Source organism: Micromonospora sp. S-DT3-3-22 (genome assembly GCF_015354745.1).
Lineage (GTDB): Bacteria > Actinomycetota > Actinomycetes > Mycobacteriales > Micromonosporaceae > Micromonospora > Micromonospora wenchangensis.
The window spans coordinates 1-57,671 of the sequence record NZ_JACGMO010000029.1 but is presented as its reverse complement, the minus strand read 5'-3'; the positions used below and the strand labels follow the sequence as shown (position 1 = coordinate 57,671).

The 57,671-nt window shown below is 69.5% G+C and carries 44 protein-coding genes and 1 pseudogene (1 of these 45 running past the window's edge); 18 read left to right on the top strand and 27 right to left on the bottom strand.

All coding sequences use genetic code 11. From position 1 onward, the window contains the following. Nucleotides 1–720: the 5' portion of a PfkB family carbohydrate kinase gene (locus H1A17_RS11485; protein ID WP_194821837.1), read on the bottom strand. 162 nt of this gene lie to the left of the window's left edge; only the first 720 of its 882 coding nucleotides appear in the window; it begins with the start codon at nt 718–720; its stop codon lies beyond the left edge, outside the window. Next, the gene (locus tag H1A17_RS11480) at nt 717–2,261 is read right to left on the bottom strand and encodes a helix-turn-helix transcriptional regulator (protein WP_228543349.1); all 1,545 of its coding nucleotides are present in this window, start codon (nt 2,259–2,261) and stop codon (nt 717–719) included. The genes H1A17_RS11485 and H1A17_RS11480 overlap by 4 nt, the downstream gene beginning before the upstream one ends. Nucleotides 2,262–2,814: 553 nt before the next feature. Here H1A17_RS11480 and murC point away from each other — a divergent pair. Continuing rightward, nucleotides 2,815–4,260: a UDP-N-acetylmuramate--L-alanine ligase gene (murC, locus tag H1A17_RS11475; RefSeq protein ID WP_194821835.1), complete on the top strand. Its 1,446-nt coding sequence runs from the start codon at nt 2,815–2,817 to the stop codon at nt 4,258–4,260. A 3-nt stretch (nt 4,261–4,263) separates the two neighbouring features. On the opposite strand, the gene murF is transcribed toward murC, so the two are convergent. After that, nucleotides 4,264–5,649 (bottom strand): UDP-N-acetylmuramoyl-tripeptide--D-alanyl-D-alanine ligase, encoded by a 1,386-nt coding sequence (gene murF / locus H1A17_RS11470; protein ID WP_194821834.1) that lies wholly within the window; start codon nt 5,647–5,649, stop codon nt 4,264–4,266. Between the two features lie 853 nt (nt 5,650–6,502). On the opposite strand from murF, the gene H1A17_RS11465 reads away from it, so the two are divergent. After that, complete coding sequence (locus H1A17_RS11465) at nt 6,503–7,345, top strand: hypothetical protein (protein WP_194821833.1); 843 nt, start codon at nt 6,503–6,505, stop codon at nt 7,343–7,345. Between the two features lie 50 nt (nt 7,346–7,395). Here H1A17_RS11465 and H1A17_RS11460 read toward each other — a convergent pair whose 3' ends face one another. The 5 genes from H1A17_RS11460 to H1A17_RS11440 all read right to left on the bottom strand — a co-directional run bounded on the left by H1A17_RS11460 (nt 7,396) and on the right by H1A17_RS11440 (nt 12,078). Continuing rightward, complete coding sequence (locus H1A17_RS11460; protein ID WP_309236756.1) at nt 7,396–8,472, bottom strand: XRE family transcriptional regulator; 1,077 nt, start codon at nt 8,470–8,472, stop codon at nt 7,396–7,398. A 38-nt stretch (nt 8,473–8,510) separates the two neighbouring features. Further along, complete coding sequence (locus H1A17_RS11455) at nt 8,511–9,212, bottom strand: hypothetical protein (protein WP_194821831.1); 702 nt, start codon at nt 9,210–9,212, stop codon at nt 8,511–8,513. 157 nt (nt 9,213–9,369) lie between these two features. Further along, nucleotides 9,370–10,065, bottom strand: coding sequence for a pentapeptide repeat-containing protein (locus H1A17_RS11450; RefSeq protein WP_194821830.1), 696 nt, complete (start codon nt 10,063–10,065; stop codon nt 9,370–9,372). 53 nt (nt 10,066–10,118) lie between these two features. Next, a complete protein-coding gene (locus tag H1A17_RS11445; RefSeq protein WP_194821829.1) occupies nt 10,119–11,579 on the bottom strand; it encodes a site-specific integrase in 1,461 nt (486 codons plus the stop codon). Nucleotides 11,580–11,754: 175 nt separating this feature from the next. Continuing rightward, a complete protein-coding gene (locus H1A17_RS11440; RefSeq protein ID WP_228543336.1) occupies nt 11,755–12,078 on the bottom strand; it encodes a helix-turn-helix domain-containing protein in 324 nt (107 codons plus the stop codon). Nucleotides 12,079–12,228: 150 nt separating this feature from the next. Between H1A17_RS11440 and H1A17_RS11435 the strand changes: the two genes are divergently transcribed. Then, on the top strand, nt 12,229–12,765 hold the full coding sequence (locus H1A17_RS11435) for a hypothetical protein (RefSeq protein WP_194821828.1): 537 nt from the start codon (nt 12,229–12,231) through the stop codon (nt 12,763–12,765). Nucleotides 12,766–13,960: 1,195 nt separating this feature from the next. Here the strand turns inward: H1A17_RS11435 and H1A17_RS11430 are convergent. From H1A17_RS11430 to H1A17_RS11410, 5 genes are all read right to left on the bottom strand, one after another. Further along, nucleotides 13,961–15,055: a three-Cys-motif partner protein TcmP gene (locus H1A17_RS11430; RefSeq protein ID WP_194821827.1), complete on the bottom strand. Its 1,095-nt coding sequence runs from the start codon at nt 15,053–15,055 to the stop codon at nt 13,961–13,963. 102 nt (nt 15,056–15,157) lie between these two features. Beyond that, entirely contained in the window at nt 15,158–15,922 is a 765-nt protein-coding gene (locus tag H1A17_RS11425) for a DUF5131 family protein (RefSeq protein ID WP_194821826.1), read from the bottom strand. A gap of 269 nt (nt 15,923–16,191) precedes the next feature. Then, nucleotides 16,192–18,885 (bottom strand): RNaseH domain-containing protein, encoded by a 2,694-nt coding sequence (locus H1A17_RS11420; RefSeq protein WP_194821825.1) that lies wholly within the window; start codon nt 18,883–18,885, stop codon nt 16,192–16,194. Next, the gene (locus H1A17_RS11415) at nt 18,882–22,217 is read right to left on the bottom strand and encodes a hypothetical protein (protein ID WP_194821824.1); all 3,336 of its coding nucleotides are present in this window, start codon (nt 22,215–22,217) and stop codon (nt 18,882–18,884) included. The genes H1A17_RS11420 and H1A17_RS11415 overlap by 4 nt, the downstream gene beginning before the upstream one ends. Continuing rightward, nucleotides 22,214–23,413 carry a hypothetical protein gene (locus tag H1A17_RS11410; protein WP_194821823.1) on the bottom strand — a complete coding sequence of 400 codons (1,200 nt, stop codon included), beginning with the start codon at nt 23,411–23,413 and terminating at the stop codon, nt 22,214–22,216. The genes H1A17_RS11415 and H1A17_RS11410 overlap by 4 nt, the downstream gene beginning before the upstream one ends. A gap of 210 nt (nt 23,414–23,623) precedes the next feature. Between H1A17_RS11410 and H1A17_RS11405 the strand changes: the two genes are divergently transcribed. Continuing rightward, nucleotides 23,624–24,286, top strand: coding sequence for a hypothetical protein (locus tag H1A17_RS11405; protein WP_194821822.1), 663 nt, complete (start codon nt 23,624–23,626; stop codon nt 24,284–24,286). A gap of 24 nt (nt 24,287–24,310) precedes the next feature. Beyond that, a complete protein-coding gene (locus tag H1A17_RS11400) occupies nt 24,311–29,662 on the top strand; it encodes an ATP-binding protein (RefSeq protein WP_194821821.1) in 5,352 nt (1,783 codons plus the stop codon). A gap of 173 nt (nt 29,663–29,835) precedes the next feature. Here the strand turns inward: H1A17_RS11400 and H1A17_RS11395 are convergent, their stop codons facing one another. Together H1A17_RS11395 and H1A17_RS11390 are read right to left on the bottom strand one after the other, a co-directional pair. Next, a complete protein-coding gene (locus H1A17_RS11395) occupies nt 29,836–30,765 on the bottom strand; it encodes a hypothetical protein (protein WP_194821820.1) in 930 nt (309 codons plus the stop codon). 140 nt (nt 30,766–30,905) lie between these two features. Further along, a complete protein-coding gene (locus H1A17_RS11390) occupies nt 30,906–32,438 on the bottom strand; it encodes a hypothetical protein (RefSeq protein WP_194821819.1) in 1,533 nt (510 codons plus the stop codon). Nucleotides 32,439–32,961: 523 nt separating this feature from the next. Here H1A17_RS11390 and H1A17_RS11385 point away from each other — a divergent pair. From H1A17_RS11385 to H1A17_RS11370, 4 genes are all read left to right on the top strand, one after another. Next, nucleotides 32,962–33,450: a hypothetical protein gene (locus H1A17_RS11385; protein WP_194821818.1), complete on the top strand. Its 489-nt coding sequence runs from the start codon at nt 32,962–32,964 to the stop codon at nt 33,448–33,450. A gap of 39 nt (nt 33,451–33,489) precedes the next feature. Next, nucleotides 33,490–34,305 (top strand): TIGR04255 family protein, encoded by an 816-nt coding sequence (locus tag H1A17_RS11380; RefSeq protein WP_228543344.1) that lies wholly within the window; start codon nt 33,490–33,492, stop codon nt 34,303–34,305. Further along, complete coding sequence (locus H1A17_RS11375) at nt 34,302–34,973, top strand: hypothetical protein (RefSeq protein WP_194821816.1); 672 nt, start codon at nt 34,302–34,304, stop codon at nt 34,971–34,973. Before H1A17_RS11380 ends, H1A17_RS11375 begins: the two co-directional genes overlap by 4 nt. Nucleotides 34,974–35,045: 72 nt before the next feature. Further along, a complete protein-coding gene (locus H1A17_RS11370; RefSeq protein WP_194821815.1) occupies nt 35,046–35,939 on the top strand; it encodes a hypothetical protein in 894 nt (297 codons plus the stop codon). Between the two features lie 237 nt (nt 35,940–36,176). Here the strand turns inward: H1A17_RS11370 and H1A17_RS11365 are convergent, their stop codons facing one another. Next, nucleotides 36,177–36,689, bottom strand: a complete 513-nt coding sequence (locus H1A17_RS11365) for a transposase (RefSeq protein ID WP_309236754.1) — start codon at nt 36,687–36,689, stop codon at nt 36,177–36,179. Here H1A17_RS11365 and H1A17_RS11360 point away from each other — a divergent pair. Beyond that, nucleotides 36,649–37,410 (top strand): annotated as a pseudogene (locus H1A17_RS11360) (ATP-binding protein); the annotation flags it as partial. The gene H1A17_RS11365 and the pseudogene H1A17_RS11360 sit on opposite strands and share 41 nt — an antisense overlap. 257 nt (nt 37,411–37,667) lie before the next feature. Here the strand turns inward: H1A17_RS11360 and H1A17_RS11355 are convergent. Continuing rightward, nucleotides 37,668–38,963: an IS110 family transposase gene (locus tag H1A17_RS11355; RefSeq protein WP_228543334.1), complete on the bottom strand. Its 1,296-nt coding sequence runs from the start codon at nt 38,961–38,963 to the stop codon at nt 37,668–37,670. Between the two features lie 717 nt (nt 38,964–39,680). Between H1A17_RS11355 and H1A17_RS11350 the strand changes: the two genes are divergently transcribed. Beyond that, nucleotides 39,681–39,965, top strand: coding sequence for a hypothetical protein (locus H1A17_RS11350; RefSeq protein WP_194821814.1), 285 nt, complete (start codon nt 39,681–39,683; stop codon nt 39,963–39,965). Nucleotides 39,966–40,005: 40 nt separating this feature from the next. Here the strand turns inward: H1A17_RS11350 and H1A17_RS11345 are convergent, their stop codons facing one another. The 4 genes from H1A17_RS11345 to H1A17_RS11330 form a co-directional block, all read right to left on the bottom strand. Continuing rightward, complete coding sequence (locus H1A17_RS11345; protein WP_194821813.1) at nt 40,006–40,851, bottom strand: hypothetical protein; 846 nt, start codon at nt 40,849–40,851, stop codon at nt 40,006–40,008. Beyond that, the gene (locus tag H1A17_RS11340) at nt 40,848–41,429 is read right to left on the bottom strand and encodes an RNA polymerase sigma factor (RefSeq protein ID WP_194821812.1); all 582 of its coding nucleotides are present in this window, start codon (nt 41,427–41,429) and stop codon (nt 40,848–40,850) included. Before H1A17_RS11340 ends, H1A17_RS11345 begins: the two co-directional genes overlap by 4 nt. A 129-nt stretch (nt 41,430–41,558) precedes the next feature. Continuing rightward, on the bottom strand, nt 41,559–42,710 hold the full coding sequence (locus H1A17_RS11335) for a hypothetical protein (RefSeq protein ID WP_194821811.1): 1,152 nt from the start codon (nt 42,708–42,710) through the stop codon (nt 41,559–41,561). 6 nt (nt 42,711–42,716) lie between these two features. Then, nucleotides 42,717–43,028, bottom strand: a complete 312-nt coding sequence (locus H1A17_RS11330) for a hypothetical protein (RefSeq protein WP_228543333.1) — start codon at nt 43,026–43,028, stop codon at nt 42,717–42,719. Nucleotides 43,029–43,089: 61 nt separating this feature from the next. Here H1A17_RS11330 and H1A17_RS11325 point away from each other — a divergent pair, with 61 nt between their 5' ends. The 3 genes from H1A17_RS11325 to H1A17_RS11315 all read left to right on the top strand — a co-directional run bounded on the left by H1A17_RS11325 (nt 43,090) and on the right by H1A17_RS11315 (nt 46,751). After that, entirely contained in the window at nt 43,090–45,438 is a 2,349-nt protein-coding gene (locus tag H1A17_RS11325) for a DEAD/DEAH box helicase (RefSeq protein WP_194821809.1), read from the top strand. A 96-nt stretch (nt 45,439–45,534) separates the two neighbouring features. Continuing rightward, entirely contained in the window at nt 45,535–46,101 is a 567-nt protein-coding gene (locus tag H1A17_RS11320) for a hypothetical protein (protein WP_194821808.1), read from the top strand. Between the two features lie 2 nt (nt 46,102–46,103). Further along, entirely contained in the window at nt 46,104–46,751 is a 648-nt protein-coding gene (locus H1A17_RS11315; RefSeq protein WP_194821807.1) for a nucleotidyl transferase AbiEii/AbiGii toxin family protein, read from the top strand. Between the two features lie 402 nt (nt 46,752–47,153). On the opposite strand, the gene H1A17_RS11310 is transcribed toward H1A17_RS11315, so the two are convergent. After that, nucleotides 47,154–47,933, bottom strand: a complete 780-nt coding sequence (locus tag H1A17_RS11310) for an NAD(P)H-dependent oxidoreductase (RefSeq protein ID WP_145917702.1) — start codon at nt 47,931–47,933, stop codon at nt 47,154–47,156. Between the two features lie 144 nt (nt 47,934–48,077). On the opposite strand from H1A17_RS11310, the gene H1A17_RS11305 reads away from it, so the two are divergent. After that, nucleotides 48,078–48,953 (top strand): helix-turn-helix transcriptional regulator, encoded by an 876-nt coding sequence (locus tag H1A17_RS11305; protein ID WP_145917701.1) that lies wholly within the window; start codon nt 48,078–48,080, stop codon nt 48,951–48,953. Here H1A17_RS11305 and H1A17_RS11300 read toward each other — a convergent pair. Both H1A17_RS11300 and H1A17_RS11295 read right to left on the bottom strand, forming a co-directional pair. Next, nucleotides 48,934–50,109: a metallophosphoesterase gene (locus H1A17_RS11300; RefSeq protein ID WP_145917700.1), complete on the bottom strand. Its 1,176-nt coding sequence runs from the start codon at nt 50,107–50,109 to the stop codon at nt 48,934–48,936. The genes H1A17_RS11305 and H1A17_RS11300 overlap by 20 nt on opposite strands. Before the next feature lie 98 nt (nt 50,110–50,207). Then, nucleotides 50,208–51,278 carry an acyl-CoA desaturase gene (locus H1A17_RS11295; protein ID WP_194821806.1) on the bottom strand — a complete coding sequence of 357 codons (1,071 nt, stop codon included), beginning with the start codon at nt 51,276–51,278 and terminating at the stop codon, nt 50,208–50,210. A 337-nt stretch (nt 51,279–51,615) separates the two neighbouring features. Between H1A17_RS11295 and H1A17_RS11290 the strand changes: the two genes are divergently transcribed. From H1A17_RS11290 to H1A17_RS11280, 3 genes are all read left to right on the top strand, one after another. After that, complete coding sequence (locus H1A17_RS11290; protein WP_145917693.1) at nt 51,616–52,470, top strand: helix-turn-helix domain-containing protein; 855 nt, start codon at nt 51,616–51,618, stop codon at nt 52,468–52,470. Between the two features lie 61 nt (nt 52,471–52,531). Further along, nucleotides 52,532–53,476, top strand: a complete 945-nt coding sequence (locus H1A17_RS11285; RefSeq protein WP_145917692.1) for an NADP-dependent oxidoreductase — start codon at nt 52,532–52,534, stop codon at nt 53,474–53,476. Nucleotides 53,477–53,606: 130 nt separating this feature from the next. After that, nucleotides 53,607–54,344, top strand: a complete 738-nt coding sequence (locus H1A17_RS11280; RefSeq protein ID WP_145917691.1) for a phosphotransferase family protein — start codon at nt 53,607–53,609, stop codon at nt 54,342–54,344. Between the two features lie 38 nt (nt 54,345–54,382). Here the strand turns inward: H1A17_RS11280 and H1A17_RS11275 are convergent, their stop codons facing one another. The 3 genes from H1A17_RS11275 to H1A17_RS11265 all read right to left on the bottom strand — a co-directional run. Further along, on the bottom strand, nt 54,383–54,811 hold the full coding sequence (locus tag H1A17_RS11275) for a nuclear transport factor 2 family protein (protein WP_194821805.1): 429 nt from the start codon (nt 54,809–54,811) through the stop codon (nt 54,383–54,385). 103 nt (nt 54,812–54,914) lie between these two features. Further along, complete coding sequence (locus tag H1A17_RS11270) at nt 54,915–56,309, bottom strand: glycoside hydrolase family 6 protein (protein WP_309236753.1); 1,395 nt, start codon at nt 56,307–56,309, stop codon at nt 54,915–54,917. A gap of 297 nt (nt 56,310–56,606) precedes the next feature. Continuing rightward, nucleotides 56,607–57,671: hypothetical protein (locus H1A17_RS11265; protein ID WP_228543332.1), on the bottom strand; the 1,065-nt coding region annotated here is incomplete at its 5' end.

Sequence of the window (57,671 nt, the reverse complement as noted above, 5' to 3'; positions counted from 1 at the left end):
GTGTTCGGCGGTGCTGTAGGCAGCACCGCGGGCGCCTGCGGTCACCACGGCTACCCGTGGTCCCAGCTCACGAAGCTTCTGAGCCGCGATCGTCGGCTCGACGTGGTGCCGGCCGAGGATCGCGGCGGCCTCGTGTTCGTTGCAGACGAAGAGGTCGAGGGCGGTGAGCACGGCTGACCCGAGCGTGGGGTGCGGTACGAGGTTGCCAATGAGTGTCTCGGCCCGGTGGTGCTGGAGGACGGCGTCGACGGCGTCGGGTGGAAGGTCGAGTTGGGTGAGCACGGTTGGTGCGTGCAGTCGCCGTAGCGCGTCGCGTACCTGTCGAGCGGTGAGTTCTGTCGCAGGAGACAGTGCGAGGACGATGTGGTTCTCGGCGTCGGGGGTGACTTCCACGATCGCCACGCCGGTCGGCGCCGATGGTATGAGCTGGAAGAACGACACGTCGACGCCCGCGTCGGTGAGGGCGCGTCGCAGGAAGGTGCCCCAGTCGTCGGTGCCGGCGTTGGCGACCAGGGTGGTCCGGGCACCTGCGCCGGCAGCGGCCCTGGCCTGGTTGAGGCTCTTGCCGCCGGCTGTGGTGGTGGCGGGTGCCGAGGCGAATGTCGTGCGTCCCGGCTGTGGTCGTCGGGGGATCCGGACGGTGATGTCGATGTTGGCTCGGCCGACGACGATCACCTGTGGTGGCGATGGGGACATCTCGTCGGGCTGGTGGTCGGTCATCCGGTGACGGCGACCCGGTCGAGGAGTTCCCGGACCTGCGGGTGCTGGGAGAAGGGCTTGAGCTGCCGAGCCAGGGCGAGAATGTCACGGTGGACGCGTGCTGAGCCGGTCGTGGTGGCCAGGGTCAGCGCTTCGTCGGCGGTGGTCGCGGCCTGCTCCGGTTCGGCGGCGGCCAGGTAGGCGTGTGCTGTCCGGGAGAGGTACATGCCGCGTTCGCGCCGATAGCGGTCAGGCCAGTGGTTGACGGCGGTGGTGAAGCTGGTGATGGCCCGGTGTGGTTGGTTGAGGCGGAGCCATCCCTCGCCCTCCTGGGCGGCCAGGTACGGCGGTGTGCAGAAGGACCCGAGTGCGTGCTCGTCGTCGATGGCCGAACCGGTCGCGACGAGCGTCTGGGCGCGCTCGATCGCGGTCTGGAAGCCGGCGGTGTCGTTGTCGAGGGTGCTGCCGTGTGCTTCCTGCACGGCGGCGAAGGCGTGGACGAGCGGGGGCACGTCGTGGCAGCGGGAGGCGGCGCGGGCCAGTCCGACGACGCGGTCGTCGTCACCGGTGCCGACCATACGTTGCGCCCTGCGTGCCAGCACGTAGGAGCTGAATTCCCGATCGTCGGCCTCCTGAGCCATGCCGGACGCGCGGTCGAGCCAGCGGTCCCCGGCTGTACGGTCGCCGAGGTCGTCGCTGAGCCAGCCGCCGAACTCGCTCCAACGGGCCTCGGTGCTCAGAAGCCGGTCGCGAAGCTGCCCTCGGGCCTGTCGACGGAGGGCGGCGATCTGCGTGATCTGCTGCTCGACGGTAGCCAGGATGGTGCGGCCGCCCAGCTTGTCGTCGGCCTGCACCAGGAGGGCGCGGAGTTCGGCGAAGTGGTCCACGACAGCGGGGTCGACGGCTGTCGGGCGGGCCGCTCCAGCAGGGCCGGCAGCCTTCAGGGCGGTGAGACCGGCGGCGAGTTCCAGCAGTGTCCGCCGGGTGACCCGGAATGACATCGCCTGCCCGTCGGACATGACCTCAAGGGTAGCCGTGGCGACGCCGTCACGGTGCTCCTCGTCAGGTGTGAGGACGATGTCGGCAACAGTCGACAGCGGTACCGCAGTGTCGGGCATGGTGTCCGCGATCCCGTGGACACCATTGCTCGGTGTTGCAGGGTGAGCCGCAGTGCCGACAGCGACCGCCGGCTGCCGCGAGCTCCACAGTGGAGCAACGCCATCGCGGGCTACCGGTGGCAGGGCAGCGGCGATCCGGGCCATCCGCGCCTGTTCACGGGCCAAGACGCTCTGGGCTCGGTACCGTGCCTGCAGCTCAGCGACCTTCCGGTGCTGCGCGATGAGCGCGCCGTCTGCCGAGAGCGCCTGATCGGCAAGCTGCCAGAAGCTGGCGGGTGACTGGCTCCGGCCGATCTCGAGGTTGGCGACGGTGCTTCGGGAGTAGCGGATTCGCGCGGCCAGGCTGGCCTGCGTCAGGCCTGCGGCTGCCCGCCACGCGGTCAACTGCGCGCCGAGCGCCTTCTGCGACTCGGTCACCTGCTCCGGCGTAATCAGCATCCACATCACCGACCAGTTGTGTGATCAGAATTGTCATTCGAAATGTCGGCAGTTTGTCAGAGCTGGCCGACACTCCCGCCGACCGGGTGTTCTGATCCTGCCACAGCGGATCGAGAGAAGCCACTGGCGGCGCCGCGAATGGGTTGCTGTGCGATAACGAGCCCAGCGTGTTGACCCAGCCGGTGCCATCAGTTCGATCGGCGTCGTCAAGCGCTCGAAGTGGAGCTTTCGAATGTCAGAACTGGGAGTGCTGAATGCTCTGAATCGTGGCCGGCGGTGCCGGCATATATCGCTCTCAGGCTCGCAAGCAGCCAGTCGTCTGCTCACCTCGCGCGCCGTCGTCGCCAAAACGGGCTGCACAGGTAGCCGGAGTGCCCGTCACCACCGGGCCAATCGGCACCCGACACACGGACAGAACCCGCTCGGCCGAGTTGGTGGCCCGGGGCCGACCCCGACCGCGCCGCAAGGAAGACCCATCTCACGGAAGGAGCGGACAGCCCAGCCCATCAGGTACGTGGCACCAGCCCGACACGCTTTCGCAGAAGGAGAAACGGCACCGATGACCGACACGATCACTGCTAACCCGACGATCGAGGCTTACACCGGCGAGGTGGATCTGTCCCGTGCCCACTTCGTGGGCATCGGCGGCAGCGCCATGTCCGGCCTGGCTCACCTCCTGGCCGTGCTGGGACACGAGGTGAGCGGCAGCGACGTGAACGACTCGTCCAACCTGGCAGGACTGCGCAGCGTCGGCGTGCGGGTGCACGTCGGACACGACGCCGGGCACATCGCCGGGGCGAGCTGCGTCGTCTACACCACCGTGGCCCGCAACGCTCCGGAGATCGACGCGGCCCGCGCCGCAGGTATCCCGGTGGTGCACCGGGCACAGGTGCTCGACACCCTCGCGGCGAACCGCCGGCTCGTCGCGGTGTCCGGATCGCACGGCAAGTCCACGACGACGGCCATCGTGGCCCATCTCCTGCGCACACTGGGCGGGGATCCCACGTACCTGATCGGGGCCGACCTGACAGGCCCGGGTTCCGGTGCCCACCTGGGCCGGTCACGGCTGCTGGTGGCCGAGGCGGACGAGTCCGACCGGTCGTTCCACTTCCTCACCCCGTCGATCGCCGTGATCACCAACGTCACCGACGACCACCCGGAGAACTTCGTCGACCACGCCGCGCTCCTGCGCGCCTACGTCGGCTTCGGTAGCCGGGTCGCGCCCGCCGGCTTCCTCGTCGTCAACGCCGACTGCGTCGGCGCCACCGTCGCCGCCGACGTCATCCAGAGTGAGCGACCCGACGTGACGGTGCTGCGGTACGGCCGGGACCGCTCCGCCGACGTGCGCCTGACCGACACCCGGGTCGACGGGTGGTCCGGCGTGGCCACGGTGCGGATGCCCGACGGCGGTGAGGTCACGTTGTCCCTGCCGACCCCGGCACCGCACCACCTGCACAACGCGGCGGCCGCCATGGCGTGCGCGACTGCGCTCGGCCTGGATCCCGTCGGCGCGGCCGCAGCGGCGGGCTCCTTCCCGGGGGTACGTCGGCGCTTCGAGCACGTCGACACCCGCGCCGGGGTCACGGTGGTCGACTCGTACGCCGATCACCCGCACGAGATCGCCGCCGATCTCGACGCCGCCCGCGCCCTGGCCGGTGGACGGGTGATCGTGGTGTTCCAGCCGTCCGGTCACGCCCGGGTGCTGGCGTTCGGCACGTGGATCGGCCAGGTCCTGGCCGACAAGGCCGACCATGTCCTGCTGCTCGACGTGCACGGCACCGTCCCACCGGGCCACTCGCGGGCGGACGTCTCGTCCATCGCTGCCCGGCTGCCGGGAGGCCGCTACCGCATGTCCGCCGGCCCGGATCAGGTGGGCCGGCTCGTGGGCGGGCTGGCGAGGCCGGGTGACGTGGTGCTGACGATGGGCACCGGGGACGTGACCGGCTACGGATCGGTGATCATGGACAGCCTCGGCAGCCGGTCCGAGGTGCTGCTGTCCGCCTGACCTTCACGCCGTGACGGCGCCGGGCTCCTCGACAAGCTTGTCGGCAAGCGTCAGGAGCCCGGCGCTGTTGGCGGCCTTGACCAGGACGACGTCGCCCGGACGTAGCCCGTCACGCAGCAACTCCCACGCCGCCGCCACGTCGGCCGCCCGGTCGACCACCGTCGTGCCGCCGTCGGCGCCGGCGGCGTAGTGGGCGGCGTCCGCCCCACCGATCGCGACCAGCCATCCCGCGCCGACCTCGACGACCTGCCGGCCGATCTCCTGGTGCACCTGGGCGGCGTGTTCACCTAGTTCGGCCATCTCACCGAGTACCGCGACCGCCCGCCGGTCCCCACCGGTCATCGTCGACAGGGCCCGTAGTGCCGCCCGCATGGCATCCGGTGCCGCGTTGTAGGCGTCGTTGATGATCGTCACCCCGTCCGCGCGGGTGGTGACCTGCATGCGTCCCGGTGACACCGCTTCGGCCCGCGACAGCGCCTCGGCCACCGCCTCAATCGGATGCCCGAGGCCCAGGGCGACGGTGGCGGCGGCCAGCGCGTTGGACGCCTGGTGCAGCCCGTACAGGCGCAGCCGCACCTGCGCGGTTTCCCCCTCGTGGACGAGTCGGAACGCCGCGCGGCCCAGCGCGTCGACCGTCACGTCCTCGGCCCGTACGTCAGCCGGCCCGTCGATGCCGTAGGTGAGGACCCTTGCCCGGGTGCGGGTGGCCATGGCGGCCACGAGCGGATCGTCGCCGTTGAGCACCGCCAACCCGCCCTCGCCGGGCAGTGCCTCCACGATCTCGCCCTTGGCGAGCGCGATGTTCTCCACCGACCCGAACTCACCCAGGTGCGCGTGTCCGACCCGCGTCACGACGCTGACCGACGGCGGGGCGAGCCGGGTCAGGTAGGCCACGTGCCCGACACCCCGGGCGCCCATCTCCAGCACCAGGTAGCGGGTGTCGGCGGTGGCGCGGGTGACCGTGTACGGCAGGCCGAGCTCGTTGTTGTTGGAAGCCCGGTTCGCGACCGTCTCCCCGAACGCCGACAACACCTGCGCCAGGATGTCCTTGGTCGACGTCTTCCCCACCGACCCGGTCACGCCGATCACCGTCGTGTCCGGCAGGCGGTCGACGACCATGCGGGCCAGCCGGCCGTACGCGGTCGGCACATCGTCGACGACGACAGCGGGGACACCCACCTGCCGGGACGCCAGAACCGCCACCGCGCCCGCCTCCACCGCCCGCGCGGCGTAGTCATGGCCGTCGACCCGCTCACCGGGCAGCGCGACAAACATCCCACCCGGCTCGACCCGCCGGCTGTCGAACACCACAGGCGCCGTGACCGTCACCTCGTCAGACCCGTCCCGCACCGTCCCGCCCACAGCGGCGGCGATCTCTCCCAGAGTCATCGCAAGCACACCGAGAACCTACCGCCCGAGGATATGGACCAGTCGCAGATCCGGACACAGGCCGCCGGCCGCAGCTGGCACCCGAAACACCAGCTCGGGAGGCCGGCACCGCGTCTCGCGATTCGCGGACCGACGACGTTGGGAGTTTGTCGGAGTTCGACTCCGACAAACTCCGACAACGCACCTCTTGACTGCCCTTGGTGTGGTCGTGCCGCAGTTCGGACTGGCAGCATGCCGCCAGCCTGCCCACCGGCGACGATGAACGTGGCGGCGGGGACTCGGCGTGGTGAGCAGCAAGGTCAGCGGTCCAGTGCGCCTGATGACGGCGTACGCGAGGTGTTGGGCCAGGGCCCCTGCGGCGTCGGCGACCTCGTCGAGAAGCTCCGCCGCAGCCCGACGAATGCCGCTCCCGTCCGAGAATCGAGCGGCATTGAGGACTCACTGTCAGGCGGTGGCGTCGACCGGGTCGCGCACCGGCTCGTTCCCGGGATCGTCAGCCGTGACCGCCGGACATGCCCGGCACAGTGCTGACCAGGGCTGTCAGTGCTGCACACACCCCCTGACAGGCCCTCCGTGCCGTCCCCACCCGGTCCAGACACCCTCCCGATCGGGAGGGAACCTCTTCCTGCCCAGGAGGAACGTCGCGCAACTCCCTGTTCCCGCCACTCGGCTTGCCCATCGAGCCCAGGACGCCAAGACCGCTGATGTGGGGACCCATGCGTCGAGCCGGGAATCCGGTCCACCCCCTACCCGGTGTTTCTATCGAGCCCGGTCGGCGGGTTCGGCCGCCTGCGGAGGTGGGGCGGTCGGATCTCGCTCGACGCGCTTCCGAGCGGTCGGGAGACTGGCGGTCGTGAGAGCCGAGATGGTGTTTCCGGACGGCGCGTGGCAGGAGGTCAGGTTCGGTCTGTTCGAGCCGACCCTCGACTACAGCGGCAGCGCATGGGATCGGGACGTCCTCGACCCGTGGGTTGCCACCCACTCGTCGATCCTGGCGGCGTTGCGGCAGGTCGGTGAGCCGAGGATGGCCGCCGTCGCGTTGGCGCACGAGGACCTGTGGACGTTGTACGCGGTGAGCAGGGTGCTGGAGTTGCTGATCCTGCCCAGCCAGCCGCCCGCCACCGATCCCGGCGACCCCACGGACTGGCTTCCGGCTTCGGCGTACCGGCGGTTCGTCGCCGCGATCGGCGGCACGTCGCCAGCCGGGGAAGGGTTCCATCCGTTCCTGCACGAGATCGTCGAGGTCGAGCCAGCGGACGATCCGCAGGCGCCGCCGGTGCTGGCCGGGCAGTGGTGGCCGGGTTGTCTCGTCGGGTCGCTGCTGCTCATGCGCGGCGGCGTGAGCGTCCGCGCCGGCGCCGACCACCTGGATCCCGCGCTCACCGCGACCTCGACGTTGTACTGGGCGTGGCGGCGGCGGTACCGGCAGGTGGCTGACCCGTCGCACGGTTGGGGCAGCAACTCGCAGTGGCGTACCGGCTTCCGCCGTGACTACCGGCTGGCCGACCTGCTCGTCTACAACGCGGACGCGGCGCTGGACCCGACGCCTCCGCATCCCGGCGGCCAGGACCGGAGCACGGACGTGGACCTGCTGCGGTACCGGTGCAGCACCCTGGTCGACCACGGCGACGACCAGTGGGTATGGGACAGCCACCACGTCGAACCCACAGCACCCACCGCAGCGCCGCCTGAGTAAGCGATGCACCCCGAGCGGAGATCCCCCTGGCCGGGAGGGCCCGGCTCAGGTCAGGGGCCGGTCGGGGTGAGTCGTAGTTCGGGGACGTGTTCGGTGGCGGCGTCGATCACGGTGCGGGCGAGGGCTGCCGGGAGGCCGGCTTGCGCGGCGAGGTCCTCGATGGTGGTGTGTTGTTGGTTGAGGAGGTCGACGGCCTTGCCGAGGAGGGAGGGTTGTTCGCGGGGGCCGAGGTCGCCGGGTTCGGGGTGGCCCCACTGGGCGAGCAGGCTCATCCCGCGCCGGTAGGTGTGGTCTCGGTAGATGCCGAGGTCGTGTCCCCGGTAGACGAGGGCTTTCAGGCTGATGCCCCAGCGGCGTTTCAGTTCGTGCAGTCGGTCGAAGTCCAGCCGGGCGGGAAGCTCGGCGGCGAGGGTGGTGCTGGGGGCGAGGAATTCGGAGGCGAAGGCGGTGGCCTCCCGTTCCAGGAGTTGGCTGCCCGGCTCGGCGTCGTGGTGCAGCAGCAGATGGCCGAGTTCGTGGGCGGCGTCCATCCGGGAGCGGGCCTTGTCGTTCTTGGCCGGGTTGAGGAAGACGAACGGTCGCTGGCCGTACCAGTGTGAGAACGCGTCGACCCGTTCGGAGGCGTCCGGCAGGGACAACACGATCACCCCGTGCGCCTCCAGCAGCCGTACCATGTGCGGCACCGGCCCGTCGTCGAGGCCGAACTCCGCACGTGCCGCCGCGGCGACCGTACGGACGTCCTCGGCCCGGGCCGGTTCCGGCCAGTCGAGCTGCGGCAGCCGCAACTGCGGCAGCCGCAACTGCCGGCCCACGGCCTCGACGACCCGCCAGGCGACCTCACCGAACGCCTCCGCCTGGTCCCGCTCCGCCTGACTGGTGGCCCGCAGGCTACGGAAGTGCGCCCGTCCCGGCGACGCCGGAGCCGGGACCCCGGCGGCGAAGAACTCCACAGGCATCGCCAACGCCAACGCCAGCCGGGCCAGCACCGCCGCCGAGGGGCGGGCCTGCCCCAACTCGTACTGGCTGACCGCCGCCGCCGTCACCCCGACCTGCCGGGCCAACTCGTTCTTCCGCATCCGCCGCCACCTACGGGCCAACCCCAGCGCGTGCGGCTCGAACCCCGCCACGGCCGCGGTGACCGGCACCGGCGGGCGAACCCCGCCCGTCACGCCCGTCGGCCGGCAACAGCACCGAGGGTACGACCGGAGCCGGCAGCGGGCCGCAGCGGGCCGAGCGGCAGTTCCGGCACGGGCAGCTCGTCGTGGCGCTGCGCCGGGACCCCGACGGGGTCACCGACCATCGGCAGCGGCGTCCCCACCGTGACGGCGTCACCGAACCAGAGCGTCACCTCGAACCACGGCGACCCGCCCTCACGGTTGTCACGGGGCAACCCGAGGTACGCCGTCGCCTCGCCCGTGCCGATGTCACCGGTGTGCGCGACCCGCAGGTGCCGCTTCGGGGGCACCACCCCGGCGAAGACCTCCGGGAACTGCTCCGCGTCGTCGAAGGCCAACTGCCCGTCGCGGCTGTTCTCCACCGCCCCGCCGAGGCGGGCCTCGCTGCCCTCCCACCGGATCGATTCGATCCCACCCTGCAACGAGTACAACCGCACCACATAGCCGGCGCAGAGGATCTCCAGGGAGTTGTCCTCCACCCGCACCCGTACCCCGTCGACACCGTCGAAGGACGCCTTGCCCAGATTCGTCAGGTTCCGCCACACCGTGGTGCCGAAACTCATCGCGTCGTCACCCAGCTCCGGCTCGTGCCGGTCCGCAGCGCGCCGGTACACCTGCCGGATCAACCCGCCCAACGGCTCCAGCACGCCCCGCCCGTCCAGTACCGCCACCGCGTCATCCAGCAACCCCATGCCGCAGAATCTAGTCCATACCGCAGTTGATGTTGCGGAAATCAAGCAGCCGACACGCCCGACGTCGAACACGGTGCCGCCGACGCGGGCCTCACCGGACGACGCCAGCGACGCGCGCCCGGCAGCCCTTTCCGAGGCGGCTTCGGGTGCGAGAGGCCTACTCCTCGTCGGGGTCCTCGATGCGGACGCCCAGTGCACCGGCGAGGGCGTACGACAGGGCGATGAGGTCCTGGTGGGCGAGGACCGCGCCGGTCATGCTGGTCACGCCGCCGATCCCGGTGAGGTCGCAGCGGGCGAAACGGGTGCCGTCCATGCCCGCCTGGGAGAACTGCGCGCCGGTCAGGTCGCAGTCGGTGAAGCGGGCGCCGCGCAGGTCCGCGTGTTGGAAGTCGGCCCGGGTCAGGTTGCAGCCCTCAAACGCCACGTTCGCGAAGGTGGTGAACCGCCACGACGACAGGTCGAGTCGGCAGTCCGCGATCGTGACGTCCCGCAGCGCCCCGTTGACCCACTGCAGGCCGGTCATCCGCGCCGTGGACAGCCGTACCCGGAGCATCGACGACCTGTCCGTCCGCAGGTTCGCCAGGTTCGTACCCTCGAACACGCAGTCGGTGAACCGCGCCGCCTCCAGCCGGGTACCGCTGAGGTCGGTGCGGGTGAGGCGGCACCGGGTGAACTCGGCCCCGTCCGCCGACCGCCCCGACAGGTCGAGGTCGCCCAGGCCCAGCCGCTCGAACGTCGCCTCGTCGCCGATGGTCAGGTCCCCGGCGGAGGTCAGGTCCGGCGACGCCGGCAGTTTCGGTGCCGCCGGAGCCCGCCACCGGGCGGCACCACGAGCGGACGAACGGGCGACCATGCCGCGCACGCTAGCCCAACAGGTGCAGACCGCCGACGGTGGCACGCGGGCGGTCAGGCGGTTCTGGGCCGGTTCCGGCGGATCTTCTCCGCGACAGCGTCGGCGGCGTCGTGGTGCATCTCCCTGGTGACGCTCTGGTACGTGTCGCGGGTCAGGGTGGTGGTGGAGTGGCCGAGCTGTTCGGAGACGACCTTGATGTCCACCCCGGCGGCCAGGGCGATGGTGGCGGCGCTGTGCCGCAGGTCGTGCAGGCGGGTCGGCGGGAGCCCGGCCTGGCGTACGAGCCTGCGGAACCGCTGGGTGACCCCGCTGGGATGCCACGGCCGGCCGTCGGGGCGGACGAAGAACAGGCCGGTGTCGGGCCACGCCTCGCCGGCGGCGAGGCGCCACTGGGCGCGGCGGGCCCGGTAGGCGGCGAGAACCCTGACCGTCTCGGCGTCGAGGGCGAGGTCACGGTTACCCGCCCTGCTCTTGGGCTTCTTGCGTACGGCGGTGTAGCCGTGGGTGGCGATCTGGTGGTTGATCGTCAGCTCACGCCTGTCGAGGCGGACCTCGGCGTCGAGCAGCCCACAGGCCTCGCCACGCCGGGGACCCCGGTAGGCCATGAGGTGCCACATCGGGTACAGGTCGGGTGCGTGCACCCGGGCGTGGTCGAGGAACGCGACGATCTGCTCGTCGGTCCACACCATGACCCGACCCGGAACCTGCCCGGTGGCCCTCCACCGCTCCACGCGTTCGGCCTCCCACACGATCGGCACCGGCCGGTCGCCGGGAACCTTGACCAACGCGGCCGGGTTGGAACCGACGATCACCTCCTCGGCGAGAGCGTCGTTGATCGCCTTACGCAGGCAGGCGCGGATACGCTGCCGGGTCGACGCGCCGGTGGTCCGGACACCGACGACCGACGCGCGCACGTCAGGGTCGCCGCTGGCCCTCGCCGCACGGATCTCCTGGTTGCGGCGTTCGATCGCGGCGAACATGGCCCTGATGTGGCCGGTTCGCAGCCTGTCCAGCGGGATCTCCCCGAGGTGCGGGATCAGGTGCACCCGGACGAGCGACTCGTAGCCACACGCGGTGTTGTCATCGACGGTCAGGTGGGTGAGCCATTCGGTGAGGTACTCGCCGACGGTCACCATGTCAGCCAGCGAACCGTCACCACGCAGCCGTTGCCGGATCCGGTCCACCTCGGGCAGCGGCCGGCCCGACCGCACACAGTTCTGCAACAGGTCGGCGATCTCGGTACGACGGCCGCGGTCCCGGACCGCGAGGGCGAGCAGTGCCCGGGCGTGGTCCAACTCGGCGGCGGCGTCACGGCGGGTCGACAGCCCGGACCGGCGCAACTGCCGACGCCGACCGTCACTGGTCGGCGGCAGTTCCAACTGGTAGGTCCAGTGACCGTGCTCGAAACTCCAGGACCGGTTGGGGCGACGCAGCTTCGGGCACTCGTTGCCCAACGGCCTACCGGTATCGGGGTGGCGGCAGCCGCAGCGTTTGAAGATGCTCCCGTCTGGCATAGCTTGTGGTGCTCCTCGGGTTCGTGGTGCGGCATCGGTTTGTCGATCGACATCCACGCGTGACACGCCGCGACGATCAAGTCATCGACGGACACCGGCCATCGCCGGGGTCGACGCTGCGGCCAGCGGGTCCGCCCTTCGGCTCCGGCGAGACAGGAGGGCAGCGCGGAGGCGGTCAGGGCGGGTCCCCGACGCTGTCGGCGTCCCCTGCGTCCGGCCCGGGACCGGTCGGATCCGGCAGGTGCAGCATGGCCAGGATCGGCGCGGTCGGTACCCGGTAGCGGGCACCGACCCGGTACAGCGGCGTGGGGAACGCGTCACGGCGGGCCAGCTTGTAGGCGGCCGAGCGGGACATGCCCAGGATGGCGGCGGCCGTGGCGAGGTCCGTGCTCGGACCCAACGCGCGGATCCGCTCGGCGGTCCACGCCTGCCGCTCCTCATGGCGGGACGCCTCATCGGTGGCGGGTGTGGCGGTTCGGGTTCGTCGTGGCGGTCGCATGGTCGGTCTCCCTGATGAAGAAGCTCGCGGTGACATGGTGAAAGACCCGGCGACGAAGGACGCCGGGTCCGAGCGGTGCGAGGCGTGTCTTTGGTGTAGGGGCCGTGGCACGGCGGTAGCGTGGTCGGCCTGCGGCAGCGGAGGTGAACGGTGGCCAGGACGTGGTTGTCGATCCGGGTCGAACTCGTCTCCGGGCGGGGCGAGGACTACTGGCCCCGGCCAGGCCGGATCCTCGCCGCCGCCAGGTCGCACACGTTCGAGCAACTGGGCACGGCCATCGACCTGGCCTTCGCCCGCTGGGACCTCGCGCACCTACGGCTGTTCACCCTGGCCGACCAGACCCCGGTCTGCTCCTTCCGAACGTGGGAAGACACACCGGACGGCGCGGTGGACAGCGACAGGACCACACTGGGCCGACTCGCACCGAGTGATCAGTTCGCCTACGTGTTCGACATGGGCGACGACTGGGCCCACCTGTGCACCGTCGCCGACTACCGCATCGACCCACTCGACGAACTCGGCTTGGCGGTCACCCAGCCCACCCCGTACCGGGGCTGGGGCGACATACCGGACCAGTACGGCCGCCGCTGGGACGGCGACGACGGGTCCGCTGCGCCGAGACGACCCAGCAATCCCCTGGTCGACCTGCCGCCCGTCCTGCCGTGGTGGGGACCCCGACGGCGGTAGCCACGGCCGACAACCTTCGTCGCCGGCCACCACGTCCGCGCAGCGCCACGTGTCGTAGGTGACGCCGGCGGACGGCGGTGACCTGGCCGACCACTGTCTGCCCCCTGACAGAGCGATGGGAACCCGGCGCGAGACGAGGGAAACCCGCTGCAGCGACTGGCCAAGCGGGCTGAGGTCATCCGCGTCGACCGGCTGGCCACCGGCCGTGATCACCGGCCACGATGCGCTCACACCCCCAAACCGGGCTCTGTCAGCTCTGGCGAACACTTCCCGGCCTCACAGCCCTCTGACAGCGGCTCACAAGGCCACGGCGATCTCACAGAACATGCAAAAGACGCTGGCCACTGATGCTTACAACCCGCCCGCTGGGCTCGCGGTATTCCGGCCTGCCCGACCGGTCGGATAGACCGGGCTATCTCCTGCAGGGACCCAAGCCTCACCGCCTCCGGCCGCTCAGAGAACAGGACCGGCGGGATCGCCGGTTGGCCAGCGCTGTCAGCCCTCCGACTCGTCGACGTAGCCCGTGACAGTCGTCGTGGCGCTGTCACTGTCTTCCGTCGTGGACTTCTATCAGAGGTCCGCCGCCATGGCGGAGCCCACGCTGACAGATGTCACCGCGCCGCGATGGTGACTCTGACAGAGACCACCGGTCCGACGGCTACTCTCGGTGCTTCGACATCCACGCTCATCGACTGACGGGCCGCTGACAGGGGGCGCTGTCAGAGCTGCCGACAGAGATAGCGTCTGACCACCCGCGATGTTTCGAAGAGTCAACCGTCTCCCCACCGACACATCCCTAATCGCGGATGGCACTGCGGCTCCGTCTGTCAATTCGCAGTTCAGAACCGCTCTGTCAGCGATCAGTCCGATGATCGTCGTTACCGCTGACGCGTCCGGTTCTCTCCGCGAGAGCGGCCAGCCACGGCGAAGCAGGAGGCTGGCGCGGGAGCCGCGCTGTCAAAGGCGATCTGCCCATCAGGACGCAATCGATGTCACAACACCTCCTGCCAGTGACACGAGCGTCGTGTCACTGACGGTCCTGGCGGGCTGAAGCTGTGACACGGGTGCGGTGCGACGCACGAATCGGCCCCTGCCATCGTCGCTGCCCACTCAGCGCTGGACGACAGCGCGTCCATGTCGCGTAGGGGGTTCACCACCAGCGACGCCTGACCCTTCCGCTGGGTAGGGCGGCACACTAGACGGCTGAGGCTGGGGCTAGGGAGACCATGGAGGTACGCCGTAGCGTGCCGCCGCCTTCGATGTTGAGTGCACCCTGGTCCATCAGGGGTTTCAGCGCCGTGATCACGTGTTCCGGTCGGTACACCGTTTCCAGCAGGGCGAAGTGTCGCAGGTCTTCGACGCGGACGGGTCCGCTGCGTCGAAGCTGTTGGGTGAGTAGTCGGGTCAGCGGTCCGAGTTGTGGTTCGTTGACGTCGAACAGCGTCTCGGCCTGTTCGTCGCGGGGGTCGCGGAAGCCGACGCCTTGGGTGCGGTCGACCTCCCAGAGGCTGTCCTTCATCTTCTGCACGCCGAGACGATGGCCGGTGCCGAAGATCAAATAGAGCGGCTGCCCCTTCCTGGGGATCAGCTCGAAGTCCAACAGGTAGGGAAAGCCTGCTGCGTGCAGTGCTTGCCGGTAGCAGGTGAGAATGTGCCGGCTCTTCGCTCCTGGCGCCAGGTCTGCCACGGATCGCCAGGCGGGGTTGCCGCCGAACACCTCATCGCCAGCTTCGCCCAGGTCGCTGACGAAGCGTACGAAGTGCTGCGGGAACAGGGTGACGATGACCTCGCTGGAGACGTTCGTGGCCAGGCGCCGAAGGAGGCGATATGGCACTGGCGCGTTACCCCAGGAGTCGAGGTTGGCGAAGATCGGTTGCCCCCAGGCACGCATCTCGTCGAGGGTGACCTCCAGATGGGAGGCGCAGGTACCCTTAACGATCTTTACCGGCATGGCGACGTCAGTGCGCGGCCTTTCGGGGAATGCCTTCGTCAGGTTCGCCCGGAGCATGTCGACACAGCGTTGGTCGTCGTCGACAAAGGCGAAGCGGGCGACGCCCCTGGTCTTTGGCACCTTGTTGACCAGCGCCCGCATTGCTATGACTGGCGACCCAGGCTCGTCGCCCTTGTAGATCCCTGGGCCGGCGAAGCCCTCGGCGTAGGTGACCGAGGGATAGGCGTTGGAGCCGGCGAGGAGGATGGGAAACCAACGCTCAAGATAGCGCTGGTAGATGTCGTGCTTGGCGCCCGTGTGTGGGGCGCATTCCCACGGCACCTCACCATTGACCGGCATCCGCACCCCCTGGCTACCGACAGTCAGGCGTCAGTGTCTCATCGCAACGCCGTTGACGGAACCCATCGACCGATGGCCGACTGCGCGAAGCGACTACGGCGGTCACGCCTTCAGTGGGGTGCCAGCGAATATGCGCTTAGGCATGGCCGAGTGTTCGCGCCCGTCTAGCTCACGGCCGCCAGCCTTCGGTGTGCGGCCCCCCCACTGTTTGAAGAAGAAGGCGGTCCCCGCCTCGCCGCACCGATCCCGCAGATGCCGGACCCACAGCGGGTCCACTGGTCGGTGGACAGGCCCGGACTCGCCCCCAGCGATGAGCCAGTCGATACCGTCCAAGTTCAAGTCAGTTAACGGGCCGAGCAGGGGCTCTGCGGAGATGAAGCGGACAGCAGCCGGAACCCGCCGCAAGTCGTCCACGCGGGATAGTTCTGTAGCGCCCTCCACGCTGACGCCCATCCAGATGTTCGGTGCCCAGTCCAGCTGCGGGGCTACCTTCGCCAGCCTGCCTGCTCGTTTCGTGAGCAGCTGGTAGGTATGCTGCGGCGTCTCGCGCATCACCTCGAACACCCGCTGCACGAAGGGCAGCGGTACGCGAGCGTGGAAGAGATCCGACATCGAGTTCACGAATACGATCCGGGGATCGCGCCAGCGCCGGGGGACTTCCAGGGCGTCCTCGTGCACCGCGACTCCGAAGCCCGGGCCGGAGGTGCGCGGATCACCGTCGGTCTGGTACTTGGCTGACCCCATAGCCTTCAGCCGCTTCGACAGAGTGAGGGCGTAGCAGTTGTCGCAGCCCCGGGAAATGCGATCGCACCCGGTGGTGGGGTTCCATGTTGCCTCTGTCCACTCGATGGGACTGTGGTCCGCCACCGAATCACCTCCCTCGCACCTACCCTGTCGAACGTCCGTACGATACGGAAACGATCGCTGAAAGTCACCGCTTGACTGGTCGTTACGATGTCGTGACACCGCATACAACGGCTTGGCAAGCGGATAGACGTTGGTGGCGGATGCCGCGCAACCAGACAGCAGCCGGTCAGCGGGTCAGCATGGCCGGGCTGCCTCCACGAGAGCCACATGCCAACCGCCGGGTCGGTTGCGGCAACCGCTCCAAGCAATCCACCGATCCGTTGGGCACCTCACAGGTACTCGTCCGCTAGCGAGCAGAGGTGCAGAACGCCCGGATACCTGGTGGCCTGGTCGGTGTGGGCATGTGCTCTACGCAGCAGGGACACCAGAGTGGCGAGGGCTGCCGGATCGTCGTCGGGCTGTTGGTGGGCGACGCAGATCTCCAGGGGAACCGGGTTCGACGCCTGCACGGAAAAATTGGTATGGACGTCGGGGTCGAGCTTGGTGCGACCGTGCGGGGTTTGCATCTGGTCGGACTTGGGGTTGACGGAGTAATAGACGCGTTCGCTGGCGCGGAACAGCCCGCTCACCCTGGGGTGGTGCTTGTCGAGGTCGTTGGCGAAGCCGCGGGGGACTTCCATGGTGCTGGAGCGGTCTCGGACGCGGACGATGCGTAGGCCCCGTGTCTTGTCGGGTCCGATGGTCTCGGGGAGGTCGGTGTCGTCTTCGATCTCGACGCCGGGCAGGATCAGCTGGTCGGGGCGCAGGTGCTTGTCCTGCATCCAGTCCCAGCCCCAGTTCCGGAATCCGGCGGCTCTGACCATGACAATGCGGTCGTGGGTTGCCGAGTCGGCGGCGCCGCCGACACCCAGGACGTTGACGAGGAAGGCTGCCAGGATCTGCTTCTGCTGCCTGCCGGGGCCGATGCGTCCCTTGCCGTCGGCGAGGAGGGCGGGTAGGTCGGCGTAGGGCACCGTATGGGAGGGACTGCCGTCTGCGCCGGGGAGGTAGGCGGTTGCGGTGCCGTCGGGTTGTTGGCGGATGACCATCGGGATGCAGGTAGGGCCGTCGTGGTGTAGCCAGATCCCGACCTGCTCGATGTCGGGCAGTCCGACGGGCATCTGGTAGGGACCGAAACGGCCGAGCTGGCGAAGGCAGTCGGTGATAGCCGACGCCACGCGCAGGATGGTACCGGCCCCGAACCGGGTGCCCGGGTAGGGCTCGGGCTTCTTCCGTTTGGCGTTCTCAGGCCAGGTCTTCGGCTCGGTGAACAGCTGGGCTGGCCGCAGGCACTGCAGGCGCCGGTTGGTGCGGGCGAAGGCCTTCTTCAGGCCGGGCTTCGGGTCGATGAGCCTGGCGCGTTGGAAGAAGGCAGCGTCCTGCAGTTCGACGATGGCCCCCAGTCGGTCAGCGCTTCCCCCGAGGACCTCCCTTGCAAGCCGGTTGGTGTGCAGCTGGAGCAAGGCGTCGTCGGTCTTCTTCTTGTCCGGGTCGGGTTGGACGCCGACGCCGACGCCGACGTCGGCACCGTTGCGCAGGCGGACGGTGATGTTGAGGTCGCCGGCGAAACGGATCATGCTGTCGTCACCCGGGTCGCACGCGGGTGCGAGGCCGAAATGGTGCTCCAGGGTCGCGAGTACGGCCTCGCGAGTGATGTCGCTTTGCGTCCACAGTTCGATGGTGTACGTGGTGTTCGGGTCGAACGCGGCTTTGATCTTGCGGGTGGCGCGGGAGCCGACACGCTCGAGGTCGAGCAGCGGCCGGATCCCGCGCCGGGCGAGGAGGCCACGCAGCCTGCCGTGGACGTCGAAATGGTCTCCTGGCACCAAGCCGGTGTTGGCAGCGTGGACGAGCGTCTTGGCTCGTCTGGATTCCTTGCCGTCGACGTCCATGCCGGGTACGGCGTCGGCATCCGCCGCTTGGCTCTTGGTGCCTTCGCTGTACAGGACGTAGGCGCGGATTGCCCGTTCGTCGAGCAGGTCGGCGGCTGCAGCCGGGTCGGCGAGGGTCTTGTGCGGGTCGGGGAACGAGAGCTGGGTGAGCTTCGCGAGAGCGCGGGCCAGGCCGGGGCTCCACTGCCATTGCCAGCCGCCGCCGGGGATCCGCATCTGGCGTGCCGGCGCGGACAGCAGGGTGTGTGGTTCGTCATCGCGGCCGAGGAAGCCTTGGGGTCCGTGCAGCCAGATGGTGGCCGAGGTGAGGCCTTTGCCGCGCGAAGGCACGTAGGCCACGGGCATGAGCGGGAAACGGCTGATGCTGACGTCGGCGTGGATGCGCGGTACGGGGACGTTGGGCACCGTCTCCACATGAAAGTCGATCTTGGCGGTGACGAGTCCGGGGCCGGCCCGGTCGTCGTCGGTCCGCTGGGGCCCCCAGAGGACGGCGCTGCGCCGGCCGTCGCTTCTCGGCGGCCCGAGGATGAAGTCGCGCCGGGCCTTGCCGAGCAGCTCGAGTTTGTTGTCGACGACCTCTTTGGCGAGGAAGGAAGGCAGCATCTGGTAGACGTGCGGGGCCACCGCGGCGGTGCCGTTGGCGCGGACGGTGTATTCGAGGAGATTGAAGCAGCGGCGGTCGAAGGCGAGGTCGTTCGGCTTGAGCATGTGGTACCAGTCGACCTGGTCGGTGATCTCGGTAGTGGCCCAGCTGGCGATCGCGTCGGTGACCACGTACGTGTCGATGCCAGGGAACGCGACGATGAAGTCGTCCGACTTCAGGTCCCAGTTGACGTATATGATCGCCGGGTCGATGCCGCAGAGGAGCTCTTTGAGGCTGCTGGTGGGCAGCGAGTGGCCAGGCCGGCCGAACGGCCTCGCGCGCCAGTGCTTGTCGAGTTCGGCGAACCAGGTGGCCGGCATCGCCGCGACGTCGCACTCCACGTCCCAGCGGGCACCTGGCTCGATGTCGAACGCGAGCAGCCGCAGGTGGTCGCCGGTGGTCCTGCGGGGCGGCTTGGCCGTGTTCTCGTTGGTCTCGGTGTCGGTCACCGGGGAGTCCTCCTCGATCCCAGGGGGTCGTTGGTGCGGACCAGGTGGCCCATCAGGCCCCACACGGCGGTGTTGACGGCATGCTCTCGCAGGCGGTGCTGGCTCGCGCCGTCAGCGGGCGTGGCCAGCAGTTGTCCAAGGTACTGGTCGGTGGCCACGACGATGCTGGTACGCGCCGTGTCCGCGGTTTTCTCCTCGGGGTCGGCGAGTCGTTCGGCGAAGGCCGCGTCGCACAGCAGCACGGTGGTCGGCTGGTTGCCCCGGATGCTGCGTCCGATGGTCTGGCTCATGGGGACGAGGTTGTTGGCGACGAAGACCCGCCGGTCCTGGGGATCGAGAGCGCGGAACTGGATGGGGCGGCCGATGGCATCGAACCAGACCTTGCGAGCGGTGGAGCGGAGCTGCTTCACGAGACTGCCGACTTCGCCAGGCTCTGCGGCCGGCGGCCGTTGAAGGTGGCCCATAGCCAGCTGGCTGACCAGTGACAAGGGGAAGGCCAGGTCGAAGGGCGGCGGGTGGGAGCGGGTCAGGTAGATGACGGCGCCGAGGGCGGCGGTGTCATTGGCATTGAGGATGTTGTAGCCGCGCTGGATCGACATCTCGGCGGCGACGAGGATGTCCTCCTCGCCCGTGCCGAAGCGCCCGACGAGACGGCGTTGGATGCCGCCGGCCCCAGGATCCGCGGCGTCGGGTACGACGATCCGCGCGCTGAGCTGGGGCACTCGGGCGTTGATGTGGTCGCCGACGGTGCGCGCCTCGTCGCCGGAGAGGACCACGAAGAGGATCTTGCGCCGGTCCTCGGGCAGCTTCGCCCGCAGCTCGTCGACGAGGCTGCGCGGGCGGCCGTCGACGGGCTGGCACAGCGCGGTGACCAGCAGCCGCAGGGCGTCATGGCGGCGGCTGCCGGTCTTGCCGGACACGAAGATCGGGTCGGCACCGTTCCGCTGAGCCTTGACGGCCATGTGGGATTGGCGCAGGGCGGTCTCGTCCTCGGGGGGTGGGCGCAGCACGGCGGTGGGTTCGATGGGGATGTGGTAGAACGACGAGCCGGGCGCCCAGCTGGTGGCGGAGGTCAGCACCACGTGGGGGCCCTGCACGCCCTCGCAGGCGAGGAGGTCGTGCGCGTGGTGCAGCAGCCACCGGCCGACTCCGTGGACCCACAGCAGCTGCAGCGACGCTCCTCCGTTGCGGCTGTCGGCCCACCGCAGGGCGAGGATGTTGCCCATCGGCGCCTCTGGGACGATCGGCCGGTAGTCGCGTGGCGGCTGGTCGGCCCAGAAGGTTTCCTCGTCGGGCAGCTGCAGGTGCTCGCGCACCGATGGGTACATCGTCGTCATTGTGAAGAACGTCGTGGTGATGCGGCCGGCGCAGATCGCTGCCTCGACGACCAGGCGCAGCAAGCTCCGACGCTGGTCGAACCATTCGCGGCGCACATGCCCTGCCTTGATGTTTGGCTCCAGCCACCGGTCGAGCCAGTTGTCGATGGCCAGCGCCACCGTGGCGTCCGTCCGCGGCTGGCGGGTCACCTGGGCGACGACCTCGTCGAGGCTGTGCGGCTGCTCGCTCAGCGGGCTCTCCGCGAACTCCTGCAGCTCCTGGCGGTAGAAGTCGTCGGCGAGGTCCTCGACGCGCTTGTCACCCTCGCCGCGCAAGGGCAGCCCGAACAGGGTCCGGGCGACGCGGCGCAACAGCGAGTGCGCCGTGAACGGCGCGTCGCCGAGCAACTCCTTCAGCCGCTGCCCGGGCGGCGACAGGGCCAGCCGGTTCAGGACGAAGACCGCGTTCTGGTGGATCTGCAGCTGCGTGTGCCAGCGGTCGACCTCGTCATCGGCCGCCGGCGCCATGCTCTGGTTGTCCAGGGCGGCGTTGGTGTACTGGACCATCCGGTGCGTCCAGCCCTTGCCCGCAGCCACCAAGGGCTCGGTCTGCACGAACCGGGAGTCCAGCACCTGCTGGACCGCGTCCGCCTCGTCGATGACGAGCAGGTCGGTGTGTGGCTGGAAGGCCTCGAACCAGCGCATGGACGCGTCAGCCGGTTCCGCGCGGCTGGCGATGAGGCACTGCGCGGTGGTGACCCAGACCTGCGCGTTGGCGATCTCGCGGTGGGCCTTCTGCGCCGGGCAGATCGGCAGCAGCGGGCAGTCGTAGGCGGACGGCTCGTCTGCCTCGGCGTCGCGGAGCTTGCCATGGCACGGAAACTCGTTCGGCTCCAGCGGCTTCCAGTCGGGGTTGGCCGAGCGCCGGAAGGGCTCCAGCAGGCAGGAGGCGTTCGCGTAGGCGGCAGCCGGGTCGGCAGGGTTGTCGTCGTCGGGCACGAGGACGGGAGATTCCTCGATCGCGGAGCGCCAGTACCGTGCGGCGTGCTCGGCGCGGTTGCTACGCCCGATGAGGGGCACGGCGTCGATGCCGATCGACCGGAGGAACGACACCTTGGCGTAGACGTCACCGACCGAGCCCAGGACCATCCCGACCCGGTTGCCGTGCTTCAGCACCCGGTTGACCGCCAACACGTCGGTGAGGGTGGTCTTGCCCGAGTTCATGAGCCCGACGATGTGGGACACGCCGTCGAGGACGAAGGTCTCGGGTCTGTCGACCAGGCCGGGGCCGTTGCGGTCGACGGAGCTGAAGCGCATGTTTTCCGTCAGGCGCTTGTGCCAGTTCCGGTTCGTGATGTGGGGCTTGCCAACGAGCCTGCGGTCGATCTCCCTCGCCGTCTCCAGCAGCTCCTTCTCGAACGACACCGTCCAGGGTTCCCGGGAGCGGCGGGGCACGAGGGGAAGCCGCGCGACGGGCGGGGCCGGCGGCAGCATCGACGGCAGGTGCACCACCTCGACGTTGTCGCCGACGCGGAACTCGTACCGCCGCCCGGCTCGCGCAGGCGGGCGGGGCGGGGTCAGCCTGTACTGCAACGGGTCGGCCAGCGCCGCGTCGTACGTCGCCACGCGGTCCTGACACAACGCCGAGCCCGCGAGGGTAAACACGGTGTTGTCGTTGACCTGCCCGTCCGCGGCGTCCGTGCGGGCGAAGCGCCGCCATTCCTGCGGCACCCGCAGGTAGTGGTTGAGCAGCCTGCGCCAGTAGCCGCGCCGGGCCACGTCACCCATGCGGTGCCGCACCCGCCGGCACGCCGCCACGAGATCGGGCGGCAGGTCGACGTACCCGGACAGCAGCGGCTGCAGCGCCCCCACCGGCTCGCCCGGGAAGTGCTTCGTCAGGAAGTGCAGCCCCAGCTCGACCCGGCAGAACGCGTCCCGAGTCATCACCGCCTCCGGGAACTGCTCCCGGCGCATCTGCTTCATCAAGCTGTCCCGCCACGACGAGGTCTCTCTCACGCGGCCAACTCCTTCACCCGATCCTTGACCCGAGCCACCAGCTGGTTCTCGTCGATCACGTGCACGCCCGCGACCCGCCCGTCGAGTTCGGCCTCCAAGTCACTGATGTAACCCGGCTGCACCGCCCGGTGAGCGGGAAGCGCCAGGTACCGCCGGTCGCACACCGGTGCCTGCGGCCAGGTGAAGCCCCGGCCCAACAGCCGCGCGCTGACCTGGTCCTTCGCGTCCACCCCCCAGGTCTCGACAACCTCCGGCACCCCGCCGACCCCTGGGCACAAGAACTCGATCAACACGTCCAGCGCATCGACTCCCGGGTACGGCGTAACCCTGACAACCGGCGCCAGCGCGTCGACCGACAGCGCGTCGATGATCCGCGCCTCTACTAGGCCCGGGTCATGGATGTACTTGCGCGTCGCCCGGTGCTGCTCGTAGACCACTGCCATCGGCACGGCCGTCCACGTCTCCGGTGAACCCCCGGGACAACCCGCAGTCGCGCAGCACGCCGAAAGATCGGCCAGCACGTTGCGGCACGAAGGGCACAGGATGTACGCCTGCGGCACCCGGGCGGGCCTCGAGTGGTAGGCGAGGCTGATCAGCCGGTAGACGTGCGTCTGTCCGCTGTTGTCCGTCGCCGGGAAACGCCGCTCAAGGCCGCGAACCTCACGGTCGGCGACGACCGCGTGGTCGATGAGGTAGCGCCGAAGCACCGCGTACGCCTCCCCGATCTCCTCGTCCGAGGAGCCGTTCGCGGCTGCGGCTTCCCGCAGCGCCAGGTGTACCTGGTTCTCAGTCCACTCGGCCTCCACGTCGTGCCGCGCGAGCCGAGAACCCTGCTCCGCGAACTCGGACAGGTCACCGTCGGCCAACAGACTGTTCTGCAGGTCAGTGATCGACAGGTCAAGCTGCACAGGCCACGTCGCCAGCGGCTGCGCACAGAGCTCCAACAGGGCGAGGTCACTATCGAGCGGCTGCAGATCTTGGTCGGCGAACCGCCACCACAGACGCGAGAATCCCACCCGCCACGGGGCCGGCAACAACCCCGCCTCCTTCGCTGACCCGCCCGCCGCCTGTTGCCTCCGCTGAACGATGCCGGCCAGTCCAGCGGACAACATCATCACCGTGAGGTAGTCGTCATCCGGGCTCCGATCCCGCCCGGAATGCTCGCCATCGATTGGCACTTGAGCATGAACGTCCATTGAAGCCGTTCCTCACAGCTAAAGTCCGACCCGACACTCCCCGTGCAAGGGGCGGCTCCAGTAGACACCCCGCCCCTGACAATCTCTGGGCCCACACGCCCGCAGCTTCCCCCTCGACGGCACCGGGGAACCTCAAGCCGTCTGGCCGCTGGCTCCATGTCAGACCCTGCTGGTTCACTGGCCGCAAGTGACTGACGAAAGAGGCGTGGAGTGACCAATCAGCCGGACGGATCCTCGCGGCAGCACCCGAGCCTGCTGCGGGTCGCCGCGTGGATCCCTGACGTCGACGAGAACCTGGAGCGGTGGGAGGAACTCGAGCAGATTGCGGTGCAGTGGATCGAGGAGCAGGCCGCCGCCGACGGGGTGACCCCGGTGGTGTTCTACAACGCGGCGAAGGCGCACGGGGGCCCTGGCCCGGTCCACCGGCTGGCGAGCCGCTACCGGTTCAGCTACCCGCTCGACCGAAACCGGCCTCGTGGCGCTGTAGTGGCGGTTGACCCGGACGCCCGGTCGTTGCGCCAGGCGACTGACCTGGCGCGCGGATCGGCGCTGGTGGTCTTGGAGAGTGCGATGACCCCGCTGGCCGGATGGGCTGCCGGGACCCGGGCAGTGGACTTGTCCGGGGTGTATCCGCAGGTGCCGGCGCTGGATCCCGAGGCGCAGAAGGCCCTCGACCGGGCCGTGTTCTTCGGCGGGCACAACAACTGGACCGGAAGTCACGAGCGTGAGCACGCCCGTAAGGCATTGGACGCCGTGCTGCGCGGCGGGCTGATCGACGTCGACACTGCCGTGGGGTATGCCCTGGCGCACGCCGGGGTTTCGGAGGTGGGCGCGAAGAACCTCCGCGGCAGCCTGGAACGCAAGGGGCGGTAGTTCCACTCCGGGGAGACCGAGCAGATGAATGGTACCGAGCCGGCTTCACGTGCCGAGGCCGACGCGCAGCTGCGTGACGGGGCCGAGCGCCTCGTCCGGGCCCAGCTGATGACCCGGGAGGATCAGGACTTCGCGCGCAGCCAGAAGAGCATGATCGGCCAGACGATGCGGGAGTACGGCGGCCGCTTCCTGTTCGAGCTGATCCAGAACGGGTACGACGCGCAGCCGCCGGACGCCGGTAGCGGGCGCATCGCGGTGGTGCTGGCGCGCGGCGAGGGCACACACGGCACTCTCTACGTCGCCAACACTGGGCGCGGGTTCACCGCCAGCAACGCCCGGCGGATCCGCTCACTCGGGCTGAGCGACAAGCCGATCGGCGAGGGCATCGGCAACAAGGGGGTCGGCTTCAAGAGCGTGCTTCAGATATGCGCGACTCCGGAGGTCTACAGCACGCTGGACAGCGGAAATCCGGGGTTTTGCTTCCGGTTTGCTACCGAGGACGACGTGCCAGGGCTGGTCGGCGCAGATCCGGTGCTCACTCGGCAGATCATCGACGAGGTTTCGCTCTACAGCATCACGTTGCCGGCCGAGGGAACGCCCGCTCGGGTGGCGGCGCTCTGGGCCGACGGCTATGCCACCGTGGTGCGGCTGCCGCTCGACGAGGGCGCCGTCGATGCGGTGGCCGAGCGCCTCGACGAGCTCGAAGCGTCAGAGGTGCCGCTCATGCTGTTCCTGAAGCGGCTGGAACGGGTCACTGTCCGGAGAGAGGACGGTTCCGCCAGCGAAGAGCGGGTGCTGACCCGGCTACGCAGCAGCGCGCCGGTGGCGGTCGATGACTTCGCCTGCGACCTTGTGACGCTGGACGAGGACGGCGCTTATCTGGTGCTGTCTCGGCGGGTCGATCCGGCCGCCTACCGGCGTGCGGTGCAGGAGGCGATCGACCGGCGTCAGCTCGACCCCAGGTATGCCGAGTCGACGGCGGCGGTCGAAGTCTCGGTCGCGGTGCCGTACGGGGCTGCGGACGCGCATGTCGGCCGGTGTTACACCTTCCTGCCGATGGGCCGTAAGGCGCCGTCGCCGTTCGCGGGGCACCTCAACGCGCCGTTCTTCACCGACCTGTCCCGCACGGACATCGACGAGACGAACCCGCTGAACCGGCTGCTGCTCACCTCGGTGGCGGGACTCTGCCTCGACGCGGCCGAGGCGCTCACCGGCTGGCCGGACAACGCCGCTCCCACCGCTGTACTCGATCTTTTGTGCTGGGACGACGACCGTCTGGGGCTGCTCACCTCTCGCGCGGAGGAGCAGGGCCGACCGCTGGGCGAACGCCCACTGTTGCCCGCGCAGGCGGCCGGCCGCTGGCTCACACCAGCTGCGGCATGGCGCTGGCCCGTACCCACCACAGGCATGCTGACCGCAGCGTTTGCGACAGCAGCCAGCGGCGCCGAGTTCCTGCGGGAATTGCCGACGCGCCGGCAGGCGCGGCTGAGGAGCCTGCTGTCGCGGCTCGGACTTGACGTGACGCCGGAGCCGGAGCGTCTGGCCGGCTGGGTCGAGCAGATGATGGCGGTGATGCAGCGCGACCGCCGCCCGATCAGCGACTGGGGCCAGGCCTACGCGGACGTCGCGCACCTCTTCGAGAAGGCGCCCGAGGCGTTGCGGGCGCGGCGCATTCTGCTGACCGACTCGGACGAGCTCGCGCGGTGCGCCGGCCGGCGGACCGGCGAGACGCCCGCGAGCCGGGAGGCCGCGCCTTTCTTCCCGCCGACGACCCAGCGGATCGCCGACGAGGACGACGTCGACCCCGGCGCCGACCTGTCGCTGCCGGCAAGCCTGTCCAACCGGCTGTTCTATCTGCACGGCGATCTGACCTGGCACGTCAACCGGCAACAGACCCCGGCGCGCAAGTTTCTGCAGGAGAATCGGCTTGTGCGCGGCTTCGAGACGCGGGGCATCCTCGAACACATCCGTGCCGTGCTCGCCGACAGCCGCGCCCAGCGGGTCGCCCGGGACGCGCTGACGTTCGTCTTCAACCTGAGCCGCAGCGGTGCCCGCATCAAGACCGACCTGGCCGCCTTGGGCCTGCGACTGCCGACCTCGAGCGGCGCTTGGATGGCCGCCGAGGGCTGTCTGTTCTCGTCCGATTGGCCGGGTACCACCGGCAAGGAGCTGTCCGCGATCGCGGCCACTCCAGAGGACCGGTCGGCCGAGTTGTACTCGCTCGCAGGCCGGTTGCTGGCACCTCCGGCGCAGGTCATGCGGGCCGGCGACCATGTTGCCGACTGGGTTGCCTTCCTGAGGCGCATCGGCGTTGGCGAGGTGGTGCCGCTCAAGTCTGTATCCGACGGTCGCGGGATCTACGGCAGCAATCTGACCCGCGATCGGCTTTCGGCCGTGCCCGGGCTGCCCGATTCGGTCCGCGACCAGTGGGCGAAGGCCCTGCCGACGACGTCCGCTGCGTGGTATCCGTCCACCCCCTACGTGGTGAAAAGCCCGCTCTGGTGGATGCCGGGACAGGCCGACTGGGAACGGTTGACCGACCGGGTGCGAGTGCAGCTGGCACGGCAGATCCTGCGCGGACTCAAGGGCGCCTGGCCGGCCGACGCCTTGGCGACCGTCTGGGAACGCGACCGGTCGGGCGACAAGAACCCGCAACGGCGATGGACGCCGCTCGGCGCGTTCCTGCGTACGGTGGCCTGGTTACCGACGCAACGACCCGGCCAGAGCGGCGGGGCTTTCGCGACGCCGGCCGAGTGCTGGACGTTTCCGGTTCGCAGTGACGACGTGCCGCCGCGGTTCGCGACGCTGCTCGCAAAGCCGATGCGGGATCTGCTCGACGACGACCCGGTGGCGCTGCGGCGGCTGACCGAGCTGGGTCTGGGCGTGTGGGGCCGGGACGCCGATGCCCCGCGTTTGGTGGGCCATCTAGGCGCGCTCTTTCACGCCGGCGCGGTTACCGAGATGCACGCGGCACAGTTCCACAACACGTACCGGGCGGCGTGGGCGGCCTGCGCCGCCCGTGGCACCGAGGTGGAGCCGTTCCCGCCGGACACCCGGGGCTACCTCGTTGTCGACGTCGGCGGCTCGTCGACAGCCCTGCCGCTCGAGGCGGTCAGTGGCGACCAGGAGCCGCCCGACGTGGTAGTCGCGTCGCGGGACGACGAGCAGAGCCTGCTCCGACTGATGGCCGACTTCGGGTGGCGGGTCCTCGAAGTAGACGCGCATCCCGAGACGGTCACCGCCATCTTGCGCCGCCGCCTCGGCGAGCGGGTTTCACGTGCCAGCGGCGTCACGCCGGTCGTGCTGCTGGACGGACACGAGTTCGGCCCGCCAGCCGTCGCCAGCGCCCGACCGATCGTTGGCATCCTGCCGTGGCTGCCGCTGTTCGTGGCGACGCTGCTCGAACACCAACGCAGCCAGTTCAGCCGCCTCGGCCAGCGGGCGTTCGACGACACGCTCGACGCGTTGCGGCGGGTGCGGGTCGCCTTCGCTGGCACGGTCGAGGTACGTCTCGGCGAGGAAACCCGGCGGCTTCCGGACCGGCTGCACGGGGTGCTGCCGATGCCGCACGCCGCGCATCCTTCCCTGATCGTCGAGGGCGCGAAGACGGAGCTGGACTGGGACATGCTGGAGGCGATGGCGGAGCCGCTGGCATACCTCATCGGCCGGCGGGACTACGCCCGCACCTTCCGGTGGGCCGCAGAGCGGACCCGGCGGGTCGGCGTCCCCGTCGCCCAGCTCGCCGACGACGACGTGGCCGAGATATGCGACGTCACGGCCGAGGACGTCCGGACGATGGCGCGGCGAATCCAGTCTTCCCTGCGACCCTTACTACATAGGCTCTATCCCGTCGTCGCGCATTACCTGGACGCCGAGTCGGCTGCGCCGTTCGACCCCGACTCACCGGCGGTGGAAAGCGAGCAGGAGGCCCGAGACCTGCTTACTGCGCTGGCCTACCGACTCGACCACGAGCCGGATGAGCTGTTTGCCGCCGCGCTCGACGCTCCGACGCTCGCGGCGCTCCAGCAGCAGCTGAAGATACCGGTACGCGAACTCAACGACACCCTGTCCGGCATGGGCGGGCGCTATCCCCTCATCGACTACGGCGCGCAGCACTCCGAGGACTTCGCCGACTACGTACGCCACCATCGCGACTCCCTGCTTGACCGGCTGCGCTGGCACCGGTGGGACCGCTTCGCGGCCGGCGACCCTCAGCCGGACTGGCCCCAGCTCCGGCGGGTTGAGTTGCTCGCCCCGGACCCGGAGTGGGGCACCACCGTCGACGTCCTTTCGACCGATGTCATGGCGGCGCGCGTCGAGGAGGAACTCACGGCGCGGCTGGGCGAACAGCCGCCGGAAAGCGGCCCCCCTCTGCCGCGCCGCAGCGACTGCGCCAAGGCCAACGCCGAGCTGGTCGACACCGCCGCCGGCAGGCTGGCCAAGCTCGTGCGCGCCTGGCTCGAACGGCACAGCCGCCCGGTCCCCGCGCCGTGGACGGACGAGGCGTCGGCAGGCCCGGCGCTGCGCGCAACGCTCGACTCGGCCGGCGCGCTCGACTTCGCCATGCTGACGCTTCCGGACGTGCTCCGCTGGCTGCAAACGCTCGGCGTCTGGCCGACGGATATGCCCGCGACCGATGACCTTGACGCGCTTGGTCTCACCCCCGACGATCTCGACCGCCAGAAAGCCGAGGAGCGGCAGCAACGCGCCGAACGGGAACGGCAGCGGCGGACCGTGAACATCGACGACAAACCATTCGACCTGGACGACGGCTTCACCTCGCTGCGCGCGGCTCTCGACAATTCGCTGGACCGAACACCCGCGTTCCTGGCCACTCCACGCAGGTTCACCGGCCTCAAGGAAACCGACGCCCGGTCCGGCCCCGGCGGCCGGATCGCGGGTGGCGGCTTCGGCGGCGGTGGGTTCGGCGGCGGTGGGTTCGCGTCCGAGCTGTCAAGCCTGCAAAAGCTGGGGGTGGGTTTCGCTGGCGAGTGGTTCGCTTATCGATGGCTGGAGCGGCAATACGGTGCCGACTTCAGCCCGGAATGCTGGGTGACGGGATACCGTGAGCGGGTCTACCCCGGCACCGGTGACGACAGCCTGGGCTGGGACTTTGAAGTCCCCGGCCGGCGCGGCACCTGGTACTACGAGGTCAAGACCACCCTCGCCGAGGGCGGTCGACTCGAGCTGGGCGAGACTCAGGTCATCGCGGCGCAGGAGAACGCCCGGAACCGGCGGTGGCGGCTCCTAGTGATCACCAACGTCATGAATGAGAACCGCCAAATCCGTATGCTCCCGAACCCGTTCGACCCGGCGAGCCGCGGCCGGTATCGCTTCGTCGGCCAGGGCCTGCGTCTGGAGTACCGCTGGTTGTGACCGCCGGCACGGCAGCGGTGGTCACCAAGCTGGAGTGGCGAAATAGACGTTACAGGGTTCGTAGGTCGGCTTGCGGGCCACGCCAACGCCCGCTTATCCAGATCGGAGGGCGGCCACCGTCGCTGCCCGCTCAACGCGGGGACAACATCGCGGTCCATGCCGCGCGGGGGTGTTTACCACCAGCGGCGTCTGACCTTGATCTCGCGAACGGGTATCTCGGAGGGGTGTAGGGGGCGTTCGACGACGGGGCGCATCGTGTGGGGTGTGATGCGGTCGCGTTCGTGTTCCTCGGCGAAGCGGGCGGCCTGTTCGTGTTCGCCGAGGTTGTCCAGGGCCTTCAGGAGGTCGGTCACCAGGATGTCGAGGCGGTGGGTTTCGGCTTCGGCGGCGAGGAACCGTTCGTAATGGGTGACTGCCCGGTGGCCGCACCACTGGCGTAGTAGTTCGTGGCGGGGCCGGTCGTGGCGGCGGTACCAGTCGTACTCCCATTCCGGTGTCGTCGACCGGCTGTCGCGGCCGACGCGGTGCTCATCGCCGAACTTGCATTTGCGGCGGGACTGGGCTTCCTGCTCGATGACGAGGTCGAGGACCTGGGTCGGATGGGCATGGCACGCGGCCTCGACCAGGTGGAGGGTGCCGGCCGGTGACAGGATGGTCCGGCCGTCGTGGTCGAACCATTCAGCCGAGGCGAGGATGTCGTCGACCGGGCCGTCGATGATCTCGCTCAGCCGGGCCCTGTCGTGGATGTCGGTGGCGCATGACACCGGGGACCAGAGCAGTTCGGCTACGTCTTCGCTGATCAGTAGGCCAAAGATCTCCTCGACGCAGGCTTCCTCTGTGCGGTCGAGGCTTAGGTCGTCGATGCGTTGCCAGTTCGCCATCAGCGCGTCGAAGGTCCCGACCTCGTTCCACGGCACCCTCAGCCGCGATCCGGGGACCTTCTCCACCCGTTCGTCGGGGTCGTCGAGGAATCTGATCTCGAGGCGGGCGCTGGTCTTCTTCGGCTCGACGGCCAGGATGCGGACGCGTTCGGACGGTGCGTGGTCCGACTGCCGGTACGCCCATTCGTCGCCGACGGTGAAGCGGGAGGGGTCGATTCTCATCCAGCCGTCCTTCGGGTGAGCGTCGCTTGTTGCGTGGTACCGGGTCGTGCTGGCGGTTCGCGCCGCGATGAGGGCAGGTTCCGGCGCAGGCTCGTGCGCATCCGGCCGGAGTGTGGTGGCGGTTGAGGTGTCGGCGCACTTCAGGCGCCGCGGTCGAGCAGCCCGTGGAGCCAGGATTCGGCCTGTCGGCGGATGCCGGCGTGGGCCTGCCGGTCGTGATTAGGGCGGTGCTCCTTGCGTGGTCCGTGGGGGCTCCAGTCACCGAGGAACGGGCGCAGGTCGTCGGGTCCGGGTTCGGGGTTGTAGTTGATGTCAGCCAGCACGCGGGGATTGTGGATGGGGTCGATCCGGTCGGCGGTGGCCCTGCCCCAGGCGACCCAGCTGGCGAGGTACCCGCCGGCGCCGGTCCGCCCCTCGGCCGCGTGTTCGAGGGCGGTGCAGAACGCGCGGATATCAGCTGCGGTGGTCCACGCCTGGTAGGCGTTGCGGAAGGTTTCCGCGCGGATGGTGTCCGCGGCCCGGACGCAGGCGTCGGCCATCGCGGCGTGCCATTGCGCGAGGGTGGCCTCCTCCTGCCGTCTGCGTTCGGCCGCGGCTTCCTCCTGCCGCCGCCGGTGCTCGGCCGCGGCCTTCTCCCGCGCGGCTTCGGCGGCCCGCCGTTGCTGTTCGTCGGCGGTGACGCCAGCCTCGAACCCTTGGATGATCTGCGCGACGCGCTGTTCCAGACGTACGCGTGCGGTATCGGTCCAGGTGTCCCGGTTGTCGTGCCCGGCCCGGGCGATCTCCAAGCGGAGCCTGCCGGAGTCGACGACGTCGACCTCCGCGGGTTTCATCCACGGCCGCAGGCGCAGCACCTTCAGCTCCTCGGCGGTGGGTTCGTGCGGGACCTGGTCGCGTTCCTCGGTCAGGGTGACCGTGCGTCGGACCTGCCCGGCCTGGAGGAACGCCCGCGGGTGTTTCGCCTTGGTGTTGACCCCGAGCCGGTGCCCACGCCGGGCCGCCTCGCCGGCGAGCTGCCGGATCAGCAGCAACGCCCGGGGCAGCAAGCCCGGGCTGACGGCGAGGTTGGCCGGATCGGCCTCGAGAGCGCTGAACGCCAGCTGCGGGTCGGTGGTGACACGTCGGGTGTTGAGCCGGATCCGGTTCCAGTCGGTCTCGTCCGGGCCGGCGTCGGTGTACAGGCGGATGACGATGTCACCGGCGTCGCGGCCAGTGTGGCGCAGATGGTGACCTGATGGCACAAGTCCCTGCTGCTTGAACGCGTGAATGATCCGGCGGTACCGGGCCCGCGTTCCACTGTCGGGACTCTCGATACGGACCATGCCGCCCTCGTGCTGTAGGCGGTCGAGCAGTTCGCGAGCCGATCGCAGCAGGTCCGCCGACGAAGCGTCGCCGGCGATGCCGCCGGGTGCCGGCGTCTCGGACCGCGGGAGGGAAGCACGGTGGTCGGGATGATCGGGATGGTGGCCATGCTCAAGGTAGAAGCGGCCGGCATCGGTCGAGCACGCCCTCCACACCCCTGCCTTGCGTGTCACCGTCACCAGGTTCCGGTCCTGGAGCGCACGCGCCGACCGGCGGTACTCGACGCCGTCCGGGCCGCTGAGGTCATTGCCGCCGTGGATCCGGCGAAGCAGGTCGAGCTGCCGCTCATTGAGCGAATCCCATCGCTGCACCACCCGACAGTAGAGGCCACGGCGTACTTGATGGAGCCCCGCGCCGTTCCCGGGTACGGCGGCGGCGTCCACCGAGGCGCCCGCCCAGGCTGTGCCAGTCCGACAGCCCACACTGCCGCGTCAGCCAGCCCATCACGGCTGCGCTGGCAGAGCACAGCCCCACCGGTCGCCATCTCCTGGCGCAGCGACCTCGACCGCCGCACGCAGGACCGCAGGCTAGCGCCCCAGCCGTCGAAGTACACCTGGCCTTCACGGCCGACGATGCGCGACTGTAAGCGAGCGAGCTGGGCACCCTCGCCGACCTGCTGCCCGACCATGGCCGACAGCACGACATGCTCACCCGGCTGTAAGCCCTGCACGCACACGCCGGCTCCACCGCCGCTCGGGCGACGAGCAGCGGCCGGGAAAACGAGAAGGGACTTGTGATTACCCGATCGGGTCAGCGGTCGGCGTGGGCCCCGCTGCCCCGAGGCCAGATGGGAGCGGTGCTCGACCGGGACGACCTGATCAGCATCTCGCTGCCATGCTCAACGCGCTGACGGCGCTGGAACTACCTCACAGCGCCCCCGTCGTACCGGCCATCGGGCTCGGCCCCGCCACCATGATCTCCTACGGCAAGGTCAACGTACCGAGCGACACCGCCACCTTCGGGATCGCGCAGGCAGACCACATCTACGTTTCTCCGGACGAAGCCATCGACTACGGCAGCGTCATCGCCCGCCCCACCGACGCAGCCGCCGAACTCGTCGCACGTCTCATCGCTAACCACCAGACCGCCACAGGCCCGAGTGCTCAGTCTCGCTACCGCGTTGACACGGGCAGTAGCTTCGAAGATCACGCGAACGCGAGACGCAGAGGCGCAAGCAGCTGCGACACTCCGGCCAACTACGGCCGTCCGGCGCTAGACCGACGCAACCCGCTCAAACTTCGGCGAGGACCTATGCCGGGTGACTGTTCTGGTCTACCCTTCGGTTACAGTCCAGGTTTCACACGACCTGCCGGCGGGACTTAGGTGCCCTGCTCGGAGGAGGTTCAGGTGGGTGATTTCAACATGCCGTACCCGTTGGTCCTGACAGCCTTCGAGGTCCGTTACCCGTCTACACCCCGGCTGAGAAGCGTGCTTACCTCTTTGGCTGAAGCGATGTCACATCGTCTCCCCGACATCTCACGTGATAAGGAGGGGGCACTTGGTCGGACCTCGCTAGGCTTCGGAGCGCATCGTGGCTTAACCGAGCCTGCGTTGATGACGATGGCTAACCCCGAACGGACCGAGGTCTGCACGGTGCGAGACAACGTAGTGGCGCTCGAGGTGACCCAATACGCCAGCTATGAGGACTTTCGCGCCCTAATCGGCGATTTTCTGCATGCGCTATACCGCACCGAGGCGATCATATCGATTGATCGAGTCGGTATCCGGTACTTGGACGAACTTCGGACCGGAACAGTCGAGGGCGCTTCTGACTGGGCGGAGTGGATCAGGCCCGAGCTCGTAAGCCCACTCAATCTCGCAACAGACTACACGGTTTTGAACTATACCGGCACGCTTCGTTTCCAACTCGACCATGACTGCTTCTTGTCATTGAGATGGGGCGCTCTCCGCCGACCTGCGCTGCGCCAGAGCATGAGCACCGGTCTTCGCATTCGCCGGCCTAATGGTTCTGCACCCGTATTCATGCTTGACCTCGATGGCGCTTGGGTGCCTGATAGCGCCACCAAGTTTGACGATATCGAGAAAGTGTTGAGCGCAACTGACCGCTTGCATTCCGCCATCAAGCAACTTTTTGCTTCGTCTGTGCAAGAGCAGCTACTCGAGCAAATTGCGAGTGGTGGCTCTGCGATTCAAGGAGAAGAGGGAGTGGCTCGATGAGTGAGCAGGTGCAGGGTAGTCCGTTCGAGGCCGACGCTCATGCCACAGGGGACGAGAACCTTACTTGGGAAGTTGCCTTCGATGACACTCAGACTGCTTACCAAGATCTAGCTGAGACTTTCGGATGGCTTAGGGAAGGCGTGCGGCACCTCGACCGTGACGCGGCGGAGGCTCATAGGCGTGCCCTAGATATGGCACTAGCGGAAAGGATGTCGGACAAGAGTAAATCTCCCGCGGGGGTGCTGCTCGTGGAACTGTCCGCGAGATGGGGCTTTTCTTGGTCCAGCGTTGCTGATTTACTCGGCGTCAGCATCCCCGCCCTTCGGAAATGGCGCAGGGGAGGAGGGTTGGCCGGCGAAAACCGTGTCAATTTGGCTCGACTGTGCGCCTTCTCGGAGATTCTTGCCGAAAACTGCGCCATACCAGAGCCTGCCGTATGGCTTGACACGCCGCTTCTTCCAGACAGGTACGTTAGTCCACGCAAGCTCTATGTTCTTGGAACGTATGCACAAGTCGGGCTCTTGGAGTTCGCCGGACTGCATCATTCTCCCTATGAGCTCCTTGATCGAGTCGAGCCGGACTGGCGTAGGCGGTATCCCGTCAGGGAGTACATCGTCTCCCGTGCAGAGGACGGTGGCCCGGCGGTCAGCCGCAGACAAGTTGATTGACGGTCGTGTACTCTCTGTGTCCTGAGTGGTGTCATCAAGTCATAGGCTCGCGCGAGAGCGGGGGTAGGCAGCGTGCCGGATCTAGAGGCGCCGCGACGGGAAGAAGAGCTGTACCTGGCGCGGCAGGACGAGGTGAACCCGCTTCGCCCCCCTATGACCGGAGACGTCTACTGCGATGTGGCGATACCCGGTGTGTCCGACGAGGAGGATCCGTCTGGCGAAGGTCTGGCGATGATCCTCGCGCATCCTTGCTCCATGCGCGAGGGCCCTGTTCTCCGCCAGCGCATCCCCGTCGCAAGGGTTGTTCCTTGGAACAAGGAGATTTCCTTCGGTGCCTGGCGCTCGAATCACATCAGTATTATGCCTCTGCCCCATCTCATTCAGAGCTCAAAGAGTGAGATGTATGCCGTCGTATTTGAGCGCATCGGCCGTGTGGACTCGGCTGAACTCGAGATCTCACGACGGACTGCCTCGCTGACCGAGTACGGAATTGCGGTAATGCAACAACGGCGGATTTTCTTCGACACCCGGGCGGTGGTTGAGATTGACGCACTTATGGAGGCGTGCGCAGGGGTGATCCTTGAGACCGAACTTGCCGAGGAGTGGAATGACGCGCTGATTGATGTTGCACAGAAGGAGGAAGGGTGGCTTGACGCAGCCCTTGCGTCAGAGGCCCAGGCCTTCTACGAAATGCTTCACTTGGACCGAACGGTGCCCGGTCCTGAGGCGAAGAAAGTTAAGAAGTACAAGCTCAGCGACGACATTCAGTCTGCTGCCCGACGCCCGCAAGTGAAGCGGGCCGTGCTCTCACTCCTTAAGGAAGAGCAGGCGAAGCGGTCGACGCAGGTCGGTGTCCCGTCACCGGTAGCTGATACTGACGCCAGCGCTTCAGTCGAGGTGCCGGATCAGCGCAAGGGCGTCACGCCGGACGCGGCGAGCGATGAAAGAGACGTCGATCGGCTATAAGTATCACGGGATGGTGTCGTGAATTGCCGCTGCCGGCAGGCTGCAGCACTTGATTGCCTCCACGGGCATTATTCCTCCGCCGACTCCGCAATCTCGCGGGGCTGCCCCTGCTTTTCCGGGTTGCTGGCGTCGCACCGGCTGCCCTGAAGTTCCATTCTGACCCGCACCTCGGCAGCGTGCTGCTCGACGACCTTTCTGTGGGCGCCGGCCGCCTGCAGTGAGATGCTTCTATAGCTGTCAAGTGGTGCTGGTAGCTGGGTGGGCGCCGTTCAGGGTGCGGAAGAGTTGCCGGCTGATGTAGCGCTTGAGGCTGCGCATGATCTCGCGTTTGGTGCGTCCTCGGCGGGTGCGGCGGGTCACGTAGTCGCGGGTGCGAGGGTCGTGGCCCATGCGGACCAGCGCGACGGTGTAGAGCGCTCGGTTGAGGCGTCGGTCGCCGCCGCGGTTGAGCCGGTAGCGGGTGGTATTGCCTGATGAAGCCGGTAGCGGTGACGCGCCGGCCAGGGCAGCGAACGCGGCTTCGGAGCGAACGCGGCCGGGGTGGGACCAGGCCAGCAGAACGGTGGCGGCGACGACGGCGCCGACACCTGGCAGGGCGAGTAGTTGTGGCGCTTGCGCGGTGACAGCTTCGTGCAGCGCGGTGTGGTTGGCAGCGAGTTCTGCGTCAAGAGCGCGGATGCGACGCGCCAGCCGGATCGCCTCGGCGCGGCAGACGGCCAGGATCGTGCGCGGCGGCCTACCCGAGGCCACCACCCGCACCGACCCACGCCGCCGCCAACGATTCTTCGACGCCTACGTCCAGGCGCTCATCGACCGCGACGTCCGGCAGCTGTCCGACATCCAGCACAAGGGCGAGCTACGCAAACTGGTACGCCTGCTCGCGGCCAGGTCCGCGACCATCATCGCCGCCAACTCCCTCGAATCCACCCTCGGACTGAGCCGGCCGACGATCGCCCGCTACCTCCAGGCCCTGGAAGAGATCTTCCTGATCAAACGGATTCCCGGCTGGTCCCGCAACATCGGCACCCGCGCCACCGCCGCGCCAAAGCTGATCTTCGTCGACTCGGGCATCGCCGCCAACGAGACCGCGACCGACGCCCGGGCACTGCTCCGGCCGGGCGCACCGTTCGGCCCGCTGCTCGAGTCATTCGTCCTGTCCGAGCTGTCCCGCCAGCTCACCTGGTCCGAGCAGCCCGTCGACCTGTCCCACTACCGCGACCAGAGCAGGTACGAAGTCGACGCGGTGCTCGAGAACCGAGCAGGTCAAGTGGTCGGGATCGAAGTCAAAGCAGCCACCACCATTGGGCCCGAGGACTTCCGCGGGCTACGCCGACTCGCCGACCGCCTCGGCGACGACTTCCTCGCCGGCATCGTCCTCTATACCGGATCGTCCACGCTGCCGTTCGGCGAGAGACTCCGCGCCATGCCGGTCAGCGCCCTATGGCAGGTTTCCGCCTCGACAGCAGGCTGACCTCGCTCGCAGGCCGCTCCTCAGCCGCTCATGGCCACCGAGGACCGAAGCGCAGTCAGCCGATCTTCGGCAAGCGATCGCAACGAGCCCGCGAAGCGACCGGCACGTAACGGGAAGAATAGGAAATGCGCAGGTCACCGGCCTGTGGACACCGGCGGAGGCCAGTCTTAGGAGTCTCCATGTGACTCCGGGTGATCTTGGTAGGCGGTGTGCGGCGACCGGCGCGAGGGGCTCGTGTCGGCGGAGAGCGAGCCGCTTCAGGCTGCGGCGGGGGCGGTTACTGCCGGTCGACTGAAGGTCTTGCGGTCGCGGATAAGTGCCCAGAGGACATCGACGCGTCGGCGGGCGAGGGCGAGTATGGCTTGGCGGTGGTTCTTTCCTTCGGCGCGTTTCTTCTCGTAGTAGGCGCGGGAGGTGGGGCATTCTCTGGCGGCGGTGAACGCGGCCATCCATAGAATGTGTCGCAGTCTCCGGTGGTATCGGCGGGCAGGCCGATGGTTCCCGGAAATCGTTCCGGAGTCGCGGGAAACCGGCGCCAGGCCGGCATGAGCGGCGAGTTTGGTGGGGCTGTCGTACTCGGTCATGCCGGCGGTGTGGACGAGCAGTTCGGCGGTGAGCAGGGGGCCCATGCCGGGCATACTCCCGATGATCGGCGCGAGGGGGTGCTGGTCGAGTTGCTCGGCTATGAGGTCGTCAACGGCGGCGATACGTTGTTCGATGGCGAGGATCTCGGTGGCCATTTGCCCGACGACTACGGCGGCGGATCGTCGGCCGGGGAGGGTGACGGTCTGCTGCCGCGCAGCGGCGACCATCGCCTCGGCGACCTGGGCGGCGTTCTTGACGTGGCCGCGTCGGAGCAGAGCGGTGATCCGGTCGACGCCGGCGTGCCGGATCGCGGCCGGTGTCTGCCAACAGGCCAGGACCATCATCGGTGCCTTCCGGTTCAGGTCCACGGCCCGTTCGAGGGCGGGGCTGATCCCGGTGAGCAGTTCCTGCAACCGAAACAGGGTGGCGACGCGCTGCCCGACAAGGTCGGCGCGGTAGCTGGTCAGGACAGTGAGTTCGGCGAGGAGCCGGTCGGAGGGTTCCAGGATCGGAATGTCGGGGCGCATGCGGATGGTCTGGGCGATGACCACCGCGTCGCGTGCGTCGGTCTTGTTCTCCCCGGCGAACGCGGCAGCCATGTGGAAGGAGACCGTGCCGGAGACGTAGCGGACCTGGACCTGACGCCGCCACAGCAGGGTCAGCAGCAGCGCCGACAGGCCGGTGGTGACATCCACGGCCCAGCACACCGGCCGGCCATACGTCGACACCTCGGCCATGACCGTGAGCAGTGAGGTCTCGTCGTTGGCGACCCGGCGGGAGTAGACCAGCCGGCCGTCGCCGTCGACGGCGGCCACATGGTGGTGGGTCTTGCCGATGTCCACGCCGATCCACAGCTTCGCCACCTCGTGCTCCTTCACTTGGTCGGGTCTTCTCGGTCGGCCCGTCGTCTGTGGGTTCGGGTTTGCCGGCACCTTCTCACGAGGCGAACGCGGGTCGCGGATCTCCATCAGCGGTCCACCGAATCTCGCAGACGACGAAGCGGCGGGTGGCATCTCCTACCGTGAGCCAAGCGATCTCGACGAAACACACGCAGCCATACCCACCGCTCCTGGGCATCAGGGTCTACGGCCGCCAGGACCGCGCCCGTTCAACCCGGCCCGCCCGCGAGGCGGGAAAGTGGGTGGGCACCTCGAGGCTCAGCCACGATCACGGCGCGGCACACACAGCCATCCCACCCCGGCCCTGCGGGCGCGGCAACACCGAGTCTGCCTCCGTCGCCGGCCGGCACCCCGGACACGATGTGCGGGACCTGCGGAGCATCAGCGCTCCACCGCGCGCGGGGCAGGCATACGGCATGGTGGCCCATGAAGGCTGGTCGCCGGCCGCCGTTCCGCAACCAGCCTGATTCCACGCCAACCGTCGCCGCAGAGACTTGAATAGCGGTGTGCAGGTAAGCAAGGACGGGCGGGACTGGCGCGTCGGTGCCGCCGCCGACGTGAGCTGGATCGCCGGGCACACCACTGCCGGCGTCTCGATCACCACCACCGTACCGCCGGTCTTCGACGCCTACGCCACCACGTACCAAGCCGACGACGTCACCGCTGCCGCCGCCTACGAGCACGCCCCCATCGAGGACCTCACCACGCACACCGCCGACCAGCCGTGGCGCCTGGCCTACCTCGACACACCGGCGCCCACGACGTCGTCTTCCCCACGCCCCGAGGGTGTTCCTCTACTGGAACTGGCCCTACGTACTGGTCCAGGCTGGCCCCGAGCAAGCCCTCACCTGGCGCACCGGTGGGCACATCCGCGACCCGTACGGCGCGCTACCGGACCTGTTCTTCCCCGCCGACCGGTCATGGCTGGTCTCCGCGCTGTGGGACGACACCTGGACCTGCCTCGGCGGCCCGGCACCACTGATCCACACCCTGGAGCGCGACCCCGTGGCCAACGCCCGCCAGGTCCAACCCGACGAGGACGCGCTGCCACCGGGGCTGACCCGCGAGTGACGACCCCGCCCCCGGGGCAGCAGTCACCCTACGATCATGGTTAACGCCCCCACTTCTCGGCAGGACGGCAGCCGCTGGTCGGTTTGCCGTAGATCCGCTTCCCGTCCGGGCCCGTATAGCAGTGCTCGAGTTGGTCTTCGGCCTGGAACAGCGGACGCCTGTCGATCTCCGTCCCGTGGGCGTCGTAGCTGACCAGTTCAGGGTCGTTGTCGGCCTCGAGTCGGGAGTCGCTGGTCATCAGGCCGAACGCGCCTTCGGAAAGTCGCGCTGTGGTGGTGTGGCCGTCACCATGATCGAGCACAAGCCGGTGGACGCGGCTGCTGACCCGGCCGCTGACGCTGACGTCCCCACCGTCGGCCTCGGTGGAGGTCAGCAGCAGCCGCTGCACCGGCCCGGGCAGCAGGTCACCGTGCGGCCACGGCTCGGTGGCGCCTCCGCCGGACTCCCGGGCCGTTCCCGTCCCTTCCACGTCGCAGGTGGCGTAGCCGACGTCGTTCATGAACAACACCAGTGTGCGGTCACCTCGCTCGGTGCCCACCGCGAGGTCGGCCAGGGACACCGGGACGGGTCGCTCACCCGGATTCTGCCGGGTCTGTCGTTGCGGGGAGTTCCACTGCAGGCACCGCTCGGCCGCTTCCTGCAGCGTCGGCGACAGCTCCCCGAGTCCCATGGCCAGCACTTGCATGGTCGAGCGCTCCGGCCGGTCCCACACCACCGCCGCAGCACCGGACGTCACGGCCAGCAGCACCGCTGCAGCAATGGCGATCCGCAGTCGTGGAATACGCGGCGGAGGCGGGCTCACGAAGCCGAGAATCCGGGCCCGTATCGCAAGCGCGGCCTCCGGCGGCAGGTCCCGCTCCGCGGGCAGGTCGAGAATGTCGTTCACCGCGTCCCCTCCTGGATCTCCTCTGGCATCAGACGGGCCAGGCGGCTGCGCGCACGGCTCACTCTCGACCGCACCGCCACCTCGCTGATGCCCAATACGGCTGCCGCGTCCGAGTACGACACGCCAGACCACAGGCACAAGGCCACCGCTTCCCGCTCGGCCGGTGACAGCCGGCGGACCACCGCGAGGACCTCCGTCATCCGCCGCTCGTCGTCGAGCCGCGCGGAAACCTCGTCTGCGAGGTCACCGTCGGCGTACCGCTCCGCCGGTAGACGCCGTAGCAGCGCAAGCCATCGGCGCGCCGACCGCCACTCGGTGCGGACCGCGTTCGTGGCGACGACGAGCAGCCACGGCAGCGCCGATCCGCCCACGAGTCGGGCGTTGTGCCGGCGGCGCCACGCGACGAGGAACGTAGCCTGGGTGACGTCCTCGGCCATCGACCACGACCCGGTCAGCCGGAACGCGTGGTTGTAGACCGGGCGGGAGTACCGGTCGAAGAGCCGACCGAACGCCGCCTCGTCACCGGCGGCGATCGAGGACCACAGTTCCTCGTCCGACGGCCATACTTGATGCCTCACACCACACTATGGCCGCCCACGCCGACCCTGTTGCAGGCCGACGGTCGACGTCTGAGGCCGTGGTGCCGGCGCGAGAGCCGCAGCGCGTGTAGGCGAGGGTGGCCAGCTCACCGGGCGGCGAGCAAAGCGTCAGGTGTCGAGGCCTGCGAGGTTGAGGCGTTCGAGCAGACTGGGCTTGCGGGCGTGCACCGTCCGTAGCTCGGCCAGGCGATTTCGGAACGATGTGCTGTCTCCGTCTCGTTCAGCGAGGTCGCGCAGGTCGACGAGGAGTTGAACAGCGGTGTCGTACTCGCGGGGTTTCTTCGTGGCGATGAGTTCCTCGACCCGCTGCCAGGCGGCGGGTTGGTCGACTGCGAGGGTGTCAAGGTGTCGTTGCCGTACTGCCGCAGCGGACCGTTCGCGGCGGATCCGGTCGCGTTCGCGTTGCTCGGCGTCCCGTCGTTCCCGTTCGGCGCGCAGGTCCGTGGCGGTGACGAGCAGTTCCCCGGCGGTGCGGGCAGCTGCCGGGGTGGGGGTATCGGTGCAGTGTGCGTCGCGGTAGCGGCGCAGCAGTCGGCTGCGCAGGTGGCTGTCACCGCCGGTGATCAGGTCGGTCAGGATGGCGTCCTTGTCCCGGGCGGGCAACCCGACGACCCAGGTCCGTAGTTGCGCAGCGGTCGGTTCACCGGAGGCGACCGGCGCCGACCCGGCCGCCGCAGCCGTGATCAGATCGGGGTCGATGCGCAGAAACTCGGCTACGGCGGTGAGGGACGCGTCGAGGCTGCCCAGTCCGGCCGGGGCGGGCGGCTCGGGCTCGTCGTCGGCGATGTCCTCGGACTGTACGCAGCGCAGCCAGGCCAGGTAGAGCAGGCGCAGGTCGCCAGCGGCGAGGCCGGCCCGGACCGGGATAATGGAGGTGAGCAGGCCGTGGCCGTCGAGGTCCCACTCGTCGGTGCCGTCCTCGTCCTCGTCGTGGAGGTCGATGATGACGTGCTTGCCTGCGGTCCACGCGGATGCGCTGTCACCTTGGCAGTACTGGGAGACGGTGGCGGGGTCGAGCACGTGGTTCGGTAGCCGCAGCATGAGCTGGCGGGTGCCCCAGTTCGTCAGGTAGAGGTGCGCGTCGAAGTACCGTTCCATCAGCTTCCGCGGGTTGCCCTTGAAGTCGCCCCACTCGTAGGTGTTGACGAAGCTGGTGGCGGTGATATCGGCCCGGGTCGACAGCGACCGCAGCTCGGCCCGCTCCCGCCCGGTGAGGGGCCGGTCGACGGCGATGAACTCGTAGTACTGGTACTCGCTCACCGTGGCCTACCGTCCGGCCCAGTGCCGGTAGGCGTCGATCCACCCAGCACCGTCCGGCGCGGGGGTGGGCAGCGGAAGGTCGAGAAGGCCGACCTGCTGCCGGTGGCGGCCCCGGACGCAGACCGCGACGATGCTGTCCGCAGCCAGCTCGACCTTCCGCACGGCGACCTCGACGCCGAGGACGGTGGTGGTGAACGGCACCGCCAGATGCTCCTCGATCATGGTGAACAGACCGGCGAGCTCGTCCTCGCAACCGTCCGTGTCGACCGTGGCTTCCTCGATCATCGCCTCCAGCGCGGCGTTGCCTTTCGATGCCATCGGCGGAGGATAGCGGACCGGTGTCGGGGTGTTGGGAGCCCGATACGCGAGGATGGTCGGCATGGGTTCGGTGGCCGAGTTCGCTGATCTGCGCCGGGAGGTGGAGCGGTTACGGGCGGAGAACGCCCGCCTGGCGCGTCTGCTGGAATTGCGCGGCCAGGACACGCTTGCGGCGCCGGAACAGTTGTCCGCTCCGGTGGAGCCGCCGGGGCTGGTCACCATGGCTTCGCCGACCCGGGACAAGCTGGCGTTGTTCGCCGACCGGTTCCGGGCCCGGGTCGACGTGTACGCCGTGCGGTGGGACAACACACGTACCGGCGCTGCCGGGTGGATGCCCGCGGTCGCTGGAGGCTGGCGCAAGGGTATGGACCGGCGAGGTGCCTCCTACCTGCCCCGCACGACGGAGGTCGTCGCGGCGCATCTCGTCGGGGACGTGTTCATGGGCCTGTATCCGCTGATGCCCGACAACACCTGCCACTTCGTCGTGGCCGACTTCGACGGGCCGACGGCGATGCTCGACGCCCTCGCGTACGTGAAGGCAGCACGGGCCAGCGCGGTGCCCGCCGCGTTGGAGATCTCCCAGTCAGGCCGCGGCGCCCACGTGTGGGTCTTCTTCACCGGCGCCGTTTCCGCAGCCACCGCGCGGGCCGTCGGCACCGTCCTGCTGCGTGAGGCGATGGTGCTGCGCGGGTCGATGGATCTGCGCTCGTACGACCGGCTGTTCCCCAACCAGGACGTCCTGCCCGAGGGGGGCTTCGGCAACCTCATCGCCGCACCCCTACAGGGACGCCGCCGCAAGGACGGGCTGACCACCTTCCTCGACCTCGGCATCCTCGAGCCGCACGCGGACCAGTGGGCGTTCCTGTCGACGCTGGACCGGCTCAGCCCCGGCGACGCCGAACGGATCGCCCGGCAGGCGAAGCAAGCCGTCACCGGTGCCGACGTCGCCACGATGAGCCGGTCCGCCGCGACCCAGGTCCATCCACCGCTACCTCCCGTGGTCCACGCGGAGGCCGGTGCCGGGCTGAGCATCGACGCCGGACAGCTCACCCCCGCCGCCCTGGCGACGTTCAAGCACGCCGCCGCCATGGCCAACCCGAAGTTCTACGAACTGCAGCGACTCCGCAAGTCCACCTGGGACACCCCACGCTTCATCCAGGGCTACGACCTCACCCTCGATGACCACCTGGTCCTCCCACGGGGCCTGCGGCACACCATCGCCACCATCGTCGAGCGCGCCGGATCCCGGCTGGCCGTCACGGACGCACGGAACTCCGGGAGCGAGATCGACACCGCGTTCACCGCCGAACTCACCAGCAGGCAGGCCAACGCGGTCGGCGCGCTTCTCGCCCACGACGACGGGATCCTGGTTGCCCCACCCGGCTCCGGCAAGACCGTCATGGCCTGCACCGTGATCGCCGAACGCAACACCTCCACCCTGGTCCTCGTCGACCGCAAAGCCCTCGCCGACCAGTGGCGCATCCGCATCCAACAGTTCCTCGACGTCAAGCCCGGTCAACTCGGCGGCGGCCGACGCAAGCTCACCGGCACGGTGGACATCGCGCTGCTGCCCTCCCTCGCCCGGCGCGACGACGTCGCCACCCTGACCCAGGGGTACGGGCACGTCATCGTCGACGAATGCCACCACCTCGGCGCCGCAGCCTACGAGCACTCGGTCAAACGGATCGCCGCGCAGTTCTGGCTCGGCCTCACCGCCACCCCCACCCGACGCGACGGCCTCGGCCAACTCGTCACCTGGCAACTCGGCCCCGTCCGCCACACCCTGACCGACGAGGAACAAGGCACCCTCGCAGCCGCGATGCACACCGACGCCGGACCCCGTCGAGCGCTGTTCATCCACGAGACCACCTTCCAACCCGGCGACATCGACCTGGACACGCCCGGCGCGCTCGCCGAGGTGCACCGAAGGCTGGCCTTCGACGAGCCCCGTAACACCCAGATCGCCGATGACGTCGCCGCAGCCCTGACCCGCGGCCGTAACTGTCTCGTGCTGACCCGACGCGTCGCCCAGGTCGAGGCACTCACCGCTCTGCTCGCCGCACGCGGACATCAGGCGCTCGTGCTCCAAGGCGGGATGAGCACCCGCGAACGGCGGGCCGTCGTTGACCGGCTCGACGGCGCCAAGGCCGGCGACGGCCTGCTTGTCATCGGCACCACACCGTTCATCGGTGAAGGCTTCGACGCCCCCGCCCTCGACACCCTGTTCCTCGCCGGCCCGATCTCCTACGACGGCCTACTCGTCCAATGCGCCGGCCGAGTCATCCGCGCCGCACCCGGCAAGGACCTCGCCGAAGCCCACGACTACCACGACCCGGCCACACCCATCCTTGCCGCCTCACTCCCACGCCGCATGCCCGGATACCGGGCCCTCGGCTTCACCAGAACGTGAGTGCATCCCGACGCGATCACCACGCCTGGGCCCGCCGGTTACAGGGTGCGAATGAAAGGCCAAGCTTGCTGGGCCTAGCGTAGTAGGCTGATGGCCATGGGCCGGTTCTCCGAGGATGAGCTGCAGGCGGTTGTCTCCCGGTACGAGGCGACGCGGGCGCAGGCGTTGACCGAGCGGGACGAGCAACTGCGGGCGTTTCACGCGGCCGGGTGGCGGCCGGTGGATCTGCAGCGGGTCACCGGATACAGCCGGGAGACCATCCGTCAGGCGCTCCGACCAGAAGTCCGACGGGCGACCAACATCAGCCGACGCAGAACGGCACCCCAGCCGCCGGCGGACTACCGGCCCTACGGCGACCGCAAGCCCTACGTCGTGGCCGAAACCCTCGCCGCGCTGCACGGCCCGGCCGACGGCACAGTGACGCTTCCGCGTCACCTCGACTGGTCCGGGCACGCCGAGTACGACCTTGACCGGCCCGCACGCCTGGCCAGCATGTACAAGGTGGTACTCACCGAAGCCAGCACCGTCGAGGACCTGAACACCTGGCTCGACGCCGACCTGCTCCGGCGGCTCTGGCCCACCCTCTGGCTGCCACCCCAGCTCCGCCAGCGCTGGGAGGACGCCTTCCCCGAACTCGCCGCCACCCGCAGCAATGCGGCGTAGCGGTGGACCCCTTCCACGAACGCCTCGCCCGGACCGGACTCAGGGCCGCCGATCGATACGGCTTCGCGCTGGCCGGCGGCTACGCGGTGCAGGCCGCCGGGCTTTTGGAGCGGCCCAGCGAGGACGTCGACCTGTTCACCGCATGGGACCGCCGCAACGAGTTCACCTCCGCGGTCACCGCCGTCGTGCACGCCTATCGCGGCGACGGCCTGACCGTCGAGACCGAGCGGCAGTACGACGCCTTCGCCCGGCTGGCCGTCACCGACGGCATTCGGGTTGCCAAGGTCGAACTCGGCGTGGACTGGCGGGCCAACGAACCGATCCTCATGGCGATCGGACCCGTCCTCCACCCCGACGACGCGGTCGCGAACAAGATGAGCGCCCTCTACGGGCGGGCGTTCGCCCGGGACTTCATCGACATCGATGCCACCCTCCGCTCCGGCCGCTACACCCGCGAAGCCCTTCTCACCCTGGCCCAGCGCGCCGACCGTGGCTTCGACCCGCGCATCTTCGCCGACGCCCTCGGACAAGCCACCCACCTCGACCCCGACGACTTCGCCCAGTACGGCGTCACCGGGCCAGCGCTGGACGATCTCCGAAGCCGATTCGCGGAGTGGCGCCGCGAACTACTCGACGACGAGGAACGATGACTCGGCCCCGACTCACGGCTACGTCATGCCGGCACCCGCAGGGCCCACAACGTTCCAGCTGATCTTCGGCAAGCGATCGCAGCGAGCCCGCGAAGCGACCGGCACGTAACGGGGACGATAGGAAATCCGCAGGTCATCGGCCTGTGGACACCGGCGGAGGCCAGTCTTAGGAAACCGATGCTCTATCCCCTGAGCTACGAGGGCGCGAGCGCCTAGTCTAGCGAGCTGCGGGTTCACCCGGGGCGGCAGGGAGTCGCCCGCGTTGCCCGGACCGCCGTTGTCGCAGCCCAGGGGCACACCCCGAGCACACGAACCCCGGCTCACGACCGATGCTCGCCCGGGTCGGTACCGGCTGGACAGCACACACCGCCCACGCGGGACGATGCCGCATCGACGCGGCGGCTAGTCCCGTACATGCAGGTTGAAGCCTCTGCGGCCAGGAGCCTCCAGGCCCTCTTTCAGCCGTAGTGACGGGATCTCGTAGTCACCGGAGTTCTGACGCCGGAACGCGATGGGCGCGGTCGTCTCCAGCGTCAGCAACCGCTCCTTCCACCTTTTCGCGGCGTCCTCGAACTCGCCGTCGGAGATCCGGTCGGCGCCGTACAGCACGAACGGCGGCAGCACCTCCATGCCCGGGTAGTAGAGGATCCCGTGGTGGATCGGGAACAACAGATCCTCGATCGGGCCGTTGATCCCGCGGTCGGTGTAGTGCGACTGCGGGCCGCCAACGGTCACCGAGAGGATCGCCCGCCGGCCGAGCAGCGTCCCCTCGCCGTAACGCTCGCCGTAGCGGGTCTCGTCGTGCACGCCGACGCCGTAGGCGAAGTGGAAAGCGAACACCCGGTCCACCCAGCCTTTGAGGATGGCCGGCATCGTGTACCACCACATCGGGAACTGGAAGATCACCGTGTCGGCCCAGAGCAGTTTCTCCTGCTCGGCCGTCACGTCGGGGGTGAGCGCGCCGGCGTCGTACGCACCGCCCGAACCCGGTATCACCCGCAGCGGGCTGGTGGCGTACCCGCCGAAGTCGGCCGCGTCCACGACGGCCTTCCAGTTCATCGCGTACAGGTCACTCACCCGCACCTCGTGACCGGCGGCCTCAAGGGTGGACACCGCGACATCCTTCAGCGAGCCGTTCAGCGAACGCGGCTCCGGATGGGCGTACACGATGAGCGTCTTCATGGCTGGTCCCTTCGCCGACGTCTGTCGCCACCCATGCTCGGCGGCCGGAAGGGCGCCGTTCAGGGGCGCGCGTTCCGTCGGACCGGACTTCCTGGTACTGGCGGGACCACCCGCACGCGTGTCGCCGGAGCGATACTTCAGGCCATGGACGATCTCGCGGGCTTCCTGCGTACCCGGCGCTCCCGGGTCGACCCGTCCGCCGCCGGCATCCCGACCGACAGCCGACGCCGCGTCGAGGGGTTGCGTCGCGAAGAGGTCGCCCACCTGTCCGGGGTCAGCGTCGACTACTACGTACGCCTGGAGCAGGGCCGCGCCACCCAACCGTCGGAGCAGGTCCTCGACGCGCTCGCCCGCGTCCTCGGGCTCGACGAGACTGAACGTGGTCATCTGCACCGGCTGGCCCGGCAACGCCGCCGTCGCAGCAGGTCGCCCAGCGGTCGCCCCCGGGCGGAGCTGCTGCGCGTACTCGACCTGATCGTCGACGCCCCCGCCCTGATCATGGACCACCGGATGGACGTGGTCGCCGGCAACCGCCTCGCCGGACTTCTTTACGGCCGCAACCCGACGGGTCTGAACACGGCCCGGCACATCTTCCTCGAGGAAGCCGATCGGGGCCTCTACGCGGACTGGGAGAAATGCACCCTCGACGTGGTCGGGCACCTTCGCCTGGCCGCCGGAAAACACCCTGACGATCCCCGCCTGGCCGCACTCATCGGCGAACTGTCCATGGGCAGCGAACGCTTCCGCCGGCTCTGGGCCCGCGCGGACGTGCGCGCCCGCACACACGGACGCAAGGCCTACCGGCATCCGCTGGTCGGCCTGCTGGAACTGCACCAGGAGAACTTCGCCCTACCCGACGGATCAGGCATGGAACTGATAGTCCTGTCCGCGCCACCGGAAAGCCCCGCCGAAGACGGCCTACGCCTGCTGGCCGCACTCAACGACGACCGGAACCCCACGGGAAGAGGAGCGCGGGTCGCCCATCGGCTGCGGCTGGAGGCTAACCCGCCCGCAGGGTGAGCAGGGTGATCTCGCTCGGCGCGAAGATCCGGAACGGCGGACCCCAGAAGCCGGTCCCCCGGCTCGTGTAGAGCTGGGTCCGGCCGTGCCGGCTGAGGCCCTGCACGACCGGCTGGTCGAGCCGGACGAGGTAGTGGAACGGCCACATCTGGCCGCCGTGGGTGTGCCCGGACAGTTGCAGATCCACGCCGGCCGCGACCGCGTCGTCGATCTGCTTCGGCTGGTGCGCCAGCAGCAGCACGGGCAGCCCCGGGTCGGTGCCGGCGAGCGCCGCGGCGTGGTCGGCGCGGTGACCGGCGACGCCGGACGAGGCGGCGGTCACGTCGTCCACCCCGGCGACGACGAGCCGCGCGCCATCCCGCTCCACCACGAGGTGCCGGTTGTGCAGGGGCTCCCAGCCGAGGGCCCGCATGTGGTCGACCCAGCCCTGCGCCTGGCCGTAGTACTCGTGGTTGCCCGTCACGTACACCCGGGCCAGCCGGGCCTGCACGGCACCCAGCGGTGCCGCCTGCGCCCGGCGCTGGTCGACCGTGCCGTCGGCGATGTCGCCGGTGTGGCAGACGATGTCGGGGGCCAGGCCGTTGACCACCTCGATCGTGCGGGCGGACCAGCGGGCCCGGTCGATCGGGCCGTAGTGGGTGTCGGTCAGCAGCACCACCCGGACCCCGTCGAGGCCGGCCCCCAGCCGGTCGACGGTGACGTCCACCCGCCGGACCCGGGGCACCCGCATCGCCTCGGCGTAGCCCCAGACGGCCAGGACGACCGCGACGACGGCCGCACCGGCCGCCACGTACCGGGACCGCGCCGGATCGGCGACGCCCGCCACGGCCAGCGGGAGCCGGGCCACGTTGCCGAGCAGCGTCCAGACGAAGAGGATCCACACCAGGCCGAGCAGGGTGTCCCCGGCGCGGGCCGCCGCGTCCAGCCGCCGGCGGCCGTGCCCGAGATACATCAGAACGGGGAACGCGACAAGCGCGACGACGAACACGGTCGTGCCGGCGGCCTCCACCGGTGCCGGCCATCGCGCCGCCACCGTCAACGTCCACCACGGCAGCCCGAACAGCAACGCCAGGACCGCGATCAGCGTCGCCCCGGACAGCAGCGGTCGCAGCGATCCTCGCGCCGGCCGCACCTGTACCGCATCGCCAGCAGCCATCGTCGTCCTCCCGTCGGGGCCCGTGCAGCATGACACGGTCCGGGCCGGATCGACCACGCCCGCCCGATGACCACCGGGCGGACCGGCGGCCCTGCGCCTCACCGGGTCTCGCGCAGCGGGGCACCGACCTGGTGCAGGTGCCGCAGCGCCTGCCGGTAGGAACGGACCAGGCTGGTCTGCTCGTAGGCGACGCCGATCTCCCGGCAGTAGGCCTCGACCATCGGCTGGGCCCGGCGGAGGTTCGGCGACGGCATCGCCGGGAACAGGTGATGTTCGATCTGATAGTTCAGTCCGCCCAGGGCGACGTCGGTGAGCCGGCCCCCGGTCACGTTGCGCGAGGTCAGCACCTGCTTGCGCAGGTAGTCCTCGGTGCCCTCCGGGTGCGGCATGCCCTTGTGGTTCGGTGCGAACGTCATGCCCAGGTAGACCCCGAACACCGCGTGGTGTACGGCGAAGAACGCCAGCGCCTGCCACGGCGTGAGGACCAGCAGCAGCGCGGCCACGTAGGCGACCAGATGAAGACCCATCAGGCCCGCTTCCCGACCCCGGTGCTTCATCGTGGGCACCCGGAGCAGCGCCCTGATGCTGGACACCCTCAGGTTGACACCCAACAGCGTCAGCAGGGGGAAGAACAGACCGGCCTGGTGGCGGGTGACGAAACCCTTCAGCCCGCGCCGCCCCCGGGCCGACCCGCTGGTCCAGATCAGCACCTCCGGCGCGACGTCCGGGTCGAGATCGTCGTGGTTGGGGTTGTTGTGGTGGCGGGTGTGCTTCTCCATCCACCAGCCGTAACTCATCCCGACCGCGAGGTTCGCCGCGATCCGGCCCGCCCGCTCGCTGAGCTTCCTGGTGCGGAACACCTGCCGGTGCGCCACGTCGTGGGCCACGAGGGCCGCCTGCGAGAACGCGACACCCAGGAAGGCCGCGACCGCGAGCGACCACCAGGAGGCTCCGACCAGCCACAACGCCACCCAACCGGCCACCAGCATCGACGCCACCACCATCAGGCGTACGGCGTAGTGGGCGGGTCGACGTTCGAGCAGACCAGCCCGGATGATCCGTCGGTTCAGCTCGGCGAAGTCGCTACCGGCGGTGACCGGTGGCTCCCGGTCGGCGGGCGGGACGTCGGCGGCTCGGACGACGGGAGGTAACGCGGTCGCGCTCGACATGTGGGGCTCCTCAAATCTCCAGCCCCACGGGAAGATCGACGATCCAGTCCTTCGCGGGAGGCGAGCGGGTGCAGCAGGTGCAACGCCAGGCCGCGGGAGTCTGGGCGGCCGCCGCGATTCGGCTCGGACCTCACACGCGGCGTCGAGCAGACCCATTACCCTGCCGACGACGTCGGGAAACGGGCCACGCAGCACGGCCGCCCGGCCCGGTCACCGGCCGCACACGGACCGGCGCGGCCTCTCCCCTGCCGGGCAGCGGCCGGAAAGGCGCATCCACGCGGTGCGGTGGCCGTCACCGTGGTCGAGGCTGTCCGGCCCGGCGGGGCACACTTGGGCCGTGGAACGTCACGAGTTCGGCGTCGCGGTGCGCCACCTGCGGGAGAGCACTACCCCGGCGACCGTCGGGCTGCCGGTGGGCCGGCGGCGGGTGCAGGGGTTGCGGCGGGAGGAGCTCGGCGAGCTGGCGGGGATGTCGGCGGACTACGTACGCCGGTTGGAGCAGGGGCGCAGTCATCCGTCGGCCGGGGTGGTGCACGCCATCGCCCGTGCGCTGCGGGTCGGGCGGGCGGAGTACGAGCGGCTCTGCGCGCTGGCCGGGTACGCCGCCGCGGACGGGCGGGTGCCCGACGAGATCGGTCCGGGCGCGACGCGGCTGCTGGAGCGGTTCACCGACACCCCGATGTTCGTCTCCGACGCGGCGATGAACCTGGTCGCCGTGAACAGCGCCTTCCTGGCCCTGGGGCACTGGGAGCTCACCGGGGACCCGTGGCAGTGGAACGTCGCCTGGCGTACGTTCTGCGATCCGTTCCGGGGTTTCCGGCAGTCGGCGGCCGAGGCGACCGATCACGAGGCGGTCCTCGTCGCCCGACTGCGCAGCGCGGTGCTGCGTTACCCCGCCGACGCCTCCCTCGCCGGGTTGGTGGACGAGATGCGCAGCCGCAGCGGCCTGTTCGACACCCTGTGGCGGGAGCCGCGTCCGGTGGCGGCCTACGAGAGCAGCGCCGCGTTCGTTCATCCGGACGGCGGCGTCGTCACCCTCGTCGGCAGCCTGGTCACCATCCCGGGTGACGATCTGGCGGCCCTGATGCTCACCGCGGCACCGCGTTCGGCCGATGCGGCGCGGCTCGCTGAGATCGTCGACGACGCCGGTGAGCCGACCGTCATCAGGGTGGGCCAACCTGGCCCAGGCTGACCGCGCCGGTTCCTGCCAGATTGGAGGCTCACCGACGGCGTCCAGGAAAGCAGGTCAGGCAATGAAGGCAGTGCGTTTTCACGAGTTCGGCGGCCCCGAGGTGCTCCGCTACGAGGACGTGGAGCAGCCCGTCCCCGGTGCCGGTCAGGTCCGCATCCGGGTCGCCGCGACGTCGTTCAACGGCGTCGACGGCACCATCCGCGCGGGCTTCATGCAGGGCCCGATCCCGGTCGAGCTGCCCCACACTCCCGGCCTCGACGTCGCCGGCACGGTCGACGCGGTCGGTCCCGAGGTGACCGACGTCGCGGTCGGCGACCGGGTCATCGGCTTCCTGCCGATGACGGGGACCGGGGCGGCGGCGGAGTACGTGATCGCCCCGGCGGAGATCCTGACCGGGGCACCCGGGAACGTCCCGTTGGCCGATGCGGCGGCGCTCCCGCTGGTGGGGCTGACGGCGTGGCAGGCGTTGTTCGACCACGGCAGGCTGACCGCCGGCCAGCGGGTGCTGGTCAACGGGGCCGGCGGTGCGGTCGGCGGATACGCCGTGCAGTTGGCGAAGGAGGCCGGTGCCCGGGTGATCGCCACGGCCAGCCCCCGCAGCGCCGGCCGGGTCCGGGCCGCCGGGGCCGACGAGGTGGTCGACCACACCAGCACCGACGTGACGGCGGCGGTGACCGAGCCGGTCGACCTGGTGCTCAACCTCGCCCCGGTCACCCCGGAACAGCTCGCCGCCCTGGTCCCGCTGATCCGTGACGGTGGAACCCTGGTCAATACCACCGTCTGGATGCCGGCCCCCTCCGACGGGACGCGCGGCGTACGCGGTATCGACCTGTTCGTCCGCAGCGACGCCGACCAGCTCGCCGACCTGGCGGCGCGGGTGAGCACCGGCGAGTTGCGCGTCGAGGTTGCCCAGCGGGTGACGCTGGCCGAACTGCCCGCGCTGCACGCCCGGGCCGGCGCGGGTGAGCTGCCCGGCAAGACGGTCGTCCTCTCGCCCACGGCGTGAGGACGACCGGCCCTCGGCAGGGTGGACCCGCGAATCAGCACACCGGGGCCGCACACGACGACCATGAGGCCCGCGGTCGTCCGCCACAAACCAGGTGACGTCGACGGATGTCTACGCGACACTGACCGGCGTGGCAGGGGTCGAGGTGGTCGTCGCCCATCAGGAGCGTGCGACCCTGCGCGTCGGCGACCTGTTCCTCAAAATCGACACCGATCCGACGCGCACCGCCGTCGAGGTCGAGGCGATGGCGCTGGCACCGGTCCCCACGCCAAAGATCCGGTGGCACAGGCCGCCCGTACTCGCGCTCGCCGCCCTTCCCGGGAGGCCACTCGGCCAGCTCGGCGAACCGTCGACCGCGTCGCCGGCCGCGTGGGCCGCGGCCGGTGCCGCCGTACGCACGCTGCACGACGCCCCGCTGCCGCCCTGGCCCGGTCGTCACCTCGACGACCTGGCGGCACGCCTTGACGGGGAGTGCCGGTGGCTCGTCACGAACGGCGTTCTCCCCGCCGATCTGGTCGCCCGTAACCGTCGGGTCGCCGAGGCCGCGTTGCGGCCGTGGACTCCGGTGTTCATGCACGGCGACCTGCAGACCGCGCACGTGTTCGTCGAGCACGACGAGGTCACCGGCGTGCTCGACTGGTCCGAGGCAGGCCCCGGCGACGCCCTGTACGACCTCGCCATCCTGACGCTCGGTCACGAGGAACACCTGGACGACGTCGTCGCCGGCTACGGCACCGAGGTCGACGTCGACGTCATCCGGGCGTGGTGGTCGGCGCGGAGCCTGCTGACGATCCGCTGGCTGATGGAACACGGCTTCGACCCGGCCGCTCCGGGCTGCGAGATCGACGTGCTCACCTCCCGGAGGTGACGCCACCCGGGCCGGGGGGTCGCCGGCCGCCGGTGACGTCAGCGCGGGTGGCGGCCGGAGGCGCCGGTGGGTGGCTCGGTGAAGTAGTCGCGCAGCAGGACGATCTGCCCGGCGCGGAGCCGGAAGACCTGCACGAGCGACATCGTCGTACGCCTTCCGTCGGCCTCGTCGACGGCGACGTCGATCTCGGCGACGAACACGTCGGGGTCCGCCGTTTCGTGCAGATGGTGGGTGGAGTGTCGCGGGTCCACCGTGCCGGGCCGGGCCAACTGCCGGTGGTACACGCGGAGCCCGGCCCGGATCGCCTCCCGCCCGACCAGGCGGCCGTGCAGTGGATGACCTTCGGGAACGAGCGGCGCGTCGTACACGCCGTCCTCGGTGAACAGGGCGGCGACCGCGTCCGGGTTCCGGGTGACCGCGCCGGCGTAGACGTACCGCTGGAAGATTTCCTGGTGTCTGAGGTCCACTCTCCAGCCTAGCCCGCGGCCGGGCCGGAGCAGGCGGACGGTGGACGCGCGACGGCCCGGCGCGGAAGGGTGCTCCGCGCCGGGCCGTCGCCGTCGGACTGGGTCAGTTGGCCGCGCAGGTGGCCGTCGCACCGGGGCCGGTGCCGGTGCCCTGGAAGCCGAAGTTGGTCGACTGCCGGGCGCCGACCTGCCCGTTGTAGCTCACGTTGGTGAACCGGACGGTCCCGCTGGTGCCGCTGGACTGTGCGCTCCAGGTGCTGGTGACGGCGGCACCGCCGGGCAGGCTGATGCTGACGTTCCAGCCGTTGAGGGCGCTGTCACCGGCGGTGACCGTCACGCTCGCCGTGAAGCCGCCGTTCCACTGGTTGACCACCACCGACGCGGTGCAGCCGTTGCCGGCCGGTGGCGGCGTGGTGGGGGGAGCCGTGGTCGGCGGGGCCGTGGTGGGCGGCGGGGTGGTCGGCGGGGCCGTGGTGGGCGGCGCGGTGGTCGGCGGGGTCGTCACCGGCGGGTTGGGCGCGCCGTTGGCCAGGCTGAAGGCCAGGTCCGGCTGGAACGAGCCGGCGGTGTAGCGGCAGCCGTCAGCCTCACCCGGCGGCTTCACCCAGAGGTACGCGTCGATATTGTTGTCGCCGGTGTTGGTCGTCGGGTACTGCCCGATGCGGCGGTCGGTGTTGTCGTCGCCGCACCAGTCACCGCTGGCACTGCCGTTGCGGCTGGTGTCGATGACCTGGCGCTTGCCCGAGATGCCCATGCCGTTGAGGGCGGAGATGACGTTCCGGCCGAAGTTCGCCTCGCTGGAGGTGGGGTTGAAGTTCGACACGTTGGTGAAGAAGCCGTCGGCGTACTGCACGCCGGCCGCCCGCAGGCGGTTGGCCGTCTCGTTGGCGCTGTTCCACGTGGAGTGGCCGCCGTCGAGGTAGACCTTGGCGTTGGGGTTGGCCGCCTTGAGGGTCCGGGTGGCCGTCGAGATCGCCTGGTTACGGGCGTTGATCTCATTGCTGTTCAGGCAGGTCAGCAGGGCGAGCGAGTCGGTCTCCAGGATGATGATGACCGTCTGGTTGCCCAGCCCCCGGGCGAAGTTCGACACCCAGGTCTGGTACTGGTTGAGGTCGGGCGCGCCACCGGCGCTGGCCCCACCGCAGTCCCGGTTGGTGATCTCGTAGATCGAGAGCACCGGGATCTGCCCCGCGGAGTTGGCGGCGCCGATGAACGACGCAGCCTCGGACTGTGCGGTCGACGGGTTGAAGTTGGCGAACCACCGGGCCTGCGGCTGGCTGGCGATCTTGTCGCGGATGACACCGACCCGCGAGTCGCCGGGGTTGGCGGCGACCCAGCGGACGACGGCCGTGGTCGGGTCGCGGTAGAGCGGTCCGGATATCGTCCCGGCGGAGGCGGTGCCACCGGCGAGGCAGACGCCGGCGGCGGTGACGCCCGCGACGGCCGCCACACTGAAGGCCGCCACCGATCTGCGGCGGAGCGAGGAGAGGGTAGCCACGACGTGTTGCCTCCTGATCACATAGATGTTTCTACATGGGAGCGTTCCCACGACGGTAGCCGAGGCGTGCGCCGCTGCCAAGACGTACGGCCCACCCATTAAGGCATCGACCGACTTCACCGGCCGGACGGGCCGGACGGCAGCGTACCGCCGGTGCGGTGGCCCGGCGACGGGAACAGGAGGCGGCGGCACCCCGGAACGGCGACAGCGGCACCGCCGTCGTGCGCGGTGCCGCTGTCACCGGGGCGGTCGGCCCCGACCCCTGCCGGGGCCGACCCGCCGGAGTGGACGGTTCCGTTACGGCCGCAGGGCCTGCGCGGCCGGGGTCCAGGTCGACTCGTCCCTGACGTCGGCGACCCTGATCCCCTTGGCGATCTTCTCCAGCTCGGCCAGCGGCAGCCTGTTACCCAGCCCCATCCCGCTGACCTGGAGGACGACCGAGCCGTCGGCGTTCCAGATGTTGCAGAAGCCGCCGCCTGCGGCGTCGTCGCCCGACGCCCGCCGGTCCGAGCCGGGGTAGCACTTCGTCACGCCCGGCTCCGGGGACTGGTTCGAGCTGCTGGCCGGCGTGACGAAGATGTGAAAGCCGTCCTTGATGCCGTTCTCGGCCGCGTCGTACGGCGCGGTCAACCCCGAGGTGGGCGCGGCCGGCCGGGTGAACGTCGCGCCGCCGTAGTCACCGGCGCGGGCCGTGGCGATGCCGCTGAGGCCGGGCATGGCGTGCGTGCCGGACTGCAACGGCCGGTAGCCGGCCGGCACGTAGCCGACGGTGAACGGCACCGGGGCCGGCTTCGGCCGGCTCGGCTTCAGGCCACCGACCAGGCCGCCCAGGTCCTGGAAGCTGGGCGAGGCCACGGAACTGGAGAACGACGTCACCGCCGCCCAGGCGTCGGGGGCGTACTCCCAAGCGAGCAGCTTGTTTCCCTCGTCGAGCGGCTTGCTCGGGTCGAGGCCGACCGGCAGGGTCGCCTGCACGGCCCGGTGCCCGGCCACGGTGACCTTCCTGCCGTCCTTGATCCCGGCCGGGTCGAAGACGCCCGGCCGGTACACGGTCAGGTACGCCCACAGGGTGGGCTTGCCCCCGGCGGTCCGCCGCTTCCGCTCGACGGCGTCGCCGCCCGCCTCGGCCTCGTCGGCCGTGACCGGCTTGTCGTTCGAGATGTGGCCGTCGGAGTAGACCGAGGCGATCTGGTAGCCGACGGACGCGACGATCGGGTCCTGCACGTGCAGCGTGCCCGCGTCGTACCCCCGGAAGGTGAAGGTGAACGGCGGGGCGTCGGCCCAGCGGGCCTCGGCGGGTGCGGCGGCCGCCACACCGGCCGGGGGCGGCGCGGCGGTGGTGTCCCGCCCGGCGCCCAGGGT

What these genes read in the sequence shown, in the direction of transcription:
- H1A17_RS11480 (WP_228543349.1), bottom strand. Translation starts at nt 2,261, where the DNA reads ATGTGGATGCTGATTACGCCGGAGCAGGTGACCGAGTCGCAGAAGGCG.
- murC (WP_194821835.1), top strand. Translation starts at nt 2,815, where the DNA reads ATGACCGACACGATCACTGCTAACCCGACGATCGAGGCTTACACCGGC.
- murF (WP_194821834.1), bottom strand. Translation starts at nt 5,649, where the DNA reads ATGACTCTGGGAGAGATCGCCGCCGCTGTGGGCGGGACGGTGCGGGAC.
- H1A17_RS11455 (WP_194821831.1), bottom strand. Translation starts at nt 9,212, where the DNA reads ATGGGGTTGCTGGATGACGCGGTGGCGGTACTGGACGGGCGGGGCGTG.
- H1A17_RS11450 (WP_194821830.1), bottom strand. Translation starts at nt 10,065, where the DNA reads ATGGTCGCCCGTTCGTCCGCTCGTGGTGCCGCCCGGTGGCGGGCTCCG.
- H1A17_RS11445 (WP_194821829.1), bottom strand. Translation starts at nt 11,579, where the DNA reads ATGCCAGACGGGAGCATCTTCAAACGCTGCGGCTGCCGCCACCCCGAT.
- H1A17_RS11440 (WP_228543336.1), bottom strand. Translation starts at nt 12,078, where the DNA reads ATGCGACCGCCACGACGAACCCGAACCGCCACACCCGCCACCGATGAG.
- H1A17_RS11430 (WP_194821827.1), bottom strand. Translation starts at nt 15,055, where the DNA reads ATGCCGGTCAATGGTGAGGTGCCGTGGGAATGCGCCCCACACACGGGC.
- H1A17_RS11410 (WP_194821823.1), bottom strand. Translation starts at nt 23,413, where the DNA reads ATGGACGTTCATGCTCAAGTGCCAATCGATGGCGAGCATTCCGGGCGG.
- H1A17_RS11400 (WP_194821821.1), top strand. Translation starts at nt 24,311, where the DNA reads ATGAATGGTACCGAGCCGGCTTCACGTGCCGAGGCCGACGCGCAGCTG.
- H1A17_RS11395 (WP_194821820.1), bottom strand. Translation starts at nt 30,765, where the DNA reads ATGAGAATCGACCCCTCCCGCTTCACCGTCGGCGACGAATGGGCGTAC.
- H1A17_RS11385 (WP_194821818.1), top strand. Translation starts at nt 32,962, where the DNA reads ATGCTCAACGCGCTGACGGCGCTGGAACTACCTCACAGCGCCCCCGTC.
- H1A17_RS11380 (WP_228543344.1), top strand. Translation starts at nt 33,490, where the DNA reads ATGCCGTACCCGTTGGTCCTGACAGCCTTCGAGGTCCGTTACCCGTCT.
- H1A17_RS11375 (WP_194821816.1), top strand. Translation starts at nt 34,302, where the DNA reads ATGAGTGAGCAGGTGCAGGGTAGTCCGTTCGAGGCCGACGCTCATGCC.
- H1A17_RS11355 (WP_228543334.1), bottom strand. Translation starts at nt 38,963, where the DNA reads ATGGAGATCCGCGACCCGCGTTCGCCTCGTGAGAAGGTGCCGGCAAAC.
- H1A17_RS11330 (WP_228543333.1), bottom strand. Translation starts at nt 43,028, where the DNA reads ATGGCATCGAAAGGCAACGCCGCGCTGGAGGCGATGATCGAGGAAGCC.
- H1A17_RS11325 (WP_194821809.1), top strand. Translation starts at nt 43,090, where the DNA reads ATGGGTTCGGTGGCCGAGTTCGCTGATCTGCGCCGGGAGGTGGAGCGG.
- H1A17_RS11320 (WP_194821808.1), top strand. Translation starts at nt 45,535, where the DNA reads ATGGGCCGGTTCTCCGAGGATGAGCTGCAGGCGGTTGTCTCCCGGTAC.
- H1A17_RS11310 (WP_145917702.1), bottom strand. Translation starts at nt 47,933, where the DNA reads ATGAAGACGCTCATCGTGTACGCCCATCCGGAGCCGCGTTCGCTGAAC.
- H1A17_RS11305 (WP_145917701.1), top strand. Translation starts at nt 48,078, where the DNA reads ATGGACGATCTCGCGGGCTTCCTGCGTACCCGGCGCTCCCGGGTCGAC.
- H1A17_RS11300 (WP_145917700.1), bottom strand. Translation starts at nt 50,109, where the DNA reads ATGGCTGCTGGCGATGCGGTACAGGTGCGGCCGGCGCGAGGATCGCTG.
- H1A17_RS11295 (WP_194821806.1), bottom strand. Translation starts at nt 51,278, where the DNA reads ATGTCGAGCGCGACCGCGTTACCTCCCGTCGTCCGAGCCGCCGACGTC.
- H1A17_RS11285 (WP_145917692.1), top strand. Translation starts at nt 52,532, where the DNA reads ATGAAGGCAGTGCGTTTTCACGAGTTCGGCGGCCCCGAGGTGCTCCGC.